The 57,671-nt window shown below is 43.5% G+C and carries 42 protein-coding genes and 4 pseudogenes (2 of these 46 only partly in view); 11 read left to right on the plus strand and 35 right to left on the minus strand.

Annotated elements, in window-relative coordinates; genetic code table 11:
- From HMPREF9960_RS04875 to HMPREF9960_RS04895, 5 genes are all read right to left on the minus strand, one after another.
- Positions 1 to 749 carry the 5' portion of a glucose-1-phosphate adenylyltransferase gene (locus HMPREF9960_RS04875; protein ID WP_005589595.1) on the minus strand. Its footprint begins 394 nt before the window's first position, so only the first 749 of its 1,143 coding nucleotides appear in the window; its start codon is at positions 747 to 749; its stop codon lies off the left edge, out of view.
- 3 nt (positions 750 to 752) lie between these two features.
- Positions 753 to 2,666, minus strand: a complete 1,914-nt coding sequence (gene glgB, locus HMPREF9960_RS04880) for a 1,4-alpha-glucan branching protein GlgB (RefSeq protein ID WP_005589593.1) — start codon at positions 2,664 to 2,666, stop codon at positions 753 to 755.
- Positions 2,667 to 3,054: 388 nt separating this feature from the next.
- Complete coding sequence (locus HMPREF9960_RS04885) at positions 3,055 to 4,479, minus strand: NADP-dependent glyceraldehyde-3-phosphate dehydrogenase (RefSeq protein WP_005589591.1); 1,425 nt, start codon at positions 4,477 to 4,479, stop codon at positions 3,055 to 3,057.
- Between the two features lie 236 nt (positions 4,480 to 4,715).
- Positions 4,716 to 6,449, minus strand: a complete 1,734-nt coding sequence (gene ptsP, locus HMPREF9960_RS04890; RefSeq protein WP_005589590.1) for a phosphoenolpyruvate--protein phosphotransferase — start codon at positions 6,447 to 6,449, stop codon at positions 4,716 to 4,718.
- Positions 6,450 to 6,453: 4 nt separating this feature from the next.
- On the minus strand, positions 6,454 to 6,717 hold the full coding sequence (locus HMPREF9960_RS04895) for a phosphocarrier protein HPr (RefSeq protein ID WP_005589589.1): 264 nt from the start codon (positions 6,715 to 6,717) through the stop codon (positions 6,454 to 6,456).
- A gap of 443 nt (positions 6,718 to 7,160) precedes the next feature.
- Between HMPREF9960_RS04895 and nrdH the strand changes: the two genes are divergently transcribed.
- From nrdH to nrdF, 4 genes are all read left to right on the plus strand, one after another.
- A complete protein-coding gene (gene nrdH / locus HMPREF9960_RS04900) occupies positions 7,161 to 7,379 on the plus strand; it encodes a glutaredoxin-like protein NrdH (RefSeq protein WP_005589588.1) in 219 nt (72 codons plus the stop codon).
- A 94-nt stretch (positions 7,380 to 7,473) separates the two neighbouring features.
- Positions 7,474 to 9,633, plus strand: coding sequence for a class 1b ribonucleoside-diphosphate reductase subunit alpha (gene nrdE / locus HMPREF9960_RS04905; RefSeq protein ID WP_005589587.1), 2,160 nt, complete (start codon positions 7,474 to 7,476; stop codon positions 9,631 to 9,633).
- Between the two features lie 6 nt (positions 9,634 to 9,639).
- Positions 9,640 to 10,488 (plus strand): DUF4238 domain-containing protein, encoded by an 849-nt coding sequence (locus HMPREF9960_RS04910; protein ID WP_005589586.1) that lies wholly within the window; start codon positions 9,640 to 9,642, stop codon positions 10,486 to 10,488.
- A gap of 16 nt (positions 10,489 to 10,504) precedes the next feature.
- Positions 10,505 to 11,470, plus strand: a complete 966-nt coding sequence (nrdF, locus tag HMPREF9960_RS04915) for a class 1b ribonucleoside-diphosphate reductase subunit beta (RefSeq protein ID WP_005589584.1) — start codon at positions 10,505 to 10,507, stop codon at positions 11,468 to 11,470.
- A 61-nt stretch (positions 11,471 to 11,531) separates the two neighbouring features.
- Here nrdF and HMPREF9960_RS04920 read toward each other — a convergent pair whose 3' ends face one another.
- The 16 genes from HMPREF9960_RS04920 to pbp2b all read right to left on the minus strand — a co-directional run bounded on the left by HMPREF9960_RS04920 (position 11,532) and on the right by pbp2b (position 28,194).
- Complete coding sequence (locus HMPREF9960_RS04920; RefSeq protein ID WP_005589583.1) at positions 11,532 to 12,530, minus strand: PhoH family protein; 999 nt, start codon at positions 12,528 to 12,530, stop codon at positions 11,532 to 11,534.
- Between the two features lie 90 nt (positions 12,531 to 12,620).
- Positions 12,621 to 12,836 (minus strand): YozE family protein, encoded by a 216-nt coding sequence (locus HMPREF9960_RS04925; RefSeq protein ID WP_005589581.1) that lies wholly within the window; start codon positions 12,834 to 12,836, stop codon positions 12,621 to 12,623.
- Positions 12,837 to 13,691: an RNA-binding virulence regulatory protein CvfB gene (cvfB, locus tag HMPREF9960_RS04930; protein WP_005589579.1), complete on the minus strand. Its 855-nt coding sequence runs from the start codon at positions 13,689 to 13,691 to the stop codon at positions 12,837 to 12,839.
- A 99-nt stretch (positions 13,692 to 13,790) separates the two neighbouring features.
- On the minus strand, positions 13,791 to 14,348 hold the full coding sequence (gene frr, locus HMPREF9960_RS04935) for a ribosome recycling factor (protein WP_005589576.1): 558 nt from the start codon (positions 14,346 to 14,348) through the stop codon (positions 13,791 to 13,793).
- Positions 14,349 to 14,366: 18 nt separating this feature from the next.
- Positions 14,367 to 15,092: a UMP kinase gene (gene pyrH, locus HMPREF9960_RS04940; RefSeq protein ID WP_005589574.1), complete on the minus strand. Its 726-nt coding sequence runs from the start codon at positions 15,090 to 15,092 to the stop codon at positions 14,367 to 14,369.
- A 129-nt stretch (positions 15,093 to 15,221) separates the two neighbouring features.
- On the minus strand, positions 15,222 to 16,436 hold the full coding sequence (locus tag HMPREF9960_RS04945) for an ABC transporter permease (protein WP_005589572.1): 1,215 nt from the start codon (positions 16,434 to 16,436) through the stop codon (positions 15,222 to 15,224).
- Complete coding sequence (locus tag HMPREF9960_RS04950; RefSeq protein WP_005589571.1) at positions 16,433 to 17,326, minus strand: ABC transporter ATP-binding protein; 894 nt, start codon at positions 17,324 to 17,326, stop codon at positions 16,433 to 16,435. Before HMPREF9960_RS04950 ends, HMPREF9960_RS04945 begins: the two co-directional genes overlap by 4 nt.
- Before the next feature lie 179 nt (positions 17,327 to 17,505).
- Positions 17,506 to 18,417 (minus strand): magnesium transporter CorA family protein, encoded by a 912-nt coding sequence (locus HMPREF9960_RS04955; RefSeq protein WP_005589570.1) that lies wholly within the window; start codon positions 18,415 to 18,417, stop codon positions 17,506 to 17,508.
- A gap of 287 nt (positions 18,418 to 18,704) precedes the next feature.
- Entirely contained in the window at positions 18,705 to 20,249 is a 1,545-nt protein-coding gene (locus tag HMPREF9960_RS04960) for a peptide chain release factor 3 (RefSeq protein WP_005589569.1), read from the minus strand.
- Positions 20,250 to 20,545: 296 nt separating this feature from the next.
- The gene (locus HMPREF9960_RS04965; RefSeq protein WP_005589568.1) at positions 20,546 to 21,226 is read right to left on the minus strand and encodes a YwaF family protein; all 681 of its coding nucleotides are present in this window, start codon (positions 21,224 to 21,226) and stop codon (positions 20,546 to 20,548) included.
- 108 nt (positions 21,227 to 21,334) lie between these two features.
- Positions 21,335 to 22,033, minus strand: a complete 699-nt coding sequence (locus tag HMPREF9960_RS04970) for a YwaF family protein (RefSeq protein ID WP_005589567.1) — start codon at positions 22,031 to 22,033, stop codon at positions 21,335 to 21,337.
- 192 nt (positions 22,034 to 22,225) lie between these two features.
- Positions 22,226 to 22,837, minus strand: coding sequence for an NUDIX hydrolase N-terminal domain-containing protein (locus HMPREF9960_RS04975; RefSeq protein WP_005589565.1), 612 nt, complete (start codon positions 22,835 to 22,837; stop codon positions 22,226 to 22,228).
- A complete protein-coding gene (locus HMPREF9960_RS04980) occupies positions 22,824 to 24,197 on the minus strand; it encodes a UDP-N-acetylmuramoyl-tripeptide--D-alanyl-D-alanine ligase (RefSeq protein WP_005589563.1) in 1,374 nt (457 codons plus the stop codon). The genes HMPREF9960_RS04975 and HMPREF9960_RS04980 overlap by 14 nt, the downstream gene beginning before the upstream one ends.
- Before the next feature lie 97 nt (positions 24,198 to 24,294).
- Positions 24,295 to 25,341 (minus strand): D-alanine--D-alanine ligase, encoded by a 1,047-nt coding sequence (locus HMPREF9960_RS04985; RefSeq protein ID WP_005589562.1) that lies wholly within the window; start codon positions 25,339 to 25,341, stop codon positions 24,295 to 24,297.
- A 148-nt stretch (positions 25,342 to 25,489) separates the two neighbouring features.
- Positions 25,490 to 26,086 carry a recombination mediator RecR gene (recR, locus tag HMPREF9960_RS04990; RefSeq protein WP_005589561.1) on the minus strand — a complete coding sequence of 199 codons (597 nt, stop codon included), beginning with the start codon at positions 26,084 to 26,086 and terminating at the stop codon, positions 25,490 to 25,492.
- Positions 26,087 to 26,136: 50 nt separating this feature from the next.
- Entirely contained in the window at positions 26,137 to 28,194 is a 2,058-nt protein-coding gene (gene pbp2b / locus HMPREF9960_RS04995; protein ID WP_005589560.1) for a penicillin-binding protein PBP2B, read from the minus strand.
- 559 nt (positions 28,195 to 28,753) lie between these two features.
- Between pbp2b and HMPREF9960_RS05000 the strand changes: the two are divergent.
- Positions 28,754 to 29,936 (plus strand): annotated as a pseudogene (locus HMPREF9960_RS05000) (IS110 family RNA-guided transposase).
- A gap of 275 nt (positions 29,937 to 30,211) precedes the next feature.
- On the opposite strand, the gene HMPREF9960_RS10985 reads toward HMPREF9960_RS05000, so the two are convergent.
- Positions 30,212 to 30,475 (minus strand): LPXTG cell wall anchor domain-containing protein, encoded by a 264-nt coding sequence (locus HMPREF9960_RS10985; protein WP_037586189.1) that lies wholly within the window; start codon positions 30,473 to 30,475, stop codon positions 30,212 to 30,214.
- A 157-nt stretch (positions 30,476 to 30,632) separates the two neighbouring features.
- Between HMPREF9960_RS10985 and HMPREF9960_RS10990 the strand changes: the two genes are divergently transcribed.
- From HMPREF9960_RS10990 to HMPREF9960_RS11000, 3 genes are all read left to right on the plus strand, one after another.
- Positions 30,633 to 30,974 carry a hypothetical protein gene (locus HMPREF9960_RS10990; RefSeq protein ID WP_080561896.1) on the plus strand — a complete coding sequence of 114 codons (342 nt, stop codon included), beginning with the start codon at positions 30,633 to 30,635 and terminating at the stop codon, positions 30,972 to 30,974.
- Between the two features lie 69 nt (positions 30,975 to 31,043).
- Complete coding sequence (locus HMPREF9960_RS10995) at positions 31,044 to 31,682, plus strand: hypothetical protein (protein ID WP_231913447.1); 639 nt, start codon at positions 31,044 to 31,046, stop codon at positions 31,680 to 31,682.
- A 57-nt stretch (positions 31,683 to 31,739) separates the two neighbouring features.
- Positions 31,740 to 32,054, plus strand: a complete 315-nt coding sequence (locus HMPREF9960_RS11000; protein ID WP_050784090.1) for a hypothetical protein — start codon at positions 31,740 to 31,742, stop codon at positions 32,052 to 32,054.
- Here HMPREF9960_RS11000 and HMPREF9960_RS11120 read toward each other — a convergent pair.
- Positions 31,946 to 37,135 (minus strand): annotated as a pseudogene (locus HMPREF9960_RS11120) (hypothetical protein); the annotation flags it as partial. The gene HMPREF9960_RS11000 and the pseudogene HMPREF9960_RS11120 sit on opposite strands and share 109 nt — an antisense overlap.
- A gap of 1,240 nt (positions 37,136 to 38,375) precedes the next feature.
- On the opposite strand from HMPREF9960_RS11120, the gene HMPREF9960_RS10790 reads away from it, so the two are divergent.
- Positions 38,376 to 38,708: a hypothetical protein gene (locus HMPREF9960_RS10790; RefSeq protein WP_005589544.1), complete on the plus strand. Its 333-nt coding sequence runs from the start codon at positions 38,376 to 38,378 to the stop codon at positions 38,706 to 38,708.
- An 82-nt stretch (positions 38,709 to 38,790) separates the two neighbouring features.
- On the opposite strand, the gene HMPREF9960_RS10795 is transcribed toward HMPREF9960_RS10790, so the two are convergent.
- The 4 genes and pseudogenes from HMPREF9960_RS10795 to gtfB all read right to left on the minus strand — a co-directional run bounded on the left by HMPREF9960_RS10795 (position 38,791) and on the right by gtfB (position 41,395).
- A complete protein-coding gene (locus HMPREF9960_RS10795) occupies positions 38,791 to 38,928 on the minus strand; it encodes a hypothetical protein (protein WP_005589542.1) in 138 nt (45 codons plus the stop codon).
- 319 nt (positions 38,929 to 39,247) lie between these two features.
- Positions 39,248 to 39,439: pseudogene (locus HMPREF9960_RS10800) on the minus strand (KxYKxGKxW signal peptide domain-containing protein); the annotation flags it as partial.
- A gap of 380 nt (positions 39,440 to 39,819) precedes the next feature.
- Entirely contained in the window at positions 39,820 to 39,996 is a 177-nt protein-coding gene (locus HMPREF9960_RS05035; protein ID WP_005589539.1) for a hypothetical protein, read from the minus strand.
- A gap of 70 nt (positions 39,997 to 40,066) precedes the next feature.
- On the minus strand, positions 40,067 to 41,395 hold the full coding sequence (gtfB, locus tag HMPREF9960_RS05040) for an accessory Sec system glycosylation chaperone GtfB (RefSeq protein ID WP_005592231.1): 1,329 nt from the start codon (positions 41,393 to 41,395) through the stop codon (positions 40,067 to 40,069).
- A 106-nt stretch (positions 41,396 to 41,501) separates the two neighbouring features.
- Between gtfB and HMPREF9960_RS05045 the strand changes: the two are divergent.
- A pseudogene (locus HMPREF9960_RS05045) lies at positions 41,502 to 42,059 on the plus strand (transposase); the annotation flags it as partial.
- A gap of 236 nt (positions 42,060 to 42,295) precedes the next feature.
- Here HMPREF9960_RS05045 and HMPREF9960_RS05050 read toward each other — a convergent pair.
- Positions 42,296 to 42,988 carry a phosphoglycerate mutase gene (locus HMPREF9960_RS05050; protein ID WP_005589536.1) on the minus strand — a complete coding sequence of 231 codons (693 nt, stop codon included), beginning with the start codon at positions 42,986 to 42,988 and terminating at the stop codon, positions 42,296 to 42,298.
- A 152-nt stretch (positions 42,989 to 43,140) separates the two neighbouring features.
- Positions 43,141 to 43,593 carry a Fur family transcriptional regulator gene (locus HMPREF9960_RS05055; RefSeq protein ID WP_005589533.1) on the minus strand — a complete coding sequence of 151 codons (453 nt, stop codon included), beginning with the start codon at positions 43,591 to 43,593 and terminating at the stop codon, positions 43,141 to 43,143.
- Between the two features lie 340 nt (positions 43,594 to 43,933).
- Here HMPREF9960_RS05055 and HMPREF9960_RS05060 point away from each other — a divergent pair, with 340 nt between their 5' ends.
- The gene (locus HMPREF9960_RS05060; RefSeq protein WP_005589531.1) at positions 43,934 to 45,127 is read left to right on the plus strand and encodes an L-lactate MFS transporter; all 1,194 of its coding nucleotides are present in this window, start codon (positions 43,934 to 43,936) and stop codon (positions 45,125 to 45,127) included.
- A gap of 121 nt (positions 45,128 to 45,248) precedes the next feature.
- Here the strand turns inward: HMPREF9960_RS05060 and HMPREF9960_RS05065 are convergent, their stop codons facing one another.
- From HMPREF9960_RS05065 to HMPREF9960_RS05090, 6 genes are all read right to left on the minus strand, one after another.
- Entirely contained in the window at positions 45,249 to 46,520 is a 1,272-nt protein-coding gene (locus HMPREF9960_RS05065) for a TRZ/ATZ family protein (RefSeq protein ID WP_005589529.1), read from the minus strand.
- A 70-nt stretch (positions 46,521 to 46,590) separates the two neighbouring features.
- Positions 46,591 to 47,292 (minus strand): DUF4947 domain-containing protein, encoded by a 702-nt coding sequence (locus HMPREF9960_RS05070; protein WP_005589528.1) that lies wholly within the window; start codon positions 47,290 to 47,292, stop codon positions 46,591 to 46,593.
- 199 nt (positions 47,293 to 47,491) lie between these two features.
- Positions 47,492 to 47,767: an HU family DNA-binding protein gene (locus HMPREF9960_RS05075; RefSeq protein WP_005589527.1), complete on the minus strand. Its 276-nt coding sequence runs from the start codon at positions 47,765 to 47,767 to the stop codon at positions 47,492 to 47,494.
- A gap of 110 nt (positions 47,768 to 47,877) precedes the next feature.
- Positions 47,878 to 48,711 (minus strand): DegV family protein, encoded by an 834-nt coding sequence (locus tag HMPREF9960_RS05080; RefSeq protein WP_005592156.1) that lies wholly within the window; start codon positions 48,709 to 48,711, stop codon positions 47,878 to 47,880.
- A 185-nt stretch (positions 48,712 to 48,896) separates the two neighbouring features.
- Complete coding sequence (locus HMPREF9960_RS05085; protein WP_005592256.1) at positions 48,897 to 57,377, minus strand: SHIRT domain-containing protein; 8,481 nt, start codon at positions 57,375 to 57,377, stop codon at positions 48,897 to 48,899.
- A 289-nt stretch (positions 57,378 to 57,666) separates the two neighbouring features.
- Positions 57,667 to 57,671, minus strand: the 3' end of a protein-coding gene (locus HMPREF9960_RS05090; RefSeq protein WP_005589524.1) for a metallophosphoesterase. It continues 724 nt past the right edge of the window; the window shows 5 of its 729 coding nt (coding positions 725–729); the start codon falls outside the window, past its right edge; it ends in the stop codon at positions 57,667 to 57,669.

A 57,671-nucleotide genomic window follows, 5' to 3' on the forward strand; every position in this document is an offset into this window, starting at 1 on the left:
GACTCAATCGTACCAACGTCTTTCCAGTAGCCGTTAAATTCATAAGCATAAACGCTTTCGCCAGATTCAAGATAGTTAGGGATAACATTTTTACCAAAGTCGGACATATCTACATTGCTCTTTTCAGCAGCAATTAGCATATTACGGAGACGTTGCCAGTCAAAGATATAGATCCCCATAGAAGCCTTGGTTGATTTAGGATTTTCTGGTTTTTCTTCAAATTCAACGATCCGGTTATTGGCATCGGTATTCATGATACCAAAACGGCTAGCCTCCTTGAGAGGCACATCCAAGACTGCAACCGTCAAACTAGCGCTGTTATCCTTGTGGGATTGGAGCATATCATCGTAGTCCATCTTGTAGATATGGTCACCGGATAGGATTAAAACATATTCAGGATTGATACTGTCGATATAGTCGATGTTTTGGAAAATAGCGTGGCTTGTTCCCTCAAACCAACGATTTCCTTCACTGGCAGAGTAAGGCTGAAGAATGGATACACCTGTATTGATACCATCCAAGCCCCAGCTTGAACCGTTCCCGATGTGACTATTCAAAGCAAGTGGTTGGTACTGGGTAATCACACCGACATTGTTAATCCCAGAGTTGGCACAGTTTGACAGCGCGAAATCAATAATACGATAACGACCACCAAACTGTACTGCTGGTTTTGCAATACTTTGTGTGAGCTTTCCAAGACGAGTTCCTTGCCCACCGGCAAGAATCAAAGCTAGCATTTCATTCTTCATATCCTACTCCTTTGTGGAATCTTTTTTAGCATTTTTACGAACATTCACACGACGCTTGATTTTCCAAATACTTGCTCCCAAAGCTGGTAGCGTAAAGGTCAAGGTCTGCGGATAATCTTTCCATAGTCCCTCTTGAGACTGCACTGTTTCGTTGTGTTCCTTCCAAACACCTCCCCACTGCTCTAATTCAGTATTCCATACCTCTTCATAAACGGCTGCAACTGGCACACCAATGGTAAAGTTTTTGCGCTCTACTGGCACCATGTTGAATACACAGACTAACATATCTCCTTTTTCCGTCTTACGGATAAAGGAAAGGACGCTCTGATCGGTATTGTCTGCGTCGATGATTTCGATGCCATCATAGCTCAAATCAATCTCCCAAAGCGGACGATTGTCTTTATAGAACGCATTGAGCTCAGAAGTGAAGGTTTGCATCTGCTTATTCATATGATCGTCCAGATTTGACCATTCCAGCTGCTCTTCTGACTTCCACTCTAGGAATTGACCAAATTCTGAACCCATAAAGAGCAATTTCTTGCCTGGATGGCAGATTTGATAGGTCAAGAGGTTGCGTAGACCAGCAAATTGATTATAGCGGTCACCCCACATCTTATGCATCATGCTCTTCTTGCCGTGAACGACTTCGTCGTGAGAGAAAGGCAAGAGGAAATTTTCAGAAAATGAATACATAAAGCTGAAGGTCACCAAATTAAAATCGTACTTGCGGTAAATCGGGTCTTCTTCGTAGAACCGGAGAATATCGTTCATCCAACCCATATTCCACTTGAAGTCAAAGCCCAAACCGCCCATCTCTCTCATACCCGTAATCTTGGTTTCGGACGAGCTCTCTTCAGCAATCATCATAACATCTGGATGAAATAGCTTGATAACTGTGTTCAAGCGTTCCAAGAAATAATAGCCTTCATAGTTACGATTACCGCCGTCCTTGTTTGGCTGCCAAGGACCACTATCATAGTCTAGATAAAGCATATTGCTAACCGCATCCACACGAACCCCATCTAGATGGTAGAAATCAATCCAGAACTTGATGCTAGAAATCAAGAAGGATTGCACTTCATTTTTTCCTAGGTCAAAATTCAAAGCACCCCAGCCATAGTTATGAGCTCGGTCATGATCCTGGTACTCAAAGGTTGGTGTTCCATCATAGTAGGCCAAGGCATCGTCATTGATGGTAAAGTGGCCTGGAACCCAGTCCACAATGACACCAATATTATTCAAATGACATTCTTCGACAAAGTCCTGAAATTCCTCTGGCGTTCCATAAGTATGTTCAAAGGCAAAGTAACCCATGAGCTGGTAACCCCAGCTGAGTCCCAAAGGATGGGCCATGAGCGGCATGAACTCAACGTGCGTGTAGTTCATTTCTACCAGATAAGGAATCAACTCCTCCTTAAGCTGAGCCATAGAATATGGACTGCCGTCAGGATTTCGTTTCCAAGAGCCAGCGTGTACTTCATAGATATTGACCGGTCTTGAGAAAAAGCCCCAACGCTTTCTCCGAGCCAGCCAAAGTCCATCTTGCCACTTCTTCTCTGGAATAGTCCGAACAATAGCTCCCGTACCAGGGCGCTCTTCAAAATAGATAGCCAGCGGATCAATTTTCAAGATTTCCTGACCGCTACTGCGTTTGATATTGTACTTGTAAATATCTCCTTCCTTAGGCAAATCCGTGAAGATTTCCCAGACACCGCCTTCATTGCGAGTCATAGGAATCTGCTCTCCATACCAATTGGTGAAATCTCCAATCAGATGCACATTCTGCGCATTTGGAGCCCAGACTCTAAAGGTGTAGCCAGCTTTGCCATCCACCACATCCTGATGCACTCCTAAATAATGCTGCAAATGAAAGTTTTCACCTGTTGTAAAGGTTCTTAATGCTTCTTTTTTGTCCATTTAGTCACCTTTCTATTTGTAAGCGTTTTCTATGTTTCTATTTTACCTCATTTTCTTATATTTTTCAAGCAAATTTCCAAAAACAATCTCAAAAATTTCAAAAGCCCAATTTCTTCAAAAGAATGAGTTGCTGTATCAAGGTTTTTGTGGAAAATATCTGATAAAATACTGATTTCAAAGAGTTTGAGGCTAATATCTGTAGCTAAAAATCAATCCCTGTACTAGGATTCCTAAAATAATTTATCTAGACCAATATGTAAATTTACATTTTAAATTGATAAGTAATCAAAAATATAAATACTTATTTCTTTTCAAATTGTTCAATCACATGTTAGATTTACAAGTTCATTATGGTAAGAAAAAAGGCCGCACAAAGCCGCCTTTCTCATTATTTCACATCAAACACGATAGATTTCACTTGTGTCATCGCTTCGATACTGTACCGAATCCCTTGCACTCCAGCTCCAGACCCTTTAAGACCAAGGAATGGGAAGTTATCTGGACCACGCTGAGTCTTATTATTGATATGTACAGTACCCACTTCCAGTTTTTCAGCAATTTCAAATGCTTTCGGAAAATCATTTGTAAAGACTGAAGATTGCAGACCAAATTCTGACTGATTACAGATCTGGATAGCCTCTTCAAGGGAAGTCACACGAATAATCGGAAGAACAGGACCAAATGGCTCTTCCCAAGCTACTTTCATATCCAGTGTCACATGGTCAAACAAGGCAGGCCAGATGAGATTTGCTTCACGTTTGATTTCTGTCAAGGCTGACGCTCCCTTTTCATGAGCGTCTTCAATCAAGCCCCAGATGAAATCTGCTGATGAATGATCAATGACTGGTGTGATATCCGCATTATCAAAGGGATCACCAACCGTCAGTTTCTCTACCTCTTCCTGAAGCAGCGCCGCTAATTTATCTGCTACACTCTCCATGACAATGACACGCTTAATAGCCGTACAGCGCTGGCCAGAATAACTGTATGCCCCGCCAACAATCTGCTTAGCTGCATGCTCCAAGTCAGCATCTTCCAACACAACTGCAGCATCCTTACCACCCAATTCAAGCATAATTGGACGCATACCAGCCAACTTACCGATGCGTTCACCGATTGGAGTGGAGCCCGTAAAGTTAATGTAGTTTACTTCCTTATGCTCAATGATGTAGTCTCCGATTTCTGAACCGCGACCTGTGATGGTATTGAAAACACCAGCAGGCAGACCAGCCTCAGCAAAAGCTTGAGCCAAGAGCAGACCAGAGATGGAGCCTTGAGTAGGTGGCTTAAACATCACGACATTTCCGCCGATAAGAGCAGGAGCAATTTTGGAAGCTGACAAATTAACTGGATAGTTGAATGGCGCAATGGCCAGTACAACTCCTACAGGCTCACGCCGGACTACAGCCAGTTTTTTCTTGCTGGCAGCTTCAAAGCCACCACCTTCCATAACCTGACCGTGAATACGAATGCCCTCTTCAGCCGCATAGCGAATCAAGTCTGCTGTTCGGACTACCTCTCCGACTGCCGCTTTGATGCCCTTAGCAACTTCTTTTGCCAGAATTTCGCCAATCTTCTTCTGATCACGCTCCAAAATATCCGCAGCCTTATGCAAATAAGCCGCACGTTCAACGGCTGAAAGAGCGCGCCAAGCTGGCAAAGCCGCACGAGCGCTCGCCATCGCATCGTCTACTTCTACCTGTGTCATGGCAGGAACAGTTCCTAAAGTCTCATTGTTAATAGGAGATGAGATAGTAATTTCATTTTCAGAAACGCTCCACTCACCATTTATGTAGTTCTTATATTGCTTCACGTGTCCCCTCCAACATCTTATTAAGTATCATTTTACCAAATTTTCTGAAAATTTCAACCTAATTTTGTAAATTTAAAGAAAATTTTCACAAATTTCATGAATTATCTTCTTTTGCTCATATTAACCCTCTATATTTCTCTCTTTTTTATCAATTCTCACTTTCTACACTAGGTCCACTATGACGCTGAAGAAAACTAAAAAAAGACCAGGAAAATTTCCTGATCTTAATTTTCAGATTAATCGAAGTCAAGATATTCTTTTTCAAGTTCAAGAACTTCTTCCATCGTTGCACATTCAGTCAATGCGCGTTGTGCAAGTTCTTCCATCTTCTTCGTATCCAATTTCTTCATGAGGCTACGAGTCCGAAGAACTGAAGTTGCACTCATAGAGAACTCATCCAAGCCCATTCCGACAAGAAGCGGCACAGCTGTTTGGTCACCGGCCATTTCTCCACACATACCTGCCCATTTGCCTTCAGCGTGAGCTGCCTTGATAACGTTGTTGATCAAGCGAAGGATAGATGGGTTGTATGGTTGGTAGAGGTATGAAACTTGTTCGTTCATGCGGTCAGCTGCCATTGTGTATTGGATCAAGTCGTTAGTACCGATAGAGAAGAAGTCAACTTCTTTGGCAAATTGATCCGCCAACATTGCTGCCGCTGGAATTTCAATCATGATACCCACTTGGATATTGTCCGCTACAGCAACACCTTCCGCTTGCAATTTCTCTTTTTCTTCTTCGTAAACTGCTTTAGCCTTACGGAATTCTGTCAAGAGAGCAACCATCGGGAACATGATACGCAATTGTCCATGTACAGAAGCACGCAAGAGAGCGCGGATCTGTGTACGGAACATAGCGTCACCAGTTTCAGAGATAGAGATACGCAATGCACGGAAACCAAGGAATGGGTTCATTTCATGCGGCATATCGAAGTAAGGAAGTTCCTTATCTCCACCGATATCCATCGTACGGACAACCACTGGTTTTCCATTCATGCCTTCCAAGACAGCCTTGTAAGCTTCGTATTGCTCGTCTTCTGTTGGGAAGTCTTGTGAATCCATGTAAAGGAATTCTGTACGGTAAAGACCTACGGCTTCAGCACCATTTGCATTGACACCTTCAACGTCTTTTGGTGTACCGATATTAGCAGCGAGTTCAAAGTGTTTGCCATCGGCAGTCACTGTTTGAGCATCTTTCAAGAGAGCCCATTCAGCTTTTTGTTTAGCATAAGCCTCACCAGCTGCCTTGAATGCTGCTGCTTGCTCTTCAGTTGGGTTGATGATTACTTCACCAGTGATACCATTTGCTGCAATGATATCGCCATCTTTAACGAGTTCAGTGATATTATTTGTTCCCAATACCGCTGCGATTTCAAGCGTACGCGCCATGATCGCAGAGTGGCTTGTCCGTCCACCGATATTAGTTACAAAAGCTTTAACAAATTTCTTGTCTAATTGAGCTGTATCAGAAGGAGTCAAGTCATGTGCAATGACAACTGATTCTTCATTGATAGAAGCTGGATTTGGTAATTTCTTGCCCAAAAGGTTTGCCAAAACGCGCTTCGTTACGTCACGAATATCTGCCGCACGTTCTTGCATGTATGGATTGTCTTCCATACCTTCAAAAATAGCGATAAACATGTCTGTAACTTCTTTCAGACCAGCTTCCGCATTTACTTTCTTAGTACGGATCGTTTCTTTGATTTGACCAACCATTTCAGGGTCAGCGAGTACCATTAAGTGAGCGTCAAATACTTGAGCCGCTTCCTCACCAAGGCTATCTACTGCTTTCTCACGGATAACAGAAAGCTCGTTCTGTGAAGCTTCAAGAGCTGCATCCAAACGAGCCTCTTCTGCATTAGTATCATCGACTGAAACAGTCTCAAATGACAAATCCGGTTGAACTAATAGATATGCCTTAGCAACAGCAACACCATCAGACGCTGCAATTCCTTTAAGCATTTCTGTCATTTTCTTATGCCAATCCTTCTTTTTCCATTGTTTCTGAGATAGCAGCGATAGCATCATCCGCGTCTGCACCTTCAGCTGAGATTGTAACGTCAGCACCTTGGCCAACACCAAGACTCATAACACCCATGATTGATTTAAGGTTTACTGATTTACCTTTGTACTCAAGAGTGATATCTGAAGCAAATTTGCTAGCTGTTTGTACCAACAATGTTGCTGGACGCGCGTGAATACCTGTTTCTGCCACAATGTGGAAATCTTTAGAAGCCATAGTTAGACTCTCCTTTAAAATAATTCTTTTTGAGTTAAAGTGATAACCCTTACAAGTTGATATTATATCACTTTTTGAAATCTTTTTCAAGAATTTTATAGCCCGCTTACAAAATATTTCGTTAGAGTTTGAAAATGAATTCTGTTTTAATTATAGTAGATTCAATCATCAACTCCCTCTCTTTCCGAAATAGTTTCAAGGCTTTCTTCCTTATAATGAATTCTTCTTGGTCTAGCTTCGCTTAAAGTACAGTAAGCGCTGTTACTTCTTGTGGTTATTTCTCTTTGTTTCGATGTTTTATACACTATATATTGTATCTCTATAGTTGCTATAAGAAAATATCATACAATATTTAGTTCAAAACTGTTGACATCGAATTCGCTTTTAGATATACTAGTTTCAGATTAAAATTTAAGAAAATGAAAGTATAGAGGAATCATCTAATGGTAACTATTTACTCTAAAAACGATTGTGTTCAATGCAAGATGACCAAGCGTTTTCTTGATACCAACAATGTGGAATATCGCGAAATAAACCTTGATGAGCAACCAGAATACATCGACCATGTTAAAAGCCTCGGTTTCAATGCAGCGCCTGTTATTCAAACGCCAACTGAAGCATTCTCTGGTTTCCAGCCTGGTAAACTTAAAAAATTATCATAATCTCACCAGTATTTAGAGCTTTGTTGCCGCTCCTATCATTCGTAGGAGCCGTTTATTTTGTAAAAGCAAAAGACATTTTAGAAAAAGGAAAATTATGGGACTCAAACACTTAGAAGATGTGACTTACTTCCGTCTAAATAACGAAATCAACCGTCCAGTCAATGGGCAAATCATGCTTCACAAAGACAAAGAAGCCTTGGAAGCCTTCTTTAAAGAAAATGTTGAACCAAGCACGATGAAGTTTGCTTCTATTACTGAAAAAATTCAATACTTAATCGAAGAGAACTACCTGGAAAAAGAATTTATCCAACTCTATTCTCCTGAATATATTGAAGAGTTGTCTGCTTTTATCCATGCTCAAGATTTTAAGTTCAAATCTTTCATGGCAGCCTATAAATTCTACAACCAGTACGCACTGAAGACAAATGATGGTGAATACTATCTGGAAAGCATGGAAGATCGGGTGCTCTTTAATGCCCTCTACTTTGCCAACGGAGATGAAGCCATTGCCAAGGATATTGCAAATGAAATCATCCACCAGCGCTATCAACCGGCTACACCAAGCTTCCTCAACGCTGGCCGGGCTCGTCGTGGCGAATTGGTTTCCTGCTTCCTCATCCAAGTAACTGATGATATGAACTCAATCGGCCGCTCCATCAACTCTGCCCTGCAATTGTCTCGTATCGGAGGCGGGGTCGGTATTTCCCTTAGCAATCTGCGGGAAGCTGGAGCGCCTATCAAGGGTTATGAAGGAGCTGCATCTGGCGTTGTTCCTGTTATGAAACTGTTTGAAGATAGCTTCTCCTATTCTAACCAGCTGGGCCAACGTCAGGGAGCTGGAGTTGTTTACCTCAATGTCTTCCACCCAGATATCATCGCTTTCCTTTCTACCAAAAAAGAAAATGCTGACGAAAAAGTTCGGGTCAAAACCCTCTCACTCGGTGTTGTCATTCCAGATAAGTTCTACGAATTAGCGCGTAAAAATGAAGATATGTATCTCTTCAGCCCTTACTCAATCGAACGTGAATACGGTGTACCATTTGCCTATATCGATATCACAGAGAAATACGATGAGCTAGTTGCCAATCCTAAGATCACCAAGACTAAGATCAAGGCCCGTGATTTGGAAACAGAAATTTCTAAACTGCAACAAGAGTCTGGCTATCCTTATGTCGTGAATATCGATACAGCTAACCGTGCCAATCCAATCGACGGCAAAATTATCATGAGTAACCTTTGCTCAGAAATCCTGCAAGTTCAAGAGCCTAGCCTCTTGAATGATGCGCAAGAGTATATCCACTTGGGAACAGATGTGTCATGTAACTTAGGCTCTACCAACGTTGTCAACATGATGACTTCGCCTGACTTTGGCAAATCTATCCGGACTATGACACGTGCTTTGACCTTTGTTACAGACAGCTCACACATCACAGCTGTGCCTTCTATCGACAACGGTAACAGTCTGGCGCATACCTTTGGTCTGGGAGCTATGGGACTGCACAGCTATTTGGCTCAGCAGTTGATCGATTATGGATCAGCGGAAGCTGTCGAGTTCACCAGCATCTACTTTATGCTCATGAACTACTGGACCTTGGTTGAGTCTAACAATATCGCTCGCGAGCGTGGTGTGACCTTCCATAACTTTGAAAAATCTGACTATGCTAACGGCACTTACTTTGACAAATACCTGACGGGTGAATTTGTACCTAAGTCTGACCGTGTCAAAGAACTTTTCAAAGATATCTTTATCCCAACCGCTGCTGACTGGGCAGAGTTGCGCGACAAGGTCAAGGCTGACGGTCTCTACCATCAAAATCGCTTAGCCGTTGCACCAAATGGCTCTATCAGCTACATCAACGATGTTTCTGCTTCAATCCATCCAATTACTCAACGGATCGAAGAACGTCAAGAAAAGAAAATCGGTAAGATTTACTATCCTGCGGCAGGTTTGTCAACTGAGACCATTCCTTACTATACTTCTGCCTACGACATGGATATGCGCAAAGTGATCGATGTCTATGCAGCCGCAACTGAGCACGTGGACCAAGGACTTTCACTGACACTCTTCATGCGTAGTGATATTCCTAAAGGCCTCTACGAATGGAAAAAAGAAAGCAAGCAGACAACTCGCGACCTTTCTATCCTGCGTAACTACGCCTTCAACAAGGGAATCAAGTCCATCTACTACGTCCGCACCTTCACTGACGATGGCAGTGAAGTAGGCGCTAACCAATGTGAAAGCTGTGTGATTTGATTATTTATGGTTACCAAAAAACAACATTATTATCCAAGAAGCTTACTTAAACATTTTGCTGATAGCACAAGCAAGTTTTATGTTTATAATTGTGTCGCTAATCTAGAACAATATGTCCACTATGAAAGTATATGTTATAAAAAATATACCTACGAAGAAAAAATATCGGATGACCGCATTATTGTTGATAATATTCTTGAAAATAAGCTTAGTAGATTTGAAGGAGAGATTTCTGAAATAGTTGAACATATCGTATCATCAAGAAAACCATGTATCTTAAATCAAAACGAAATCGAAACAATCTGGAAATATATGTTTCTCCAAGAAATCAGAACTGACTCTGGCAGAGTAAGGTTGGTATCTAATTTTATTAATCATTTCTCAGAATCACGGGAGTTCCCAATTGAATTAGCTGAAATAAAGAACAATCTAGAAAATATAAATATTTTTAATAAAGTAATGAAAAAAGATAAAAATTTAGAGAGTTTTCTCAGTTTTTTTAAAAAGCCTAAACAAATGAATTTTCATATTTCTATTGGCAATGGCTTTCTAACTAGTGATAATCCAGTTGTTTCAACATTCGGACCTCCAAACATTCCAAATGGATTTCAAATCCTAATGCCTATTTCCCCATATCTGTGTTTTGAATTTCAAAATAATGAAATGAATTGCTCTGATAAATTATGGGTAAAAATGACAAATGAGAAATTACGCTATATCAATGAAGCTACTATTAATACTGCCAACTATTATGTAATATCAAATAAGCCATTTAATATTACACAACAGATGTATATTTATAATCGTTTTAAGAATATAAACTGGTTATATAACTCTCGTCACTTTAAAAATTAGTTCATAGGAGATTATCATGGAAACATACTATAAAGCCATAAACTGGAATGCTATCGAAGATGTCATCGACAAATCAACTTGGGAAAAGCTGACGGAGCAATTCTGGCTCGATACACGGATTCCCTTGTCTAATGACCTGGATGACTGGAGAAAATTGTCCAACAAGGAAAAAGACTTGGTCGGCAAAGTCTTCGGAGGATTGACCCTGCTGGATACTCTCCAGTCTGAATCTGGTGTAGATGCCCTACGTAAGGACGTCCGTACTGCCCACGAAGAAGCTGTCTTCAACAACATTCAATTTATGGAGTCTGTTCACGCCAAGTCTTACTCTTCTATCTTTTCGACCTTGAATACCAAGGCTGAAATCGAAGAAATCTTTGAATGGACTAACACAAACCCATACCTACAGAGAAAAGCTGAAATTATCAACGAAATCTACCTCAATGGTAGCCCCCTTGAAAAGAAGATTGCCAGCGTTTTCCTTGAAACCTTCCTCTTCTACTCTGGTTTCTTTACGCCCCTCTACTATCTCGGTAACAACAAACTAGCCAACGTTGCGGAAATCATCAAACTAATCATCCGTGATGAGTCTGTCCACGGAACTTACATTGGTTACAAATTCCAACTTGGTTTCAATGAATTGCCTGAAGAAGAGCAAGAGAAACTCAAAGAATGGATGTACGACCTGCTCTACACCCTCTACGAAAACGAAGAAGGCTATACGGAAAGCCTCTATGACGGTGTTGGTTGGACCGAAGAAGTCAAAACCTTCCTTCGTTACAATGCCAACAAGGCTCTCATGAACCTAGGACAAGATCCACTCTTCCCAGATTCAGCAGACGATGTCAACCCAATCGTCATGAACGGGATCTCAACAGGAACGTCCAACCACGACTTCTTCTCTCAAGTCGGAAATGGTTACCTTCTTGGTGAAGTTGAAGCCATGCAAGACGATGACTACAACTACGGTTTAACCAAATAATTTTCAGACACTAAAAACGACTAACTTGATGAGCAAGTTAGTCGTTTTTTATCAATTATCATCAGCTAGCGCTTTCGTCCTCAGCTACTTCACGATCCTCTTTCTTAGGATCTGGTGGCTCATAGGCACGGATAATCTGCGCCACTACTGGATGGCGAACCACATCCTTAGCTGAGAAATGCACAAAGTCAATCTGGGAGATGTTCTTTAATTTCTCCTGAGCATCAATGAGGCCGGACTTAACATTGCGAGGCAGGTCGATCTGACTGATATCTCCATTGACAATCATCTTAGACTGGAAGCCCAGACGTGTCAGGAACATCTTCATCTGCATGATGGTCGTATTTTGAGCCTCATCCAGAATCACAAAGGCATCATCCAGCGTCCGCCCCCGCATATAGGCTAAAGGTGCAATCTCAATGATTTCTCGCTCCATAAGGCGCGTCGTCTGATCCTTACCCAAAATCTGATACAAGGCATCATAGACCGGACGAAGATATGGATCCACCTTTTCCTTAAGGTCACCAGGCAGAAAGCCCAGACTCTCACCAGCTTCAACCGCTGGCCTTGTCAGAATGATTCGCTTGACCTGACCGCGTTTGAGAGCTGTCACAGCCAAGGTCACCGCCAGAAAAGTCTTCCCTGTTCCAGCTGGACCAATCCCAAAGACAATATCATGATTTTTAACACTGTCCACATAGATTTTCTGACCCAATGTCTTAACCCGAATTGGCTTGCCATAGCTGTCCTTGATAATCTCTTCTTCGTAAAGAGCTACAAACTTATCAATTTCATCATTTTTGACCATGGTAATGGCTGTCACCACATCGGGTGTACCGATGGTCATGCCACGATTGACCAAGACCAAGAGAGCCTGAATGACCTGACGCGCCTCCTCACAGGCAGTCTCCGTCCCCAAAATCTGCACAATCTCGGTTCGGGCATGAATGGTGACCTTCAATTCCTGCTCCATTAGGCGCAGATGGCGTTCATTAGAGCCAAAGAGATGAAAGGCATCATCTGGATGGCCCAGTTTCAATTCTACTGAATGTTCCTGCAAACAAAGAACCTCTCTATTTTAATTTATTGAATGAATTACATTTATTATATCAAAGCAAGCAGAAAATAACTATCCCTAGCCATTATCCACTTAATGAGCCTGATACTCTTCCCAAATCGCATCGAACTCGCCCAAGTTAAAGGAAAAATTTGCATGCTCTTCCAGAAAACGACTGACCTCATCAAAATCATCCGTATGCTTGGGAAAGGCAGTATCCTGAAAAGCCAAATCCGCCAAAATAGCTTTGGGCTTATTACTTTTGGGATTTCGCTCCGTCATTAGCCAGCTGTAAAAAGATTTTCTCATTTACACCAACTCCGTTCCAGTCGGATCCTGCTTGATTTTACCAGCTTTCATCAGCCCACCTAGAGCTTTTTTAAACTGACCTTTGGAAATGCCAAAAGTGGCCTTGATGTCGTCTGGTGAAGATTTATCGTTCAAAGTCATGAAGCCACCGTTGCTCTCCAGATAGGTCAGAATCATCTGGGCATCGTTTTCCAGCATTTCAAAGGAGCGAGGCTTGAGGGAGAGGTTAAGGGTGCGGTCTACTTCACGGAAGCCAATTACCCGTGCGTCCAAGACCTGCCCCAGACGTGGCTCTGCATAACGCTCGCTCGGGTGGATAAAGCCCAGCATATTATTCTCTGGCAAGTAGACAAAGGTGCCAGAAAGCTTGAGTCGATAAACGATGGCCGGCCAATTTTGGTTCTGCATATTATTGTAGGCAGGACGAGCCAAGCGCTGGAAGTCCTCCTGATAGGCCAGCTGTCCCCAGATGCGGTCTTTCTTATCCACATCCAGACGGATATAAAGGCGATCACCCTTCTTAGGCCAGAGTTCCTTGATTTCTGGCAAGATGTCAAGTGACACGACGATTTGCTTATCAGGCAGACCGGTATCGACAAAGACACCTAGATCCTTGCGAACCTCCGTCACTGTTCCCCAGCCAAACTGCTCCTGGGTTGCTGTGACCTCAAGAGTCGTCAGGCGAAGTTTCTGCTTCATATCGCTGTAGGCAAAGCCTTTAACAGATTGACCGAGCTCATGTTGCCCCTCTTCTTTAGAAAGGGCATAAGTTTGTCCATCCTTCTGGACAAAGTAAAAACGATCGTTTTCATCAGTGATAATCCCCACGATGAAGCTAGCAAGATTTGTGTTCATATAGTCCTACTTCTACCTTGCCTCTTCTAATCGCAAGGATTTTTATGTTAAAACAACTCAGTCAGCCAAGGCCAACTGAGTTTTGATTCTGCTAAAATATTAAACTTCTAGAAGTTCTTTTTCTTTAGTCGCTGTCATATCATCGATATGCTTCACTGCATCATCAGTGACTTTTTGGATATCCTTTTCAAGAACCTTCAATTCATCTTCAGTGATTTCTTTAGCCTTTTCCTGTTTCTTAGCTTCGTCCATCGCGTCGCGGCGGATGTTACGAATCGCAATCTTAGCATTTTCACCGACTTTTTTCACTTCTTTAGCCAATTCACGACGAGTTTCCTCTGTCAGAGCTGGAATGACCAAACGAATGACAGATCCGTCGCTAGATGGTGTGATACCTAAGTCAGAGGCATTGATCGCACGCTCGATATCCTTGATAGAAGACTTATCAAAAGGTGTCACCAAAAGAACACGCGCTTCTGGAATTGTGATAGAAGAGAGTTGGTTAAGCGGTGTCTCTACTCCATAGTATTCCACATGGATACGATCCAAAAGGCTAGCATTAGCGCGGCCTGCACGGATGCTACCAAATTCACGCGCCAAGCTTTGGTGCGAATGGGTCATTCTTTCTTTTGCTTTTTCTACAATTGCATTTGCCATTTTCTTTTCTCCTGATTTTTATAAATTATTTGAGACAGTTGTCCCGATTTGCTCGCCAAAGACCACTCGTTTGATATTGCCAGGTTCATTCATGTTAAAGACGACTAGGTCAATGTCATTGTCCATAGAAAGGGTAGAAGCAGTCGAGTCCATGATGCGTAAGCCTTTGTTAATAACGTCACGGTGGGTCAATTCATCAAACTTCACAGCTGTTTTATCCTTGTTTGGATCGGCATTGTAGACCCCGTCCACACCATTTTTAGCCATGAGGATAGCATCTGCCTCAATTTCTGCAGCCCGCAGAGCAGCTGTCGTGTCTGTTGAGAAATATGGTGAACCAATACCAGCACCGAAAATAACGATCCGACCTTTTTCCAAGTGACGAAGAGCACGTCCACGAATATAAGGCTCAGCTACCTGTTGCATGGCAATTGCTGTTTGAACTCGGGTGTCAACGCCCACTTGTTGCAGAGAATCTGCCATTACAAGTGCATTCATAACTGTCCCCAACATGCCAGTATAGTCCGCTTGAACGCGATCCATACCTGCTTCTGCTGCTGGCTCGCCTCGCCAAAGATTACCGCCACCAATAACCAAGGCAATTTGAATGCCCAGTTCATGGACTTCCTTGATTTCTTCAGCCATTTTTTGTACAGTAGCGATGTTGATCCCTACACCTTTTTCGCCAGCCAAAGCTTCTCCAGATAGTTTAATCAAAATACGCTTATATTTAGGTTCTACCATTTTTCCACTCCTTGTTTTATCTGTACTATTTTACCATAAATTCCACTTTTTACCTAGCCCTATTATTCAAAATATTAAATTAAAATACAAAAAGAAAACTTCACCAGATGACTCCAGTGAAGTTGTGATTTATTTATATTTTAAAGCACGTTTGAAGGTCTTCCAAGCTCCCAAATCATCCGTCTGCAGGACAAGGCTGGAGTAGATTCGCGCGATGAAAACTGTCATCATTACCGCAAAAGCAGCTGTAATTCCTAAAGAAATCCAAGCTTCCAAGCTGGTCGCATAACCATTGATAGCTCGGAAGGGCATGAAAAAGGTTGAGATGAAAGGAAGATAAGAACCAACCTTCAAAATCACATTGTCTCCTGCTGCCCCTAGCGAAGAAACCCCCATAAAGCCAACTAAAATCAGCATGATAACGGGCGAAAGGACTTTTCCTGTATCTTCTGCTCGCGCCACCATTGAACCAAGAAAGGCCGACAAGACAACATACATAAAGATACTAACTGCTACAAAGGCTAGGGTATTCAAAGACACAGCTTCTCCGATATACTGCTGAATGGCTGGATTGCTCTTCAAGACTTGGGATACAAGAGGAATGCTGTCCACAAAGAGAAAGGCTGCCAGTCCACCAAGCACATAAATACCCAGATGGCTAAGAATCACTGCAAAAATCCCAATCATACGGGCATAGAAATAATCGGTCGCCTTAATACTGGAGAAGATGACTTCCATGATTTTTGTGCCCTTTTCACTAGCCACATCTTGGGCAGTAACGCTAGCATAAGTAATCAGAATCATATAGAGCAGGAAGCCCAGTCCTATTGCAGCAAAGGTCTGAACCATCTTCTTGCTTTCTTTATTTTCATCGATTTTTTCTTCAAACTGGACTGTCCGCGCAAGAATCTGACTCTGCTCATCTGATAAATGGGCCTGAGCCAAGTTTAAAGCCTGCTGGACCTGAATAAGGGAATTGGACAAAGCCATTTTCGTTGCAGTATTCATACTGGTTTCTGCATAGTAGGTGGCAGAAAGTTGTCCGTCTTTTTCCTCAACCGTCAGATAGCCTGCGATTTTCTTATCTTTTACAGCCTGCTTGGCTGCTGCTTCATCTTTGTACTGAAAGCTCAGCTGATCTTCAGCTCTTAATACTTCTCGGACAGAATCAAGCTGGGTCAGCACTGCCACCTTTTTAGAGGAGGACATAGAGCTTCCCTGCAGATAGCCAATTCCCAAACTCAACCCAAGAAAGAGAAAAGGAGACAAGACCATAAAGACAAAACTCCAAGATTTGACATGACGCAGGTAGGTTTCTTTGATTACGATTAACATTTGTTTCATACTTCCACCCCTGATTCTAATTTGAAAATTTCATCAATTGTCGGTGCCTGCTGGTCGAAAGTTGCCACATAGCTTCCCTGAGTCAAGCGATCAAACAATTCAGGGCCAGCTGTTTCATCATCCAAAATCAATTTCCAGATGCCTTGCTTGGTCTGCGTCGCCTTGACAACATGGGACAGGGCTTCTAATTCAGCCTGTGACAAGTCACTTGAAACGAAAAGACGAGTCTTGCCATATTGGTTGCGGACTGCCTGAACATCCCCATTTAGGACTACTTGCCCGTCACGAATCATCAAGACGTCATCGCACAACTCTTCCACATTTGTCATGACATGGTCTGAGAAGATAATCGTCGCTCCGCGCTTTTTCTCTTCAATAATGACTTCTTTCAGGATTTCAGTATTGACAGGATCCAGACCGCTGAAGGGCTCATCTAAAATAATCAAGTCTGGCTCATGCAGAAGCGTGATAATCAGCTGAACCTTTTGCTGGTTCCCCTTAGACAAGCTCTTGATTTTGTCTGTTAATTTCCCCTTGACCTGAAGCTTTTCCATCCACTGGGGCAGTTTTTCTTTGACAACAGCTGTCGGCACACCCTTTAGATTTGCCAGATAGCGCACTTGCTCAAAGACCGTCAGCTTGGGCATCAGGCTTCTTTCCTCAGGCAGATAGCCAATCCTACTATAGGTCTCCTGCTCAATCGCCTGCCCTTCGAAACGAATCTCTCCACTATAGTCTAGGAAGCGTAAAATACTGTGAAAAATCGTTGTTTTCCCAGCACCGTTTTTCCCAATCAAACCAAGGATATGCCCCGGCTGGGCTTCAAAATCAATGCCGAACAAGACTTGCTTTTGCCCAAAACTTTTTTCTAGTTTTTCTACATGAAGCATATGAAACCTCCTATTATGATACTAAGATTATTATACTAGTTTGAAAGCAGTTTGTCATCCTTTGGTCCTAGTGTACAAAAAATTTCTCCTCTATTTTTCATAAGTAAAATATGAAACTCACTCCAACTAATACCACAAAAAAATGAGGCTCGAAAACCTCATTGTTTAATGTATTTTATTCATCGCTCTTTATTGACCACCCAGTTTAGGAGCTTGGTCAGAAGAGTCCAGAGAACAAAGCTAATGATGATAATATAAAGCCAAGCATTTTTATCATCTGACAAAGGCAGGGGTACATTCATACCGAAGAAGCCGGTGATGACTGCTAGAACTGCTAGAAGGACCGAGATAATGGTCAAGACAGTCAAATTATCATTCAGATTGTTGTTCAGGATGTTATTGTAGGAGCCCGAAAGCTGGCTAAGAACCTGAGCAATCAAATCCGTCATTGAAACTAGCTGACGTGCCTCAATCATGGCATCTTCAAACTGCTCGGTTTCTAGTTCATCAAAGCTACGATAAACAGCATGGCTCTTGATGTGCCCCAGAAGAATAGTATTTTGCTTGGATGCCGCCACCAGATAGACCATAGAAGTTTCCAAGTCGGAGAGGGCAAACAAGTGCTTTTTAGTAGTTTTTTGACGCAAAAGTCTGTTAAGCTCATCCTTGCGCTTATCCATCTGCTCAATGACCGGATAGTAGGAATTGGAGATCAACTCCAGACTAGCAAAAAGAAACTTATAGACCGACACAGGCTCATGATGCTCCGTGTAGGCCTTCATGATATCGACCACATAGGCATTGTCTTGATTGCTGATGGTGATGAGGCGATCCTGCTGCACCACGAAAGTCATCGGAATGGTCTCATAGTAGTCCTTTTCTGTCGCCAAATTCAGCACATTATAGATGAAAAGAACCGTTCCATTCTCGCGATTGTAGTCCATGTGAGCCCGCTCGTTTTTATCCAGCGCATATTCGATGGTTTCAAGGTCGATATTATAATCCTGATAAATCTGCCCATTCTTTTTAACATCATCTGAGTCAATGTTGATCCAGACAGATTGATCTTTTAGTTTTCTTTCCAGAAACATAGAACTCCTTTCTGGGATCTAGAATGATTCTCTAATAGCTCACGCCTAACGTCCACACTTATCCTCATAGTCAAAGCTCCCATATCCTGACAATAAAGCAAGCAAGTCAATATCATCTTTTAAATATAGCTTGTAAAGAAGTTAGCTAAATCAAGTCACTAGCTACGACACGAAGATGCGGAAACGGTCTTTTTTCACCGATAAGTTAGTGAGGCAGCTAGCTAGTCCGCCAAATAGCGGCTAGCGTCCACCAATTAGGAACTTTAGTTCCAATTGGTGGTACTGAATCACATCTTCTCTTCTAACTCTACATCTGGATATTTATCCGCAAACCAGCGGAGGGCAAAGTCATTTTCAAAGAGGAAGACTGGTTGGTCGAAACGGTCCTTGGCCAAGATATTGCGGCTTGAGGACATCCGTTCATCCAAGTCCTCTGGTTTGATCCAACGAACTGTCTTTTTCCCCATTGGGCTCATGACCACTTCTGCATTGTACTCGCCTTCCATACGGTGCTTAAAGACTTCAAACTGGAGTTGACCTACGGCGCCCAGCATGTACTCGCCTGTTTGGTAGTTCTTATAAAGCTGAATGGCTCCTTCTTGCACCAATTGCTCAATTCCCTTGTGGAAGGATTTTTGTTTCATGACGTTCTTAGCAGAAACTTTCATAAAAATTTCAGGTGTAAAGGTTGGCAACGGTTCAAATTCAAACTTATTTTTTCCAACTGTCAAGGTATCTCCAACTTGATAAGTACCGGTATCGTAAACTCCGATAATATCTCCTGCTACGGCATTGGTGACATTCTCACGACTTTCAGCCATAAACTGAGTGACATTCGACAGTTTGGCAGTCTTACCAGTACGAGGTAGGTTGACACTCATACCGCGCTCAAATTCACCCGATACGATACGGACAAAGGCAATACGGTCACGGTGACGAGGGTCCATGTTGGCTTGGATTTTAAAGACGAATCCTGAGAAATCCTTGTCATAAGGATCCACAATTTCTCCGTCTGTTTTCTTGTGGCCATGTGGCTCTGGCGCAAACTTGAGGAAGGTTTCGAGGAAGGTCTGTACCCCAAAGTTGGTCAGGGCTGAACCGAAGAAGACTGGAGTTAGCTCACCAGCTAAAATAGCTTCCTCTGAGAACTCATTTCCTGCTTCCTTCAGGAGCTCAATGTCATCCTTAACTTGCTCATAGAAAGGATTGCTGGCAAAAAGTTTGTCCCCTTCTTCTAGACTGGCAAAACGTTCATCCCCTTTGTAGAGTTCCAAGCGTTGGTTATAAAGGTCATACAAGCCCTCAAAGGCTTTCCCCATCCCGATTGGCCAGTTCATCGGATAGCTAGCAATCCCCAAGACTTCTTCCAATTCTTGCAAGAGGTCCAGTGGCTCGCGACCGTCACGGTCTAGCTTGTTCATAAAGGTAAAGACAGGGATTCCACGGTGTTTCACAACCTCAAACAATTTCTTGGTTTGGGCCTCAATACCCTTGGCAGAGTCCACGACCATGACCGCAGCATCCACCGCCATCAAGGTCCGATAGGTATCTTCTGAGAAGTCCTCGTGTCCTGGTGTGTCTAGGATATTGACGCGTTTGCCGTCGTAGTCAAACTGCATAACAGATGAGGTTACCGAAATCCCACGTTGTTTCTCGATATCCATCCAGTCAGACTTGGCAAAAGTTCCTGTTTTCTTACCTTTTACAGTACCAGCTTCACGAATTTCTCCCCCAAAGTAGAGCAACTGCTCAGTGATGGTTGTTTTCCCCGCGTCCGGGTGGGAAATAATGGCAAAGGTACGGCGTTTCTTGATTTCTTCTTGTAAAGTCATTTTCTTCTCTTTCTTTCATTTTAGGATAATGGTGAATGTTAGTATTTTTTATATTTTACATTGGAATATTCTAATCCTTTCAACCTACCTATTATAGCGGATTTAGCGCTTTTTTTCAATTATATAAGAAAGATAAAAACCGCCCTTGCCAGCGATTCTATTCTTTATATTTGGCTAACTTATCTTAAAATCTGACAATGACACTGCTAAAGAGGAAAACTGCAATGATTAATATTAAAATCAGATTTAAGAAAACTCCTGCCAACTAAACTTGACAGGAGTTATAAAATGCAATATTAAACAATTTCTAGCTGTTTTTTCCAGCGTTTCTTAAATATTTCATCAAAAAGAAGCAAGGTAGCGGACAAAATAATCGACACAGCTAAATATTTTACTAAAAGATTGTGCTGGCTGATAAAAGGCGGGCTTTTTAGCAGACCGTAATTCCCACCCGTCACTTGATTAACACCGACAAGAAAGGCATCAAGCACAAAAGTATAGAGGACAATCGTATATTTCTTGAGCTGGGTCTTATCGTAGTGATTCATCAGATAAATCAAGGAATTTACCAAGAGCGCATAGTGACCAATCAGGAAAGAAAAACTGGTAATGTGCGGGAAATCATAAGGATCAAAGACTGGATAACCAAGGGCAAAGACTGCTCCGCTGGCTCCTAGAAGAGCAAAATACTGCTTGCTGGGCCATTTATCTGGCAGAAAGACCACCGCAAACATGGCCAAACGGCAATGGTACAAAGGCAGACTATTTGCAAGAGGAAGCTGAAAACCCACATACCAGCTATAAAGAACTGCCAGTTGGCACAATTGAAGAATTTTCATGCTTTTGATAAAGCTAGGATTCTTATGGTATTTTATCGATGCGTAGACAGACAGCAAAAGCAGTGCCATCATCAAAGAGTAGGCCAAAGCTGATACAAAGGGTGGTTCAGTTTGGTTGGTAGTCAAAAAATGATGCATCCTGTTTCCTTTCTACTTTTAAAATCTGTAAGTTCAAACTCCCAGTCAGATTGAAAATCTAGGCAGAATTTTCCTAGTTGCTAGAGAAATCAGCTTCTCTTCCAATCCTTATTGGGTCAATCGCTCTGCCTGTCTTTCCTTCATTTCTTTGAACAAGTAAGAAAATAGAAGTAGGGCAGTCGCTAAGACCACTGACACGATCATATAGTTCCCAAGCATACCATGATCTCCTACCAGAGGTGGCTCCTTTAAGAAACCGTAGTTTCCTCCGAATGCAATATTTCCAAGCAGGATGAGGAAATCTAATCCAAAGGTAATTTCTACAATACGGCGATAGGACAAATTAAGTCTATCATAATGCTTCATCAGGTAAATAATCGAATTGCCTAACAGAGCCAAATGACCGATGAAAAATGAAAATAGCGTGATATGTGGAAATGGATAGGGATCCAAAATCGGATAGACAATGGCGCAAATCGGTCCAAATACTCCCAATAAGGCGAAATATTGTTTATAAGCTACAGCTACTTTATCTGGCAGTAGCAAGACAGCAAACATCGCCACTCGACAATGGTACAAAGGGAGACTCTCCGATAAAGGCTCCTGAATAGCCAAGTACCAGCCATACAAAGAGACTAATTGTACGATTTGGGCAACTTTAAAAAAGGTCTGTACTTTCTTTTGCTCAAAAAAACGACTAGCAACATAGATGACGGACACTAGGCTCATCATGAGCAGAATATAAGCAAAAGGCGTCATCACAGGCGGTTCTGTTTTGTGACTAGTAAAAAAATCTAGTAAATTCATCTTTCAAATTTTCATCCTAATAAATAATTTTTAAGGACACTGGGCTTGTTCTTCCTAGCAAAGTCCTTAATTCCTTTTCAAAAAGTTTTCAACTTCCTAGAGTAATAGCTTCTGGCCATTACAACTCTGGACAGATTGAGCTAGATTATCTGGTCTACTGGATATAAGCATCTAGTCAGCATCAACTTCAATCTAGTCTATATATTGTTCTTGCTGATTCTGATAAATATCCCAGAGAAGCTGCAGCTGCTCTTTTGTTATCCTTTTCTCGGATAGAAGAGGCAAATCCTGTGGGGCAAAGAAACTCAGCTCGGCAATTTCTAAATTGGGCTGAAAATCTCCCTCTTTCAGCTGACACTCAAACACGAGCTTGACATACTGCTTACTTTGTGGCTGAAATTTATTGCTATCAAAGACAGCCAGCAAGCGTACTACGCTAGCTTGAAATCCCGTTTCTTCCTGAATTTCTTTTACTATATTTTCTTTAGGAGATAAGCCTACTTCGCAGAAACCACCCGGCAGAGCCCATGTCTCCTCTTGCTGTCCTCGTACTAGACAAATCTTGCCCTGCTGAACGATAAAAGCTCGGACATCGACCAAAGGAGTCGCATAAAAATCTGTCGGCCGGAGCAAGTCAGACAGCTCATCCGGTTCCAGATGGCTGGTCTCGCTGAGCAACTGATTCAGATTGTCTCTGATATCCGCATAGCGTTCTCGATCAAAGTCACTGGCAGCAAAAGACAAGCCTGTATCCGTTATAGCTAACAGTCGTTGCAAAATTAAAGCTGTATCACTTGTCCCCATGCTCCAAGACCTCCACTAGTTTATCCAACTTCATCGAATTACTACCCTTGAGCAAGATTTGGTCGGAGGATTGCAACCAAGTCTTAACGGTCTTGGTCAAATCTTCAAACTGATCTTTGTCAGCATTTTTAACAAAATAATGCACCCGATTTGGTGGGTAGATTTCCCGAGCATAGACATAGAGGGCTTCCATGTCCTCTCCATAGAGGAATAGATCAGTGATAACCTCTGGATTGAGGCTGGTAATCATAGCTCCGTGCATTAGCTTGGAGTCTGCACCCAGCTCTTTCATATCAGCTAAGACTGCAGCCTTACGGCCACCCTGACTAGCTGGAATCGCTGAGAAGGTTTCAAGAATCAAGCGCATAGCTGTTGGATTGGCATTGTAAACATCAGACAGGATATCGGCCCCATTTGCCGCCTTCTTCCACTCGGTTCGATTGCGGGTCAATTCCAGCTGGGCAAAAGCCTGACGGATCGCCGACTCACTGACACCCTCTTGCAAGGCCACGTAAGAGGCGATCATGGCGTTGGTCGCATTGTATTTGCCAGTCACGGGCAAGTCAATCGCCTGCTCAAGAAAATTCGCTTCAAAGGTCAAGCTGTCCTTGCGCTCTTCTAGACGAGTCAGACAAATATCTGCATCGGGACCAAAGCGAACCACTTTTTGCTGGTCTGGCAGAAAATCATTGACAATCTTGTCAGCTGGGACCAAGAGTAAGCCACCTTTCTTCATGCCATCCGCAATTTGCATCTTGCCTTTAGCAATCTCCGTACGGCTTCCGAAAAATTCTAAGTGAGCTTCGCCAACCAAGGTCACAATACCCGTTTTAGGCTTGGCAATTTCAGATAGAAGATGGATATCTCCTAAGTGGTCTTGCCCCATTTCCAAAACTAGCTTTTCTGTGTCATCTGGCATGTGGAGCACTGTGTAGGGCAGGCCGATTTCATTATTATAGTTACCTTGGGTCTTATAGGTTTTGTAGCTAGTAGCCAGCAGCTGAGCCAGCATATCCTTGGTTGTAGTCTTCCCATTGGAGCCTGTCACAGCGAGCACATCTACGCCTGTCTTTTCCAGATAGTATTGAGCCAAAGCTTGAAAGGCCGCTAGCACATCATCGACCAAGACATAAGGTCCTTCTGCTACTGGACGTTCAGACAAGGTAGCCGTAGCTCCCTGATCAAAAGCCGTCGCGATAAAGTCATGGCCGTCACGCGCGCCCTTGAGCGGGATAAAAAGATCCCCCGCCTCAATCAAACGGCTGTCAAATTCAGCATTTCTAAAAGTCACATTTTCAAACTGACTGACATCATTTTTCGCAGCCAAGACTTCTGCTATTTCATATAAATCTAATTTCATGTTTTTAACTCATTTTTCCGCTTTTTCCCAAAAAAGAAGGGATTGAGGCCAGACTAAATATTCAGTCTGTCATCTCAGTCCCTCTATTATATCATATTTATAAAAGATGCGCTTCTCGCTGAGCAAAGGCCTCTTCAGCTAGATTTACCAATTTCTCAATCAAATCAGAATAAGGCAGTCCCATATTTTCCCAAAGCAAGGGATACATAGACCATTGAGTAAAGCCAGGCATGGTGTTGAGCTCATTGAGGAAAATGTCCCCCTCTTCGGTGTAGAAGAAATCACAGCGAGCCAATCCCTGTCCGCCCAAGGCACGAAAGGCTGTCTCAGCATTCGTACGCATGACTGAAATAACCCCATCTGAGATTTTTACAGGGATATCCATGGTAATCTTGTTGTCAATATACTTGGCTTCATAATCGTAGAAAGCCACATCTTTGACCACTTCGCCTGGCAAGGTACTCTTAACGTCATAATTTCCTAAGAGACCAACCTCAATCTCACGCGCATTGACTCCCTGCTCGATCAAGACACGGCTGTCATACTTGAAGGCCAAATCCAATGCTGCCCGCAGCTCCTCTTGATTCTCAGACTTGGAAATACCGACACTAGAGCCCATATTAGACGGTTTAGTAAAAATCGGATACGTCAATTTTTCTTCGATTTCGGCAATTTTTTCTTCCAGATTTTCACCCTCAATCACCGCTACATAAGGTACCTGTGGGATTCCAGCAGACTCCAGAATGCGTTTGGTGGTAATTTTGTCCATGGCAACACTGGAAGACAAGATATTGCAGCCCACATAAGGAAGGCGCAGCACTTCAAGGAAACCTTGAATCGAGCCATCCTCGCCCATCGGTCCATGAAGAACAGGAAAGACAACTGCATTTTCCTCATAAATATCACTCGGTTTGACTTGCTGCGAAACATCAACCGTTGCATTGGTCATGAGCTTTTCATCTGCAGCTGGTTTTTCTGTAAATTCCTGTGTCTTGATAAAATCGCCTGCTTTTGTGATGAAATAAGTCTTGACAGAAAATTTGTCATAGTTGACAGCTCGCATGACACTCTCAGCCGACAAGACTGAAACTTCTCGCTCCGCACTGCGGCCACCGTATATTAAAATCAAGGTTTGTTTGACCATTATCTTATCCTAACATTTCTAGCTATAAGTTCATTTTGGGTTGCCCCATCTTCTTTTCAGACTGTTTCAGTATACCATATTTCCTGGCATTTTTGAATAGAAAAAAGACTTCCAAAGCTGTTTTTCAGCAGGAAATCTTTCTTTCGTCTTACAATTCTGTCCGATTTTCAATAGCTCGGAGCAAGGTCACTTCGTCTGCATATTCGATATCAGCGCCGACAGCCAATCCGCGGGCCAGTCGAGTCACCTTGATACCTGCAGGCTTGAGGACCCGCGAAATATACATAGAAGTCGCTTCTCCGTCAGCCGTTGCATTAGTAGCCACAATCACTTCCATCACTTGGCTGTCCATCAAGCGAGTCAAGAGACTCTTGAGGTTGATATCATCTGGTCCTACACCGTTCATAGGGGAAATGAGACCGTGGAGGACATGATAAAGGCCGTGGTATTCTTGGATATTTTCCATGGCAGACACATCGCGGCTATCCTCAACGATGAGGATCACAGTCTGATCGCGCGTTTGATCCGTGCAAATCGCACAGGGATCATCATCCGTCAGGTTGCCACAGATGGAGCAATAAGTCAGCTCGCGCTTGGCAGCTAGTAGATTTTTGGCAAACTCATTGACATCATCGTCACTCATCCCGATGGTATAAAAGGCCAGACGAGTAGCTGTCTTGATGCCGATGCCCGGCAGCTTGGAAAAGCTATCAATCAATTTAGCGATAGGGGTTGGATAAAGCATAATAATAGTTGAGCAGTAAAATCTTGATCCGATTCTACTGCTTTTCCTTTCTAATTCATAGGGTGCTGTTGGTTATAAAGGTTGATAATATCACGGGTGATACTGTGGCTGACCGTTGAGGAAAGGTCAGTATTGTGCGGAAATACCACGGCTACAGCTATTTTAGGATTATCGCTTGGTGCATAGGATACAACATTGGTGTTGATAGCAGATGTACCACCGTTGACAAAGGTTTCAGCAGTACCTGTTTTGGCGCTGATAGAAACCATAGCGCCCTGCGCAATCGTCCGTCCAGTTGTAAAGCCACTCCATCCATTAACCACCTGATAGAAACCTTGTTTTATCAGAGCCATATTTTCCTCAGAAATATTGACCTGATTTAGTTCTTTTGTTTCCTTTTTCTCAATCAAGTCTCCCAGTCCACCTTGGTCATTGTTGGCGTAAATGCCTTCAACCAGATGCGGAGCTACCCGTTTGCCGTTATTGGCTACCGTCGACGCATATTGAGCCAACTGAAGTGGTGTGTAGTTATCAAACTGACCAAAAGCATCCGTAATATAATTGCTGACTGTGAAGTTTTTGGGAATATAGCCTGTAGATTCTGTCGGTAAATCAATTCCTGTCTCAGTCCCTAGACCATATTCTGCAAAAGTCGAACGGAGTTTTTTCATCGAAGCATCGACATTGTTAGTTCCTAAAGCCATATTTGGGCTATATGGAGTCCCCAGCATATTTAGGGCCACCTGAACCATATAGGTATTAGACGAATATTCCAGAGCCTCCACCGCCGTAATAGAACGTGAACCATAGGCCGTAAACCAAGAATTGATGGGAGCAGAGCCTGCGAAAAGAATCGGTTGATCGACCAAGGATTGATTCCCAGAAATAGCTCCGTACTGCCAACCAGCGGTTAAGGTAGCCGCCTTGACGACAGAACCTGGAACGAAAACATTTGTAATGGTACCCAGCGCATCCGCTGAGATATCGCCTGTTTCCAGATCGTGCTTGACACCAGCCAGGGCCAAGATTGACCCCGTATTGGGATCCATAGCCACGGCATAGACACCTTCTGAATAGGTGGCGTTGCCCTTGGCTAGCTCCATATTAAAGGCATTTCTAAGAATATCCTCAACACCCTGCTGGAAGGTCAGATCTACGGTTAGCTTCAGGTTGTTCCCTTTGCTTCCCTCAGAAATAGTCTCAACGCTCTCCATGTTGCCATTTTTGTCCAGCCGAATTTCTTTCTCTGCTCGTTTTCCTTGTAAAACAGACTCATACTCTTTTTCCAGATAAGAAATTCCCACTCGGTCATTCAGAGAATAGCCCTTCTTGACATAGTCATCCGCTTCCTCAGCTGGCAGACCTGTTTTTTCGGTTGAAATTTGACCAACAATTGAAGCCAACGATGTTTCCAAAACTTTCCGGTTCCAGCTGGTTGAAATACTAATACCCGGAAGCTCTTTGCCGATGGACGCAATCGTAGCGACCTGCTCCGTCGTCAAATCATCTGTCTGAATCGTCCCTGTTGAAAAGTTTGGCACAGCATTCATCTGGCTGAATAGAGCGATAATCCTCTTTTCCTCATCTGTATAGCCTAGCTGGCTTGGATCAATACTCTCCGCCGCTGCCTTATAGATCTTGGCTTCAGGCAAACGATTTCCATCTGTATCAAATTTTTCTTCCTTGGGTAATTTTTCAACCACTTCTCGGTAAACTTTATTATCCGCCAGATAATAGTCAACTTCTTGGCGCTCGGTCACCTTTAGGTCAGACACGGACACATACTGCAGTAACTTTTGTGCTGTTTCACGGATTTCTTCTGCTGTCAGTTTATTATCTCGCGTAAAGGTCACCACTTGCTTGGTTGTGTTCTCCACCAGGGGCTTGCCTGAAGCTTCATAGATCTGCCCACGAACCGAACTCGATTTTATCTTTGTTTTACTTGCTTTAGCTAATTTATCTGTATAAAATTCTTGATTGACGACCTGCATGTAGCCCAGACGAGCGATCAGCACCAAAAATAAGGCTCCGACAATTCCAAATAGAAGGTAGAGTCGGCCTGTGATAGAATGGCTATCAAATTTCCTCTTAGACATTTCTTCTCTCATTCTCGTAAAAATCTATCTTTTATTTTACCACATTTCCCCAGCAATGAAGCATGGAAATCTAAAAGGATCGAAAAAGAATTTTTCTCCAATAATGAGAAAATCTATAATTTCTGTAGTGGGTAAAACCACTGTAGGAATTATGGATCTAAAATTATAAACGCCTTAGATCTTACCTACTCAAACGCAACGCTTTTAGCTTTCGGAACTTTGACAACTTTAAAACTAGAATTCTCGTCGCTTTGAATATCAAAAAGGAGAGAACAAATTTGGTCCTCTCCAGGTTGTAACTTTTCAACAACCCACTACAGTTGACAAACATACTAAGATTAGTAGTGAAGAAATCTCCGACGGAAGAGAGTACTCACTACTTTTTCTTTATGTTAAAGTAGTGGTGTCTTGTAAAGTCGTAGGGCTCTATGGCGCTAGACGTCGCTTGACAAATTGGCAAGACACCTTGTTTTAGGTGGAGTTTGATCAAAGTATGTGGGACGCTAAACGTCGCGTATTGAAAATAAAATCACTAAAACATGGAATTATTCAAGACAAAAGAGGTAATGTCATGCGTGCAGTATTTGGAATGGATGTAAGTAAAACAAGTTCTGAGGTGGCAATTTTAGTCAACGGTGAGAAGGTTCATGGCTACACCATACTCAATGATGCCATTGGATTCAATCGCCTGTTGGGGGACTTGAAAACTGTTCATAACCCTGAGATTATATTTGAGGCCACAGGCGTCTATTCTCGGCGTCTTCAGGCCTTTCTTGAGGAATCTGGTTACGCTTATATACGGCTAGCAATTGGACAGTCTGCGAGTTCGTAAAACAGATAAAATTGACGCTGAAAAGTTGGCTAAATCTCAGCTTGTGCACAATCGTAAACCAACTTACGTGCAGGAAGAAGTTTATCAACACCTGCGTGATTTAAGCCGTTTCTATCAAAATATGACTGAAGATCTTGTTCGAGCTAAAAACCGTCTGCACAAGGTCCTACAAGTCACCTTTCCTGAATTGGAAAATCTCTTATCCACACCAACTGGAGAGCAATATTGGAACTTAGTGATAGCTTTTCCATGTAAAGAGTTTGTATTAAGCCTATCTCAAAGTGACTTGTATGAGATTATCCGTCAATCTACCTCCAAACGCATCTCTGAAAAGCGTATTGCTTACCTGACTGATAAACTGATAAAACTCGCTAAACAATCTTTTTGTGCGGTCAAGAAAACCTCTTCAATGCTTGAAGAGGTTCGCTACTATGATCAAGAATTGCTTCGTCTTTCTGAACGCAGACAAGTTGTCTTAAACGATATGGTAGCTCTAGCTCAGCCTTTACCAGAGTATGACATCTTACGGTCAATTCCTGGCATCGCAGAAACCACAACGACATCTATCATTGGCGAATTGGGAGATATTCGTCGCTTTCAGTCTACCAATCAAATCAACGCTTTTATTGGCATTGACCTGAGACACTATGAATCTGGGAACTTTCTCGCTAAGGAACACATCACTAAACGAGGTAATCCCTATGCCAGAAAAATCTTGTTCAAGTGCATTCACAACATCGCTTCAGCTAGTCATACCAATCCCTGCCATATCGCTGACTTTTATGAGAAACGAAAAAGACAATCAACAATAGCTTCAACTAAGCCACTTACGATTGCCTCTATACATCGTCTCATTCGAACAATGTATTACCTCATTACGCATAACAAACTTTACGATTATTCTTTGACCCAAAATCGATAAGGCTGTCTATGCCGTATTATGGTAACACCTTGTTTCAAAAATACCAGATGAGGTGTTTTTTAGCATGCCCTTTTATGGATCAAAAAGTGTTAAAAATAAGACAGTAACCTCAGAATAGCTACTGTCTTATCTCTTTTTTTATTTAAAGCCTTGATAGACTTGACAAATGGTAGAAAAGAGCCGAAAAACCCCAGATAGCCTTGAGCCATCCGGGGTTCTTATTTTCATCGCTAAAATGATATCAACAAAATTTCATTGTAGCCGATTTTTGGAACTTAGTCTTCTAAATCCATTTCAGAAGCTGCTGATCTCTTCTTCTTACCAAGAAGAGAGGCAGTTACCAAGGCAGCTACTCCTAATCCAAGACCAGCAAATTGGTTACTTGCAGTTCCTGTATTTGGTAAAGCCTTAGCGTTTGGAGTAACTTTGACTTGTCCTGGTTGTGCAGGCTGTGGCTTAGGTGCTTGAGAGTGATTTGTAGCACTTGAGATTGAAGCACTGTCGGACAAGCTAGCTGAGGTACTTGCGCTGTCACTCATGCTTGTGCTTGTTGAGACTGACTCACTTGCACTTACAGATTCAAGGTAGCTAGGAAGGTTAAACTCTGGCTTAGATTCGCTTGTTGGCTCACCCTTACTATAGCTGAATGAGTTAGATTGTTGTAACGCACTTGTACTCAAACTGTTTGAAACGCTATTGCTAAGTGATGTAGATGTACTTACGCTGTTACTCAAGCTTACTGAAGTACTTGTTGAAACTGAAGTACTACTTGAGTTGTTGCTTACTGATTCAGATGCACTGATTGAAGCAGACACGCTGTTGCTCATGCTTGTGCTTGCTGATTCAGATGCACTGATTGAAGTAGACACGCTGTTGCTCATGCTTGTGCTTGCTGATACTGAAGCACTGATTGAGGCTGACACGCTATTGCTCATGCTTGTGCTTGCTGAGATAGATGCACTGATTGAGGCTGACACGCTGTTACTCATGCTTGTGCTTGCTGATTGGCTAGCTGATACAGATGCTGAAGTACTTTGACTTGCAGATACTGACGCACTAGCTGATTGGCTTGCACTGATTGAGGCTGACACGCTGTTACTCAAGCTTGTGCTTGCTGATACTGAAGCACTGATTGAGGCTGACACGCTGTTACTCATGCTTGTGCTTGCTGATACTGAAGCACTGATTGAAGCAGACACGCTGTTGCTCATGCTTGTGCTTACTGATTCAGATGCACTAATTGAAGCAGACACGCTATTGCTCATGCTTGTGCTTGCTGATTCAGATGCACTGATTGAAGCAGACACGCTGTTGCTCATGCTTGTGCTTGCTGATTGGCTTGCACTGATTGAGGCTGACACGCTGTTACTCATGCTTGTGCTTGCTGATACTGAAGCACTGATTGAGGCTGACACGCTATTGCTCATGCTTGTGCTTGCTGATTCAGATGCACTGATTGAAGCAGACACGCTGTTGCTCATGCTTGTGCTTGCTGATACTGAAGCACTGATTGAGGCTGACACGCTATTGCTCATGCTTGTGCTTGCTGAGATAGATGCACTGATTGAGGCTGACACGCTGTTACTCATGCTTGTGCTTGCTGATGCTGAAGCACTGATTGAAGCAGACACGCTGTTGCTCATGCTTGTGCTTGCTGATACTGAGGCACTGATTGACGCTGATACGCTGTTACTCATGCTTGTGCTTGCTGATTGGCTAGCTGATACAGATGCTGAAGTACTTTGACTTGCAGATACTGACGCGCTTGCTGATTGGCTTGCACTGATTGAGGCAGACACGCTGTTGCTCAAGCTTGTGCTTGCTGATTCAGATGCACTGATTGATGCTGACACGCTGTTACTCATGCTTGTGCTTGCTGATGCTGAAGCACTGATTGACGCTGATACGCTGTTACTCATGCTTGTGCTTGCTGATGCTGAAGCACTGATTGAAGCAGACACGCTGTTGCTCATACTTGTGCTTGCTGATACTGAGGCACTGATTGACGCTGATACGCTGTTGCTCATGCTTGTGCTTACTGATTGGCTAGCACTGATTGACGCTGACACGCTGTTGCTCATGCTTGTGCTTGCTGATTCAGATGCTGAAGTACTTTGACTTGCAGATACTGACGCGCTTGCTGATTGGCTTGCACTGATTGAGGCAGACACGCTGTTACTCATGCTTGTGCTTGCCGATTCAGATGCACTAATTGAAGCAGACACGCTGTTGCTCATGCTTGTGCTTGCTGATTCAGATGCACTGATTGAGGCAGACACGCTGTTACTCATGCTTGTGCTTGCTGATACTGAAGCACTGATTGAAGCAGACACGCTGTTGCTCATGCTTGTGCTTGCTGATACTGAAGCACTGATTGAAGCAGACACGCTGTTGCTCATGCTTGTGCTTGCTGATTCAGATGCACTGATTGAGGCAGACACGCTGTTACTCATGCTTGTGCTTGCTGATACTGAAGCACTGATTGAAGCAGACACGCTGTTGCTCATGCTTGTGCTTGCTGATACTGAGGCACTGATTGACGCTGATAGGCTATTGCTCATGCTTGTGCTTACTGATTCAGATGCACTAATTGAAGCAGACACGCTGTTGCTCATGCTTGTGCTTACTGATTCAGATGCACTGATTGAAGCGGATACGCTATTGCTCATGCTTGTGCTTGCTGATACTGAAGCACTGATTGAAGCGGACACGCTATTGCTCATGCTTGTGCTTGCTGATTCAGATGCACTGATTGAGGCAGACACGCTGTTGCTCATGCTTGTGCTTGCTGATACTGAAGCACTGATTGAAGCGGATAGGCTATTGCTCATGCTTGTGCTTACTGATTCAGATGCACTAATTGAAGCAGACACGCTGTTGCTCATGCTTGTGCTTGCTGATGCTGAAGCACTGATTGAGGCAGATACGCTGTTGCTCATGCTTGTGCTTGCTGATTCAGATGCACTAATTGAAGCAGACACGCTGTTGCTCATGCTTGTGCTTGCTGATGCTGAAGCACTAATTGAAGCAGACACGCTGTTGCTCATGCTTGTGCTTGCTGATGCTGAAGCACTGATTGAAGCGGACACGCTATTGCTCAAGCTTGTGCTTGCTGATTGGCTCACACTGATTGAGGCAGATACGCTGTTGCTCATGCTTATGCTTGCTGATTCAGATGCACTAATTGAAGCAGACACGCTGTTGCTCATGCTTGTGCTTGCTGATTGGCTCGCACTAATTGACGCAGACTGGCTCGCGCTTGCTGAGATAGAAGCTGAGTTCTGGTTGTTAGATGCTGAAGCTGAGGCACTTTGGCTTGCGCTTACTGATACTGAAGCACTGATTGATGCACTTACAGATGCGCTTGCTGATTGGCTAGCTGATACAGACGCTGAGTCGCTTGCACTTACAGATGCTGAAGCTGATTGACTAGCTGATACAGATGCTGAGTCGCTTGCACTTACAGATGCTGAAGCTGATTGGCTAGCTGATACTGATGCTGAGTCGCTTGCACTTACAGATGCTGAAGCTGATTGGCTAGCTGATACTGATGCTGAGTCGCTTGCACTTACAGATGCTGAAGCTGATTGGCTAGCTGATACTGATGCTGATTGGCTCGCACTGATGCTTGCTGATACTGATGCTGATGCGCTTTGGCTCGCACTAATTGACGCAGACTGGCTCGCGCTTGCTGAGATAGAAGCTGAGTTCTGGTTGTTAGATGCTGAAGCTGAGGCACTTTGGCTTGCGCTTACTGAGGTTGAAGTACTTTGACTTGCAGATACAGAAGCTGAGGCGCTTTGGCTAGCTGATTCAGATGCTGAGTGACTTGCACTGATGCTTGCTGATACAGAAGCTGAAGCACTTTGGCTTGCACTAATTGACGCAGACTGGCTCGCGCTTACTGAGATAGACGCTGAGTTCTGGTTGTTAGATGCTGAAGCTGAGGCACTTTGGCTTGCGCTTACTGAGGTTGAAGTACTTTGACTTGCAGATACAGAAGCTGAGGCGCTTTGGCTAGCTGATTCAGATGCTGAGTGACTTGCACTGATGCTTGCTGATACAGAAGCTGAAGCACTTTGGCTTGCACTAATTGACGCAGACTGGCTCGCGCTTACTGAGATAGACGCTGAGTTCTGGTTGTTAGATGCTGAAGCTGAGGCACTTTGGCTTGCGCTTACTGAGGTTGAAGTACTTTGACTTGCAGATACAGAAGCTGAGGCGCTTTGGCTAGCTGATACAGATGCTGAGTGACTTGCACTGATGCTTGCTGATACAGAAGCTGAAGCACTTTGGCTCGCACTAATTGACGCAGACTGGCTCGCGCTTACTGAGATAGACGCTGAGTTCTGGTTGTTAGATGCTGAAGCTGAAGCACTTTGGCTTGCGCTTACTGATGCTGAAGTACTTTGACTTGCAGATACAGACGCTGAAGCTGATTGACTAGCTGATACAGATGCTGATTGGCTAGCACTGATGCTTGCTGAGATAGATGCTGAAGCACTTTGGCTCGCACTAATTGACGCTGAGTGGCTCGCGCTTACTGAGATAGACGCTGAGTTCTGGTTGTTAGATGCTGAAGCTGAAGCACTGATGCTTGCGCTCACTGATGCTGAAGTACTTTGACTTGCAGATACAGACGCTGAGGCGCTTTGGCTAGTTGATACAGATGCTGATTGGCTAGCACTGATGCTTGCTGAGATAGATGCTGATGCGCTTTGGCTCGCACTAATTGACGCAGAGTGGCTCGCGCTTACTGAGATAGACGCTGAGTTCTGGTTGTTAGATGCTGAAGCTGAGGCACTTTGGCTTGCGCTTACTGATGCTGAAGTACTTTGACTTGCAGATACTGAAGCTGAAGCTGATTGGCTAGCTGATACAGAGGCTGAGTGACTAGCGCTTACTGATGCTGATGCGCTTTGGCTCGCACTAATTGACGCAGAGTGGCTCGCGCTTACTGAGATAGACGCTGAGTTCTGGTTGTTAGATGCTGAAGCTGAGGCACTTTGGCTTGCGCTTACTGATGCTGAAGTACTTTGACTTGCAGATATTGAAGCTGAAGCTGATTGGCTAGCTGATACAGATGCTGAGTGACTAGCACTTACTGATGCTGAAGTACTTTGACTTGCAGATACTGAAGCTGAAGCTGATTGGCTAGCTGATACAGATGCTGATTGACTAGCACTTACTGATGCTGAAGCACTTTGGCTCGCACTAATTGACGCAGAGTGGCTCGCGCTTACTGAGATAGACGCTGAGTTCTGGTTGTTAGATGCTGAAGCTGATTGACTAGCTGATACAGAGGCTGATTGGCTAGCACTGATGCTTGCTGAGATAGATGCTGAAGTGCTTTGGCTAGAACTAATTGACGCAGAGTGGCTCGCGCTTGCTGAGATAGATGCTGAGTTCTGGTTGTTAGATGCTGAAGCTGAAGCACTGATGCTTGCGCTTACTGATGCTGAAGTACTTTGACTTGCAGATACTGAAGCTGAAGCTGATTGGCTAGCTGATACAGATGCTGATTGACTAGCACTTACTGATGCTGAAGCACTTTGGCTCGCACTAATTGACGCAGAGTGGCTCGCACTTACTGAGATAGATGCTGAAGCTGAGGCACTTTGGCTTACGCTTACTGATGCTGAAGTACTTTGGCTTGCAGATACAGAAGCTGAAGTGCTTTGGCTAGAACTAATTGACGCAGAGTGGCTCGCGCTTGCTGAGATAGATGCTGAGTTCTGGTTGTTAGATGCTGAAGCTGATTGACTAGCTGATACAGAGGCTGATTGGCTAGCACTGATGCTTGCTGAGATAGATGCTGAAGCACTTTGGCTCGCACTAATTGACGCAGAGTGGCTCGCGCTTACTGAGATAGACGCTGAGTTCTGGTTGTTAGATGCTGAAGCTGATTGACTAGCTGATACAGAGGCTGATTGACTAGCTGATACAGAGGCTGATTGGCTAGCACTGATGCTTGCTGAGATAGATGCTGAAGCACTTTGGCTCGCACTAATTGACGCAGACTGGCTCGCGCTTGCTGAGATAGAAGCTGAGTTCTGGTTGTTAGATGCTGAAGCTGAGGCACTTTGGCTTGCGCTTACTGATGCTGAAGTGCTTTGGCTTGCACTTACTGAGGTTGAAGTACTTTGACTTACAGATACAGAAGCTGAAGTGCTTTGGCTAGCTGATACAGATGCTGATTGGCTCGCACTGATGCTTGCTGAGATAGATGCTGAAGCACTTTGACTTGCAGATACAGAAGCTGAAACTGATTGGCTAGCTGATACAGAAGCTGAAGTGCTTTGGCTTGCACTAATTGACGCAGACTGGCTCGCGCTTACTGAGATAGACGCTGAGTTCTGGTTGTTAGATGCTGAAGCTGAGGCACTTTGGCTTGCGCTTACTGATGCTGAAGTACTTTGACTTGCAGATACAGACGCTGAAGCTGATTGACTAGCTGATACAGAGGCTGATTGGCTAGCACTGATGCTTGCTGAGATAGAGGCTGAAGCACTTTGGCTCGCACTAATTGACGCAGAGTGGCTCGCGCTTACTGAGGTTGAAGCACTTTGGCTTGCAGATACAGAAACTGATGCGCTTTGGCTAGCTGATACAGATGCTGAGTGACTAGCACTTACTGATGCTGAAGCTGATTGACTTACAGATACTGATGCGCTAGCTGAGTGACTTGAGCTTACTGATGCTGACGCGCTTTGGCTAGCTGATACAGATGCTGAAGCTGATTGACTTGCAGATACTGACGCTGAAGTGCTTTGGCTAGCTGATACAGATGCTGAAGCTGATTGACTTACAGATACTGATGCGCTAGCTGATTGACTTGCACTTACAGAAGCTGAAGCTGATTGGCTTGAGCTTACTGATGCGCTGGCTGATTGGCTTGCTGATACAGATGCTGAGTGACTTGCACTTACTGATGCTGAAGCCGATTGACTTGCGCTTACTGATGCACTTACGCTTGCACTTGCTGAAGCACTTTGGCTTGTACTTGCTGAGATAGATGCTGATTGGCTAGCACTGATGCTTGCTGAGATAGATGCTGAAGCACTTTGGCTCGCACTAATTGACGCAGAGTGGCTCGCGCTTACTGATGTTGAAGCACTTTGACTAGCTGATACGGATGCGCTGGCTGATTGGCTTGCTGATGCACTTTGGCTAGCATTTACTGAGCTTGATGCTGATTGGCTCGCACTGATGCTTGCTGAGATAGATGCTGAAGCACTTTGACTTGCAGATACAGAAGCTGAAACTGATTGGCTAAGGGATCCGCTTTCTTTAACATTTACTTGAATGTCCTTAAAGTTAAGCTGTCCTGCTTCGTCAGTAATCTTATATTTAAGTGTTACAGTTCCTGTTCCAGTAGGCGTCCCAGAAATTTGGATAGATGGGATATAACCAGTTTTACCAGCCCCTGGTTCATCGGTTCTAGTAGTAACTGTTAATCCAAGTGCTTCTAGTTCTTTCTTGCCATGAATCAGTTCAACCGCTTGATCTGCAAGGTAAGAACTCTGCCAAGAACCAACAGACTTATCTCCTTTGTTATTACCATCATGAACATATAAAGTTTCATTAACTCGTTTACCGACTTCAATCTCAGGAACTAGTGGTTCAGGGGAAGGAATTAGTGAGTCTTTGCTCTTGTTGATAATTGACTCCTGCGCAGCCTCAGTTACAACTTCTTCTGGACGGCCTAGATAGGTAAAGAAATCAGCATCCTTACCTCCCGATCCATTAGTATGTCTGACGAGCATATTAGGATTTTCAGTTAAAACCGTCCCTGTAATAGTGAGTTTTGGAACATAGGTGAAATCAGCACGCCTTTCCACCCCTGGAACATACCTCAAACCACTATATTTGGTTGTACCACCATTACCAGTGTACAAAACCATAGAATTTTTAGCATCTTGCTCATATCTATACTGTTTATCATTATGGAAATATAAAGTTTCATTAACTCTATCGCCTACTTTATATTTTGCAAGAGGAGCCAATGCTTCTTTTTTCCCCTCAGCATCATACGTTACAGCAGGTCCCTTAAACTGAGTAGTAGTAAGGTTCATGAATATGCTGGTTTGAGGAAAGCTACGTCCATCAAAGGTCACATCCAGATTGACACTACTATTAAATGCTTTTGGATTATCACTCTTGAAAGTTACATATGGAATATAACGTCCAGGAGCCACTTCCACACGACCTGTTTCCGAGGTAATATTATATTTCTCTTGTGCTTCTTGCCAGTTTCGAGTCTCTAGAGTTGTTCTTGCAGAAAGTCCTGCAAACTCACTATCCTTATATGAACCGTAAGGATATTCGTCCGCATCAAATTGAGACTTATGCATGTAATATGTTACCGAGAAAGGAACACCTGCTCGTCCCAGAAAGACCCGTTGTCTATTTAAACGACCACTTGTTTCTGGAGAGTTGATGCTATATGGATCGGTATTTAGAAAGAAAGGTTCTTTTGATCCAGTATCGATCGGATTTGCTCTAAATCCAGAATACCCTGTCTTTGGTGCAGTCGCTACAGTATTGTCTACCTTTTGGTTTTTCTCAGCTTGCTTGGTTGTATCCTTGCCTTGGGCTTGGTTCTTATCCGCTATCACACCAGCTGCGATATTGTTGCTTGTCGTTGCTGCTTGGCTTGTGCTAAGAGCTGCACTTGCCAAACTTTGGTTAGCACTACCTGATACAAGACTTACCGCAGGGTTGACCTTAAGGTTGAGCGATGCAGAAGCTGAGGTAGACACAGAAGCCTGAGCTGATGGTTCGCTAACAACTGATGCACTCTCAACTACAGAGGCAGGTGCTTGAGCGCTTGCTGATTCTGATGGTGTAGAGCTTACTGATGCAGATGCTTTTGCACTTGCTGAGACTGATGTAGGAGCTGATGCTGATTGACTTGCTGAGGCAGATTGACTGACTGAAGCTGACTGACTTGCTGAGGCAGATTGACTGACTGAAACTGACTGACTCGCACTCGCTTGATCCTCAACAGATTGACTGACTGATACAGAAGCTGTTGCAGATGCTTGTTCTGCTTGAGCTTTCTTTACTTCTGCTTGCGCTTGAGCGATGATTGAGTTGGCACTTGTTTCAGCCGCTTTCGGTTCAGCTGCGATGACTGTTTTATCCTTTTCTGTATACTCAGATGTTTCATCCGCATAAACAGTTTGCTCTTGAGTCATCACAAATCCTGCAGCCCCCGCGGCCAGGATTCCCCCTATACCCGCTAGCGTGTTAAAACTAAGGTGTGCGTGATCAAGTTCTTCAGTGTCTGACAGGGTACTAGAGACAACTTCGCCCATCCCACCGATACGGAAGAGATCCAATTGAGAATTCGAGGCTTTTACCCAGTTTTTACCCGACTTGTAAAGCTTATAACGCTTTTTCTCATCTACGATCTCGAAATCTTTGTTAAATTTTTTACTTCGAAACATTCGATTCCTTTCTTTTATCCAATTGCGACCCTTTGTTAATCTCATGACCATTAACAAAGTGTAGATTGCGCTGCCTCCCAAAACCAGAGTTAATAAAAGTTGCAGTCAGTTTCAGTTTTTATCCCTTTGACTCAGAAAAAGCAGATTCCATCTGGGATATACCAGCCGTTTTTATCCAGTATATACCACTCATCATTTTACCAAAACGGATTCCCTTTTTCAAGTAATTATATGTAAAATAACAAATGAAAATAGCTAATTTTTTCAGAAAATCCGCTTTTAAGCTTCAAATTGTTGAAAGCGTTTTATTATCTTTTGAACCTCTACTCCCCCCTTTCACACTAGTTCAATTAGATAGAGGCAAAAAAACCTTGACGATTTGCTCGTCAAGGTTCATCTTTTCCAGAGACCTCCTCCATCCAGAAAAAATCCTAGAAAAAGTGTCCCAACTGCATGATGATTGTGACCAAGAGGGTGATAAGAAAGAGAACTCCGCCCAGCACGGCAATCATGCTAAAATCTTGCTTCTCTCTTTTCAACGGTTTTCTACGATTATCTAGCTGCTCGTTGATATGTTCCTGCAGAATTCCCTTTTTCTTCTCTGGCATGATTGTCCTCCCTTACTAAATCTGCATAAAGGAACTTGCCTTCATCGAAAGCAAGTTCTCATGTATCTGGTTAAAGAATGGCCTTATATTGCTCCAAACTAGCCTGATTAGCAGCCTGCTTCTGTCTAGTAAGTGCTGCTTCCATCTCTGATGAATGGGCAAGGGCACTTTGAATTTTATCCACCATGCCTGAGACATTTTCTGGCGCATAAATGTGATCATCCGCAATAAATCGACGGCTATGACAAGTATTTGTGAAACTGAGAATCAACATGTTATTCTCAAAGGCTGTGCGACAAGCATTAAGGATTTCATCGCTGATATTGATATCTAGATACAAGTCACATCTCTCAAAAAGCTCTGCAACCTTTGCCGGACGAATATTTGGATAAAGCGAAACATTCGGATAACGATTGAGCCCCATTAAATGGCCAGACATTTCTGTGATGGCTCCAATATGGAAATGTACATTTGGCAGCTGATTCAAGAGCTGCTCTATTTGCTCAAGCTGATCACTATTGGTCAAAATCAAGGCTTCTGGATTCATATTATTAAGACGCTGGTAATCATAAATATAACCAATATTGTGGAAATAGACTTTTTCTTCCGGTGTTGCCAAGCTTTGAATTTTCTCATATACCTGCCTGTCCTGAACAGCGATGCGGACATTGCGATGAGGCATTTTCATAGCTACTTTCATATTTCCAGGTAAGGCTTCTCCGATAGGCTCTTGCCAGAAAAGAACATCTTCTGCACGACCATTTTTAGGACGAAGAGCGTAGGCCACCAAGAAGGGAGTCGCTAGAGAATTATAAATAATGCGATCTGTATCATATCCACGATATTGCAGATAAAAGACGACAAATTCTTGTTTGGATTTAAAGATGTGACGCTTTCCTTCAAGTGTCAAGATGATATCACCAGTCAGATGATTTTCCATAATCACCACGACATTGTTCTGGTCAAAATAGCGAGTATGGGTCGGACGTTGTGTCTGATCATAGGTTATTTGTGCGAAAAGGCGTCCTTTGCGATTATAGATATCTGCTGCTCGAACCTGCCCCTCTGTATCCAACCATTCGACAGCCCGCACACGTCTTTCATGCGTTGGTTGGCGATAGAAAATATTCGCACGCTTCTTGCCCATATCCAAGATTTCCCCATTTACATTGCTGGAGCGAATCTCCCATAGGTGCGGTTTGGGGACAAGATTAAAATAAATTGGACGGCCTTCTGGTGTATCCAAATCTCCCGTAAAACAACTGTAAGGAGACTCGACATCTGGTGAAAGATAGCCATCGTCTTGCACAACAACAACAGGACAATCAAGTCCTGTTGCTTTTAATGAACGTAATAAATCAAAACTTGCTTGATCATAGCGGTCAAACAAACAAATCATAGTGGTTATGCCTTTCTTTCTGAATCCTACTTAGTTGGTCTGAGCCGATCGAACTAGGTCAGACCAGCGCTGGGCAATATGCTCATCAAGGTAAGGCTCAGCTACCTCACTCGCTAAACAATCTTTTTGTGCGGTCAAGAAAACCTCTCCAATGCTTGAAGAGGTTCGCTACTATGCTCAAGAATTGCTTCGTCTTTCTGAACGCAGACAAGTTGTCTTAAACGATATGGTAGCTCTAGCTCAGCCTTTACCAGAGTATAACATCTTACGGTCAATTCCTGACATCGCAGAAACCACAGCGACATCTATCATTGGCGAATTGGGAGATATTCGTCGATTTCACTCTGCCAATCAAATCAATGCTTTTATCGGCATTGACCTGAGACACTATGAATCTGGGAACTTTCTCGCTAAGGAACACATCACTAAACGAGCTAATCCCTATGCCAGAAAAATCTTGTTCAAGTGCATTCACAACATCGCTTCAGCTAGTCATACCAATCCCTGCCATATCGCTGACTTTTATGTGAAACGAAAAAGACAATCGACAATAGCTTCAACTAAGCCACATACGATTGCCTCTATACATCGTCTCATTCGAACAATGTATTACCCCATTACGCATAACAAACTTTACGATTATTCTTTGACCCAAAATCGATAAGGCTTTCTATGCCGTATTATGGTAACACCTTGTTTCAAAAAATACCAGATGAGGTGTTTTTTAGCATGCCCTTTTATGGATCAAAAAGTGTTAAAAATAAGACAGTAACCTCAGAATAGCTACTGTCTTATCTCTTTTTTTCTTAAAGCCTTGATAGACTTGACAAATGGTAGAAAAGAGCCGAATTTTTCTCCAACAATGAGAAAAAGCCCTACTAAGCAGAGCTTCATCATCAATTATTTTCCAAGGTAGTATTCAGCAACTACGTTCAATTTTTCGTCGAATTCGAATACCAATGGTGGGAAGTTAGGGATTTCCACGTCCATGATTTCGTCATCTGACAATTGTTTGATGTGTTTTACAAGGGCACGGATTGAGTTACCGTGAGCTCCCACGAATACGTTTTTACCATCTTTGAGTGCTGGAGCGATTTTGTCTTCCCAGAATGGAAGGGCACGTTCCAAAGTTACTTTCAAGTTTTCAGCATCTGGGATAACTGAGTCGTCAAGTGAAGCGTAACGACGATCAGTGTGAGCTGAATGCTCATCATCACGGTCCATGTTTGGAGGCAATACATCGTATGAACGACGCCAGATGTGAACTTGCTCATCACCAAATTGTTCAGCAGCTTCAGCCTTGTTTTTACCAGTCAAACCACCGTAGTGACGTTCGTTCAAGCGCCATGATTTTTCAACTGGAACCCAAAGTTGATCAGCAGCTTCAAGCGCCAAGTTTGTTGTTTTGATCGCACGTTTCAAAACTGAAGTATAAGCTTGGTCAAATTCGATACCAGCTTCTTTGATCAATTTACCAGCGTCGATTGCTTGTTGTGTACCTTTTTCAGAAAGATCTACATCAGCCCAACCAGTGAAAAGGTTAGCTTTGTTCCATTCAGACTCACCATGGCGAGCAAAAACCAATTTTACCATTAGATGGATTCTCCTTTTATTTTCCGGGGTCTACCCCGTTTATCTATTCTATTTTACAAAATTTTCTCTCAAAAATCTAGTCTCAGTGAAATATTTGTGAAATTTTCCACTTGCTCAGACTTTTAAGAAAATCAATTCTCCACTCAAGACTTCTAGCTAGCCACTTGTTCTTGCTGGGCGCACTCTGGACAAATACCATAAACGACCATCTGACTCTTGGTGATTTGATAACCGGTCTGCTCTGCTGCTTCCTGCTGAACGTCTGGCAAATCCAAGTCCATATCCGCAATCCGACCACATTTTTCACAAATGACATTGAGGTGCTGATGCCCCATAAAATAATAATAGGTCGTCGTGTCATTTCGGACTTTGAGCTCAGATACAAAGCCCTCATCAATCAACACTTTTAGGTTGTTATAAACAGTCGCCAAGCTCATATTGGGAAATTCAGGCAAGAGGGCTTGGTAAATCATCTCTGCGCTAGGGTGGTCATGACTGCTGATGATAAAAGCAATCACGGCCTTTCTCGTCTCTGTGATTCGAACACCTTTCAGCCTCAGATGTTCAATTACTTCCTGGTAATTCTTTTCATACTCTTCATTCATCTTCTCTATACTCCATCCACATTCATTCTAGCTTATTTCCATTATATCATGACAAACATAGATTTTCTATTAAGAATGATTGTAAATAAGGAAAAATATTAATCTGCCTAATAGACTTATTCATTTTAATTAAGTAGATTTTTGCCTCAAAGCACGATATGATAGAGATGTTAACAAATATGTAAGCGCTTAATTTTAATATATCAGTTTTATAGTAAGAAATTCTGTAGCCAAACTTCTGCTATTTTACCTGCCTTGCAGGAAACATGCAGGACAACTATTTGGGTACAGCTGGTTTTCTATCACTTTTTAGAAAAAATATATAAATGAGGATATCATTATGAAAAAAACACCAAATCGCTGGTTCATTTTAGCAGCAGCTATCTTAACCAACCTTTCTTTAGGTGCTGGATACGCCTGGTCTGTTTTTCAAAAAGCGCTGCTGGAAGCCAATGCTAGCCAAGGATGGGTGCAAGCTCAAACCTCTCTAGCCTTCAGTATCTCTTTTGCAATGGTGCCAATCGGCATGATTATTTTCGGACCTAAAGTCGATTCATTAGGCCCTAAGAAATTTGTCTTTCTAGGAGGCATTCTCTTTGGTGCTGGTATGTTTGCTACAGGATTTGCAACTTCTCTTCCTGTACTCTACTTAACCTACGGGGTTGTCCTTGGTCTCGGTATCGGATCAGCCTATGGCGCTTCAACTTCTGTCGCTACCAAATGGTTCCCTGATAAAAAAGGGCTCGCGGGTGGTTTAACCGCTGCTGGCTTTGGACTTGGACCACTAATCATCGGACCACTTGCCAAAACTCTCATCGCTTCAATGGGCGTTTATTCTACATTTAAAGTTCTGGGAATTGCCCTACTTGTCGTTATCTGCTGCTCTTCTCTTGTCATGGAAAAAGCTCCAGTAGCTGCTCCAGCAGCAGGAAGTTCTTCACCGACAGGAAAAACTCACAAAGAAATGCTACGCGAAGGCAACTTCTGGTTGCTGTGGCTCATCTACATTTTAGGTGCTACTGGTGGTATGATGATTATCGGTTCAGCAGCGTCTATCTCTGACCAATATAAACTAGTTGGAGAAGCCACTCTATTCGTTATGCTGGTTTCTATTGCCAATACTTTTGGACGAATCTTCTGGGGAGCTGTATCGGACAAAATCGGGCGCTACCCTACTGTAATCGCCATGTTTGGCGCCGTCGCTGGTGGCTTGGCGCTGACCGCTCTCTTTAAAGGGGAGGGAAGCATCCTTGCAATCTTAGGCGTCATGCTTGTCGCCCTATCCTTCGGTGGCTTCCTTGGATCTTTCCCAGGTATTACAGCCGAAAATTGGGGCGTGGCCAATGTCGGCACAAACTACGGCTGGATGTTTACGGCTTATGGTGTTGCAGCTATTGCCGGACCACAGTTAGGAGCTCGACTTGCTCAAGCAAACAAGGGAGACTATTCAATGGCCTTCTACATTGTTATTGGTATGGCACTCCTTGGTATCGTTCTACAATTATTCTATATTTCTAAATCAAAGAAAGCTTAAATCTAACACTAACTCTGGGGTATCCCGGAGTTTTTCTTTGACAAAGAATCTGTTAGCCAGCAAAAATTGACAAGAGCTCCCCTGACTAGCATAAAAGCCGAGACAAACTCGGCTTTTCTTTTTAACGGAACGATTCTAGATCAACGGTCAGCACTTGGCCGTCTCGGACCACCTGCTGCCCAGCAATGTAGACATCCTGAACGTCGCTGCCTTTGACTGCATATACTAGGTGCGATAGCATATTTTCCAAAGGATAGAGGTGAAGTCGTCCCTTAGGCTGAATGGCAATGAAATCGGCTTGCTTGCCCGCTTCCAGACTGCCGATTTTCTTCTCTAAGCCCAGAGCTTTGGCTCCTTCAATGGTCAAAGCTTTTAAAGCCTGCTCGATCGTAAACTGGGTCGCATCTCCTGCTCGCATCTTCTGAAGGAGAGCTGCTGTCCGACCTTCTTCAAACATATCCAGATTATTATTAGAAGCGACAGAGTCCGTCGCTAAGCCAACGGTCACCCCAGCGGCTAATAAATCCGTCACCGGAGCTACACCGGAAGCCAGCTTGAGGTTGCTGATAGGATTGTGGGCGATGCTGACTGGTGATGCCACTAAGTCTGCAATCTCTGACGGATTGAGCTCAACTCCGTGAGCAAAAATGGCTGGCTGCTCCAAGTAGCCAAGCTCTTTCAAGAAAGCCAAAGGCCGTTTACCATAGCGCTCCAGGATGATTTTATTTTCTTCCTGAGTCTCTGCCACATGGATATGAAGCTTCAAATCCAGCTCACGAGCTAGCTCAAGACTGCCCTTGAGTAGATCTTCGTCACAGGCATAGGGCGAATGCGGCGCCACCATGACCTGAAAATCTTCATCTTCATAAGTGAGGATTTCCTCAATAATGGCCCGAGTACGTGCCAGAGTCTCTGCTGCCGTTTCAGCTGCTGAGCTAAAGAGGGTTGGTGAGAAATAGCAGCGCATACCGGACTGCCGCACAGCCTGGTAAATCCGGTCAATCTCCACTCCCTGAGGATTATACATGTCGTTAAAAGTCGTTGTTCCCGATTGGAGCATTTCAGCTAGAGCCAGCTGGACAGCTTTGGTTGTTAGATCCGATGTGAATTGGCTTTCTGCTGGCCAAATATAGTCCTCTAGCCATTCGTGCAGATTGCTGTCATCACGAATCCCACGCAGCAAGGTCATGGCCGAGTGCGTATGGCAGTTGACCAGCCCCGGCATGAGCCAAGCTCCTTCATAATCCACTAGCTCGCTGCATTGTTCTAACCAAGCCTTGTCATGGGGACCACAGTAGGCAATGCGTTCATCTTCCACGACCAACAAGCCTTCCCGATAAACATGAAATGCGCTGTCACAGGTCACCAGATTGACATTTGTATAAGCTTTCATCCTTGCTCCTTCTCATTTCGTTTTAGCTATTATAGCAAGCCTAGTAAACTAGCGCAAGAATTTTCCAAGATTATTTAAAATAAAGATAATCAGGATTGGGAGTCATATAATACAACTCTCCTTTAGAGAAAATCAGATTAATTTTATGTTGCTTATAGCTATATAAAATAAAGTCACTCTCCAACTGATAGTCTTGGTTCAAGCTAGCTGCCTGAGCAATATCCGCCGCTGTTACATAGAAAGCCTTTGCCTGCTCTTCCGTCACATGCTGACCTCGATAGAGTTCTTTTATATTTTCTAACTCCTGAGCTTTAAAAGTGTCCTTAATGTAGTTCGGATCCTTTATGACGGCCTCTGGCTCGCCAAGAACCTTTTTGACTTGCTCCTCTGTATAGCCTTTGAAATCAGGCGTTTGAGCACTAAATCCTCCTTCAAAAGAGCGATAAGAGACCTTGCCATCGCCTGTTGCGTAAATTTTGTCTTTATTGGCAGACTGTGCATCTTGAGGCAAGCCATCCGTCACTTCATCTGGCGAACTTGTAGCCTTACTCTCAGAAGCTGGAGCACTAGATGATGAGGTCTGGCTACTCTTTGATTTTTCTTGCTGACTAGAGCCTGTATCCTTACCTGCTTCCGCTTTCTTTGGTATTTTCCCCTTTCGCACAGAAGAGGCTTCAGACCTAGGAACTCTTTTCCTTGGATAATAGCAAGCTGTCAAAGCCATAACAGCCACAAGCATGGTTAAAAAGCTGATTATTCTTTTAAAATACATAGTACCTCCATTTCTTAGCTACATTATATCATATTTTAAGTTGAGCAGGAGGAGCATCCTGATTTTTGCTGTCTTCTCTAACAAACAAATACTGCGTCTTCTAGAAGCTTAGGAAAAATGATTGATGTTATGCCAAAACATAAGAAAAAGCCTACTGCACAAGCTAGCAAGCTGATACAGTAGGCTTTTGATTTTTGTCTTATTTAACAGCGTCTTTAAGAGCTTTACCTGCTTTGAAAGCTGGAACTTTAGAAGCTGCGATTGTGATTTCTTTACCAGTTTGTGGGTTGCGACCTTTACGTGCTGCACGCTCACGAACTTCAAAGTTACCAAAACCGATCAATTGAACTTTTTCACCTTTTGAAAGGTATTCTGTAACTGCTGCAAATACAGCGTCAACTGCTGCTGCTGAATCTTTTTTAGTCAATTCTGTAGCTTCTGCCACTTTTGCGATCAAATCTTGTTTGTTAGCCATTTAACAAATCCTCCAATTTTTTTCTGGGTTAATAACCCTAACAGATATTATCATATCTAAAAAAAGCGTCTAGGTCAAGTCTTAAGCAGACATTTTACAAATAATTTACTCTATTTATAGCGAACTAGAACGGCCCATGCATTTTCTCCAGTGTGCGTTTGGATGATCGAACCTGTTTCTAAGACGGAGATTGGTTTTTCAACAAATTCCTGCAGCTCTTCCTTCATTTGATTGGCAAATTCTGGTCCACCCGCATAGGAAATTCCGATTTCTTCAATTTCCTTCTCTTTCAGAGACTCTTTCAAGTCATCCAGCCATTTCTTGAAGGTTTTAGCGCCCCTTCCTTTGACAATAGGAGTCAAGGTATGATTTGTCATTTGCATGACGACACGAATATTTAAAAGCGAGCTAATCAGACCAGTCACACGGCCGATACGACCACCTTTGACCAAATTTTCTAAGGTTGATACGCCGATATATAGCTCCGTCTTGGCTTTGACTTCCTCAAGTTTTTGTAAAATCTCCTCCAAAGTCGCTCCAGCTTTTGCCATCTTAGCAGCCTCAACGACTTGGAACTTCATGGCTTGGTCCGTGAAAGAACTATCGACAACTGTTACATCAGCCTTAGCCAAGGTAGCACCCTGACGAGCTGCCTCTACGGTGCCAGATAAAGCATGAGACATGTGAATCGAGATAATTTGGACATCTTTTGCTGACAAATCTTCGAAAACTTCTGCAAATACTCCAACTGGTGGCTGGCTAGTCTTGGGCAGATTTTTACTAGACTTCATCAACTGAAGGAACTCTCCCTCCTTCAAATTGGAATCCGAGTAGACTACACCGTCAATCATGACTGTCAAAGGAACTATTGTAATATTCAAATCTTTTGCTAGTTCAGGCTCAATCGTAATCGAAGAGTCTGTCACAATTTTAATTTTTGTCATATTTTCCCTACTTTTATCCTATTATTGACTCTATTATACCAAAAAATCCTAATTTTTGTGAATCAATCTTAGCTTAATCCATAAATCTCGGAAAAACAAGAGCCTTCTAAGTCAAACACTACTTAGAAGACTCTTAACTAGTTGATTGAGGCACTAGCCAAAGCTTGCATCAAGAAGATGCCCTTTTAAGCCTCATCATCTTTGCGCTTGCGACCAAGAATCATAAATCCTAGGCTCGCAAGAATAGCACTGGTCGTTGCTCCCACTATTGAAACTGGAGAAGTGCTACCTGTATTTGGTAAGGTCGCTTGTTTAGCCTTATCTCCTGCTGGAGTTGGAACAGCTGGCTTATCATTTGAAACAGGCTTGCTTTCAGGTTTCACTAGCTGATTCGGTTGAGCTTTATCAGCTGAATCAGTCTCTTGATCTGGCTTCACTTCTGGAGTCACTGGTGGAACCGGACTTGGCTGTGGTTGTGGCTTCGGAACCGGTTGCGGTTGTGGTGCTGGTTCCGGTTCCGGTTGCGGTGCTGGTTCCGGTTGCGGCTGCGGACTAGGAGTTTGCTTAGCTTCAAAGGCCCATTTTCCTACGAAAGTCAAACTTGTTCCCTCTTCCACTTTTTCATAGCCCAGGAATTTCCAAGTGCCATTTGCAGCAGCCACTTCTACAGGAATCGGTGCCTCTGGAACAAAAGCAATCGCTGCAGAAGAACTTGTAGTATATGTTCCACTTTGTGGAAGTAAGCTCAATACTTCTGCTGACAAGTTGTTGTCTGCTGTTGCACTTTCGAAGCGGTAAGTCACTTTATAGGTTTCAGTTACCGGTGCAGGCAAAACATTAACTGGTACAGGAACTTCAGTAGAAGAACCATCTGGATAATCAACACGCACTGTACCGCTATAAGTACCTGGTTTTGTGGTATCTATTTGACCCACAGGTGTGATATCAACTACCTTAGTGCCAGCTGGAAGGCTTGACAAGTTCGTCACATTATCGATCAAGTTTGGTTTGTCTCCAACCTTGATGATTTCTTCCGTTACCTGAGGCGTATAAATTTCAGCATTTTTCGGATTTGCCTTGAATTCCCATTTACCTACAAACCCTACATTTGCCTTGTTAACAACTGCACTAGCTGCGTCGTAGCCCTTGAAGGTCCATGTGCCGTCGTTCACAGTATCTGTGTATGTGGTTTGTGATGGTTGCTGAGCTGAAACAGAAGCACCATTCACATATGTTGCACTGTCGCTTGGAGTCAATGCGGCGACGGCTGCTGGAAGAGCCTTACCTGCTGTCTCGCTCTCGAAGCGGTAAGTTGCTTGGTATTTATTGGCTTCAAAGGCCCACTTACCGACGAAAGCTACATTGGACTTGTTCACGACTGCATTAGCTGCGTCATAGCCCTTGAAGGTCCAGGTACCGTCATTGACAGTATCTGTGTAAGTGGTTTGTGATGGTTGTTGAGCTGAAACAGAAGCACCATTCACATAAGTTGCACTGTCGCTTGGGGTCAATGCGGCGATGGCTGCTGGAAGAGCCTTACCTGCTGTCTCGCTCTCGAAACTATAAGTAGCCTGGTACTTGCTAGCTTCAAAGGCCCACTTACCTACAAACTCAACATTTGCCTTGTTGACAACGGCGCTAGCTGCGTCATAACCCTTGAAGGTCCATGTGCCGTCGTTCACTGTGTCTGTGTAGGTCGCTTGCGCTGGTTGTTGAGCGGAAACAGAGGCACCATTCACATAAGTTGCACTGTCGCTTGGAGTCAATGATGCGATGGCTGCTGGAAGTTGCTTACCTGCTGTTGCGCTCTCGAAGCGATAAGTAGCTTGATACTTGTTGGCTTCAAAGGCCCATTTCCCTACAAACTCTACATCAGCCTTGTTAACAACGGCGCTAGCTGCATCATAGCCCTTGAAGGTCCATGTGCCATCGTTCACTGTGTCTGTGTAGGTCGCTTGCGTTGGTTGTTGAGCTGAAACAGAAGCACCATTCACATAAGTTGCACTGTCGCTTGGAGTCAATGCTGCGATGGCTGCTGGAAGAGCCTTACCTGCCGTCTCACTCTCGAAGCGGTAAGTAGCTTGGTACTTATTAGCTTCAAAGGCCCATTTACCGACGAAGGATACATCTGCCTTGTTGACAACGGCGCTAGCTGCGTCGTAGCCCTTGAAGGTCCATGTGCCGTCGTTCACACTATCTGTGTAGGTCGCTTGCGCTGGTTGTTGAGCTGAAACAGAGGCACCATTCACATATCTTGCACTGTCGCTTGGGGTCAATGCGGCGATAGCTGCTGGAAGAGCTTTGCCGGCGGTCGCACTTTCGAAACGGTAACCTGCTTGGTACTTATTCGCTTCAAACTCCCATTTTCCTACAAACTCCACATCTGCCTTGTTAACAACGGCGCTAGCTGCGTCATAGCCCTTGAAGGTCCAAGTGCCATCATTCACTGCGTCTGTGTATGTAGTTTGGGATGGTTGTTGAGCCGAAACAGAGGCACCATTCACATATCTTGCACTGTCGCTTGGAGTCAATGCGGCGATGGCTGCTGGAAGCGCTTGACCTGCTGTCTCGCTCTCGAAACGATAAGTTGCTTGATACTTGTTGGCTTCAAAGGCCCATTTCCCTACAAACTCTACATTAGCCTTGTTGACAACGGCGCTAGATGCATCATAGCCCTTGAAGGTCCATGTGCCATCGTTCACTGTGTCTGTGTAGGTCGCTTGCGCTGGTTGCTGAGCGGAAACAGAGGCACCATTCTCATAAGTTGCACTGTCGCTTGGGGTCAATGCTGCGATGGCCGCTGGAAGCGCTTGACCTGCTGTTGCGCTCTCGAAACGATAAGTAGCTTGGTACTTCTTGGCTTCAAAGGCCCATTTCCCTACAAACTCAACATTTGCCTTGTTCACGACTGCATTAGCTGCGTCATAGCCCTTGAAGGTCCATGTGCCATCATTCACAGTATCTGTGTAAGTGGTTTGTGATGGTTGTTGAGCGGAAACAGAACCACCATTCACATATCTTGCACTGTCGCTTGGAGTCAATGCGGCGATGGCTGCTGGAAGAGCCTGACCTACTGTCTCGCTCTCGAAGCGGTAAGTAGCTTGATACTTGTTGGCTTCAAACTCCCATTTTCCTACAAACTCCACATCTGCCTTGTTAACAACGGTGCTAGCTGCGTCGTAGCCCTTGAAGGTCCATGTGCCGTCGTTCACAGTATCTGTGTAGGTCGCTTGCGCTGGTTGCTGAGCGGAAACAGAGGCACCATTCACATAAGTTGCACTGTCGCTTGGAGTCAATGCTGCGATGGCTGCCGGAAGAGCTTTATCTGCTGTTGCACTCTCGAAGCGATAAGTAGCTTGATACTTGTTAGCTTCAAAGGTCCATTTACCGACGAAGGATACATCTGCCTTGTTGACAACGGCGCTAGCTGCGTCATAGCCCTTGAAGGTCCATGTGCCGTCGTTCACACTATCGGCGTAAGTGGTTTGTGATGGTTGTTGAGCCGAAACAGAGGCACCATTCACATATCTTGCACTGTCGCTTGGAGTCAATGCTGCGATGGCTGCTGGAAGTTGTTTACCTGCCGTTGCGCTCTCGAAGCTGTAAGTAGCTTGATACTTCTTGGCTTCAAAGGCCCATTTTCCTACAAACTCTACATCTGCCTTGTTGACAACGGCGCTAGTTGCGTCATAGCCCTTGAAGGTCCATGTGCCATCATTCACTAGGTCTGTGTATGTGGTTTGAGATGGTTGTTGAGCTGAAACAGAGGCACCATTCACATAAGTTGCACTGTCGCTTGGAGTCAATGCTGCGATGGCTGCTGGAAGTTGTTTACCTGCTGTCTCGCTCTCGAAGCGGTAAGTAGCTTGATACTTCTTGGCTTCAAAGGTCCATTTACCTACAAATTCAACATTAGCCTTGTTAACAACGGCACTAGCTGCGTCGTAGCCCTTGAAGGTCCATGTGCCGTCGTTCACAGTATCTGTGTAAGTCGTTTGGGATGGTTGTTGAGCTGAAACAGAGGCGCCATTCACATAAGTTGCACTGTCGCTTGGGGTCAATGATGTGATGGCTGCTGGAAGTTGCTTACCTGCTGTCTCGCTCACGAAGCGGTAAGTTGCTTGGTACTTGTTAGCTTCAAAGGCCCATTTTCCTACAAACTCAACATTTTCCTTGTTGACAACGGCACTAGCTGCATCATAGCCCTTGAAGGTCCATGTGCCGTCGTTCACACTATCGGCGTAAGTGGTTTGGGATGGTTGTTGAGCGGAAACAGAGGCACCATTCACATAAGTTGCACTGTCGCTTGGAGTTAATGCGGCGATGGCTGCTGGAAGTTGCTTACCTGCTGTTGCACTCTCGAAGCGATAAGTAGCTTGATACTTGTTAGCTTCAAAGGTCCATTTACCGACGAAGGATACATCTGCCTTGTTAACAACGGTGCTAGCTGCGTCGTAGCCCTTGAAGGTCCATGTGCCGTCGTTCACAGTATCTGTGTAGGTCGCTTGCGCTGGTTGCTGAGCGGAAACAGAGGTACCATTCACATAAGTTGCACTGTCGCTTGGAGTCAATGCGGCGATGGCTGCCGGAAGAGCTTTATCTGCTGTTGCACTCTCGAAGCGATAAGTAGCTTGGTACTTGTTGGCTTCAAAGGCCCACTTACCTACAAACTCTACATTATCCTTGTTGACAACTGCACTAGCTGCGTCGTAGCCCTTGAAGGTCCATGTGCCATCGTTCACAGTATCTGTGTAGGTCGCTTGCGCTGGTTGTTGAGCCGAAACAGAGGCACCATTCACATATCTTGCACTGTCGCTTGGAGTCAATGCGGCGATGGCTGCTGGAAGAGCCTGACCTACTGTCTCGCTCTCGAAGCGATAAGTAGCTTGATACTTCTTAGCTTCAAAGGCCCACTTACCTGTGAAAGTCAAATCAGCTTTTTTCACAATCTTACTTTTGGCATCATAACCAGCGAAAGTCCAAGTACCGTCGTTCACATCATCTTTGTGAGTCTTTGTTGTCGGCTCTTCTGCAAAAACTCTCGTCCCATTGAAGTAAGTTGAGCCATCTTTTGGTGCTTTCTTCTGGATAAATTCAGGCAAATCAACACCAGCCGTTTCGCTTTCAAAAGTATAGCTTACATGATGCGGTCTAGGAGTTGCTTCCCAGATACCCGTAAATGTCACACGCTTGCCATTATATGTCGCATTCTTCTGATCGTAACCTTTGAAGGTCCAGACATAGTCTTTTTCTTCTTCAACTACTGATTCTTTAGCAGGTTGTTTGGCTACAATGGTGTCACCAACCTTATAAGAAGCCTCATCACTTGGCAGCATTCCCAAAATACTTTGTGGCAATGGAACACGCGCGTCAGAAGATTTGAATACATATTCTGGATTTGGAGTAGGCACCCAGCTTCCAAGGAAAGTCTGTCTGCCTTTTGCTACAACGATTTTTTCTTTATCGTATCCTGCAAATGTCCAAGTTACCTTGTTTGCTGTATCAACATAAGTCGTTTCACTTGGTTGCTCAGCATCTACTTCTGTAAGGAACAGACCGCCCATCTTATAATCAATTGGGTTTTTCGGAGTCAACTTGGTGATATGATCTGGTAATACGAAATCAGGATTAGTTGATTGGAACTCATAGTCTATACCATTTGGCGTAAAGCTCCAAGATCCTGTGATGGTCTTCACTTTTGTACCTGCAATAGCTTTTCCGTATTTATCTGCATCAAAACCATGGAAGGTCCATGTACCTGTCGGAACAGTTACTGTAGATGTGTCAAGCTTGCTTGCATCTTTGTAATCGTCAGCTCGTCCAACGAAATCAGTGCCAGCTGGAAGCATATCGCGAATCTTATTTGGAAGAGGATAAGCAGGAGTCGAGTTAGTAAATTTATACTCTACCCTATAGATCGTATCAGACTGATTGGTAGGAACCAAAATCCATTTCCCTCTAAAGATAACGTCTCCTGCCTCGACTGTTTTCACACGTGGAGAAATAGTCGTATTATCATCTTCATAGTAGTCATCAAAGACCCAAGTCCCTCGGCCATCAGGATCCTCAAATCTTGTTTTAGATGGCATTTTAACGCGAGCTTTTTCACCCTTGACAAATTCTCTTTCGTAAGTGATTAGATTATACAAAGTTGATGGCGGATAGATCGTTTGACCAGAATCATCTTTTGAATCTGTGTAGAAGTCATAATAAACACTACGCTTGGTCGGTAAAAATTTCCAATGAACCGTGTAGGTAGAATCCTCATCGTCAGCTGGTTTCTCAACTTCCTCCTTTTGCTGAGGAATCTGCTGAGCAACCCATGTACCATCATTTTCATTATCGACGTATGAACTGAGATATTGAATTTCATTAAAGACATTGGCAGAATAATCTGATGGAGAAGTCGTGATAGGAGCAGGGATTTGTGCCTTCAAATCATCAGGGATGGTCTTCCCTGGAGTATCACTCACAAAGTCAAAGGAAACAACCTTATCGCGGTGTGGAGTGAAGGACCAGCTACCTGTAAAGAGGACGCCAGCTTTATTGACTACCTTTTCATCCTTATCATAGCCTTCAAATTTCCAAATACCTTTATTCTCAAAGTCCATGTAAGTCGTCTTCTCAGGTTTTTTTGCCTGAACAGTAGCACCATCAACATATGTCTCTGTGCTGATTGGCGGGAAGGTTCTGAGTCCATCTGGTAGAGCTAGGCTAGGGTCTTTGCTGACATACTCATAGTTTTCTGGGTACTTTTTCTCTTCAAAAGTCCAAGTACCTGTGAACTTTAGATTCCATCCATCGTGCTCCCAGTCGCTCACTGGTTTTTTAGTAAAATCGTAGCCTTTAAAGTGCCAAGTCCCCTTCTTGTCCTTATCTTCATAGGTTTCTTGAATTGGTCTAACAGACTGAACTATATCCTTGCCTTTCGGGTATTTCTTTCTATCTGCATACGCCCACTCATCCATATAAACAGGCTTCAGATTATTGATCTCAGCAGGTAGTTCTTTGCCAACCGTTCCACTGACAAACTCATAAGTCGGTTTCCGAGGAACTGGTTTAAATACAAACTCCAATGGTATTGTAACTTTTGGTATTTCCCCATATGTAGCCGCCCGCTCTAGTTCACGACTGAAGGTTAAATCTACTACATCTTCCTCAAAGGTCCAATTTCCTTCATTTTCCGCATCATAAAAGGGTTTGTAGAGATTTTGAGTTTCATCATAGCGGAGCAAAGCAGCTACCGTGTCCAGTATATCTTTAGGTAAATACTCATCACGTTTATCAAACTGATTGAGAGAAAGCTTGTAATCGTATAGCTTACTTTCTAGATCTTTTATCTCCTTAGGAAGAGGTAATTTATATTCGTCACGTGAGGTCTTAGGACTACTTGGTAAATGATAAAAATTCTCAAAATCGTGCTGGTTCATAGGTTTGTAGGATACAGTGACATCCTCAAAGTATTTCCAAGTTCCTACGAACTCTACATCGCCATTGTTTGCCACTTTACTTGGAGCATCAAAGCCAGTCAAAGCCCAATAGCCTTTTCGGTTAGGATATTCTTCTGAAGTATAAAAAACATAGTGAAATTCTTGTGCTTTTACTACTTCACCCTCAGCAAATCTTCTTCTATCTTCTGGACTCCAATTTGCAACATAAGATGGCGGAGTTTTTCCAGGTGAGCCATTAACCGCTCTATAGGTAGCCTTATATGGTGTCGGCGTAAATTCCCACTTACCTGTGAAGAAAACATCATCTTTGTCAATCACCTGACTATCATGGTCATAGCCCTTAAAGGTCCATCTACCACTTCCATCATACTCTACATAAGTTGTTTCAGTTGGCTGGATGGCCTTTACTTTATCGCCCTTTTTGTAGATTTTTGTATCTTCTGGCTTCAAGTAGTTCAGAGCAAGCGGAGTTGTTTTTCCTGGTGTAGCACTTTCAAACTCATAAAGTGCTGAGCGAGGAGTTTTATCCTGATCTGGGATGAACTTCGGATTTTTATCACGAAGACCAGAATTGACAAAGTTCACGAGATTGCGATAAACCTTATCAATTTCTTCTTGCTTTGTTGCAGTTTGAAGCACACCATCAGCAGCCGTCATTACGCCATTCAAGATTTCTAGACTATCGTCTGTCTTACTTGAAAAGTCCTTGCTGCGCAAGTTTTTGAGGTAGTTCTCTAAAGCGCTCTTGTTTAGACTTGCATTTGCTGAAGCAGGTTGAGCAGTGGCTGCAGCTGGCTGGCTTGTGCCTGTAGCTGGCTGAGCTTTTTTAAAAGTAGTCGAATCTGTCGCTTGACTTGCCTCTGTCTCAGCAGGCGTAGCAGATTTCAATGAGGCTTGGTTATCCCCTTGCGTTTCTGTCTGTGCTGGCACAGGAACTGTTGTTGTGATAGCCTCTTTACTTTCTACTTGCACGGGTGCAGAAGGCGTTACTGAGACAGTCTCTTGAGTTTCTATTTTCGCTGGTTCAGAAGTTCCCACCGAGACTTGATTTTCTGACTTATTTTCTACTTGAGCTGTAGCCACAAGCTCATCCGCATGGGCTACTTGACCCGCTCCAATCGCTGCGGGTGCAAACAAAAATCCAATCGCAAGTGATACAGTAGCAACTGATAATTTGCGGATTGAATACTTTATCTTTCTATCCTGAAAAAACATCTTTTCCTCCTTTTTGCTTTTTCGATAACTATTATAGCATAAAGAAGAGGAATTGCATATATTTTGAATTATTATTTAAGGGTTTATGATTACTTATAGGATAGGAAATTTAACCTATATAACTGTATGCATTGGCCTATTTTTTTCAGCAAAAATTATCTCATCCAAACAAAAAAATTGAAAAAGATAGCTAGGCTACGCTTCTTCAATCTTTTTGATTTCTTTCTATTGGCAGGGAATATTCGAGACGCTAGTAAGTTAAACTATTTTGGCATTTGTAGATACCTTCTCAGT

Origin of the sequence: Streptococcus cristatus ATCC 51100 (genome assembly GCF_000222765.1) — a bacterium.
Taxonomy (GTDB): Bacteria; Bacillota; Bacilli; order Lactobacillales; family Streptococcaceae; genus Streptococcus; species Streptococcus cristatus.

Bases quoted from the DNA above. Each gene is read 5' to 3' on its own strand.
- glgB (WP_005589593.1), bottom strand. From the start codon at position 2,666: ATGGACAAAAAAGAAGCATTAAGAACCTTTACAACAGGTGAAAACTTT.
- ptsP (WP_005589590.1), bottom strand. From the start codon at position 6,449: ATGACAGAAATGCTTAAAGGAATTGCAGCGTCTGATGGTGTTGCTGTT.
- HMPREF9960_RS04895 (WP_005589589.1), bottom strand. From the start codon at position 6,717: ATGGCTTCTAAAGATTTCCACATTGTGGCAGAAACAGGTATTCACGCG.
- nrdH (WP_005589588.1), top strand. From the start codon at position 7,161: ATGGTAACTATTTACTCTAAAAACGATTGTGTTCAATGCAAGATGACC.
- nrdE (WP_005589587.1), top strand. From the start codon at position 7,474: ATGGGACTCAAACACTTAGAAGATGTGACTTACTTCCGTCTAAATAAC.
- HMPREF9960_RS04910 (WP_005589586.1), top strand. From the start codon at position 9,640: ATGGTTACCAAAAAACAACATTATTATCCAAGAAGCTTACTTAAACAT.
- nrdF (WP_005589584.1), top strand. From the start codon at position 10,505: ATGGAAACATACTATAAAGCCATAAACTGGAATGCTATCGAAGATGTC.
- HMPREF9960_RS04925 (WP_005589581.1), bottom strand. From the start codon at position 12,836: ATGAGAAAATCTTTTTACAGCTGGCTAATGACGGAGCGAAATCCCAAA.
- cvfB (WP_005589579.1), bottom strand. From the start codon at position 13,691: ATGAACACAAATCTTGCTAGCTTCATCGTGGGGATTATCACTGATGAA.
- frr (WP_005589576.1), bottom strand. From the start codon at position 14,348: ATGGCAAATGCAATTGTAGAAAAAGCAAAAGAAAGAATGACCCATTCG.
- pyrH (WP_005589574.1), bottom strand. From the start codon at position 15,092: ATGGTAGAACCTAAATATAAGCGTATTTTGATTAAACTATCTGGAGAA.
- HMPREF9960_RS04945 (WP_005589572.1), bottom strand. From the start codon at position 16,436: ATGAAACAAATGTTAATCGTAATCAAAGAAACCTACCTGCGTCATGTC.
- HMPREF9960_RS04950 (WP_005589571.1), bottom strand. From the start codon at position 17,326: ATGCTTCATGTAGAAAAACTAGAAAAAAGTTTTGGGCAAAAGCAAGTC.
- HMPREF9960_RS04955 (WP_005589570.1), bottom strand. From the start codon at position 18,417: ATGTTTCTGGAAAGAAAACTAAAAGATCAATCTGTCTGGATCAACATT.
- HMPREF9960_RS04960 (WP_005589569.1), bottom strand. From the start codon at position 20,249: ATGACTTTACAAGAAGAAATCAAGAAACGCCGTACCTTTGCCATTATT.
- HMPREF9960_RS04965 (WP_005589568.1), bottom strand. From the start codon at position 21,226: ATGCATCATTTTTTGACTACCAACCAAACTGAACCACCCTTTGTATCA.
- HMPREF9960_RS04970 (WP_005589567.1), bottom strand. From the start codon at position 22,033: ATGAATTTACTAGATTTTTTTACTAGTCACAAAACAGAACCGCCTGTG.
- HMPREF9960_RS04975 (WP_005589565.1), bottom strand. From the start codon at position 22,837: ATGGGGACAAGTGATACAGCTTTAATTTTGCAACGACTGTTAGCTATA.
- HMPREF9960_RS04980 (WP_005589563.1), bottom strand. From the start codon at position 24,197: ATGAAATTAGATTTATATGAAATAGCAGAAGTCTTGGCTGCGAAAAAT.
- HMPREF9960_RS04985 (WP_005589562.1), bottom strand. From the start codon at position 25,341: ATGGTCAAACAAACCTTGATTTTAATATACGGTGGCCGCAGTGCGGAG.
- recR (WP_005589561.1), bottom strand. From the start codon at position 26,086: ATGCTTTATCCAACCCCTATCGCTAAATTGATTGATAGCTTTTCCAAG.
- pbp2b (WP_005589560.1), bottom strand. From the start codon at position 28,194: ATGAGAGAAGAAATGTCTAAGAGGAAATTTGATAGCCATTCTATCACA.
- HMPREF9960_RS10985 (WP_037586189.1), bottom strand. From the start codon at position 30,475: ATGAGTGACAGCGCAAGTACCTCAGCTAGCTTGTCCGACAGTGCTTCA.
- HMPREF9960_RS10790 (WP_005589544.1), top strand. From the start codon at position 38,376: ATGCTATATGGATCGGTATTTAGAAAGAAAGGTTCTTTTGATCCAGTA.
- HMPREF9960_RS05035 (WP_005589539.1), bottom strand. From the start codon at position 39,996: ATGCCAGAGAAGAAAAAGGGAATTCTGCAGGAACATATCAACGAGCAG.
- gtfB (WP_005592231.1), bottom strand. From the start codon at position 41,395: ATGATTTGTTTGTTTGACCGCTATGATCAAGCAAGTTTTGATTTATTA.
- HMPREF9960_RS05050 (WP_005589536.1), bottom strand. From the start codon at position 42,988: ATGGTAAAATTGGTTTTTGCTCGCCATGGTGAGTCTGAATGGAACAAA.
- HMPREF9960_RS05055 (WP_005589533.1), bottom strand. From the start codon at position 43,593: ATGAATGAAGAGTATGAAAAGAATTACCAGGAAGTAATTGAACATCTG.
- HMPREF9960_RS05060 (WP_005589531.1), top strand. From the start codon at position 43,934: ATGAAAAAAACACCAAATCGCTGGTTCATTTTAGCAGCAGCTATCTTA.
- HMPREF9960_RS05065 (WP_005589529.1), bottom strand. From the start codon at position 46,520: ATGAAAGCTTATACAAATGTCAATCTGGTGACCTGTGACAGCGCATTT.
- HMPREF9960_RS05070 (WP_005589528.1), bottom strand. From the start codon at position 47,292: ATGTATTTTAAAAGAATAATCAGCTTTTTAACCATGCTTGTGGCTGTT.
- HMPREF9960_RS05075 (WP_005589527.1), bottom strand. From the start codon at position 47,767: ATGGCTAACAAACAAGATTTGATCGCAAAAGTGGCAGAAGCTACAGAA.
- HMPREF9960_RS05080 (WP_005592156.1), bottom strand. From the start codon at position 48,711: ATGACAAAAATTAAAATTGTGACAGACTCTTCGATTACGATTGAGCCT.
- HMPREF9960_RS05085 (WP_005592256.1), bottom strand. From the start codon at position 57,377: ATGTTTTTTCAGGATAGAAAGATAAAGTATTCAATCCGCAAATTATCA.